50 protein-coding genes and 1 pseudogene (2 of these 51 cut by a window edge) are annotated in these 57671 nt (G+C 69.9%); 25 read left to right on the plus strand and 26 right to left on the minus strand.

The window, feature by feature from the left end:
• Together AB0N03_RS00280 and AB0N03_RS00285 are read left to right on the plus strand one after the other, a co-directional pair.
• Positions 1-524: the 3' end of a bifunctional o-acetylhomoserine/o-acetylserine sulfhydrylase gene (locus AB0N03_RS00280; protein WP_364362995.1), read on the plus strand. 796 nt of this gene lie to the left of the window's left edge; the window shows 524 of its 1320 coding nt (coding positions 797-1320); its start codon lies off the left edge, out of view; its stop codon occupies positions 522-524.
• Positions 521-1639: a homoserine O-acetyltransferase gene (locus tag AB0N03_RS00285; RefSeq protein ID WP_364362997.1), complete on the plus strand. Its 1119-nt coding sequence runs from the start codon at positions 521-523 to the stop codon at positions 1637-1639. Before AB0N03_RS00280 ends, AB0N03_RS00285 begins: the two co-directional genes overlap by 4 nt.
• Here AB0N03_RS00285 and AB0N03_RS00290 read toward each other — a convergent pair.
• Together AB0N03_RS00290 and AB0N03_RS00295 are read right to left on the minus strand one after the other, a co-directional pair.
• Entirely contained in the window at positions 1590-1847 is a 258-nt protein-coding gene (locus AB0N03_RS00290; protein WP_364362999.1) for a hypothetical protein, read from the minus strand. The two genes, AB0N03_RS00285 and AB0N03_RS00290, sit on opposite strands and share 50 nt — an antisense overlap.
• Before the next feature lie 14 nt (positions 1848-1861).
• Positions 1862-2740 carry a diiron oxygenase gene (locus AB0N03_RS00295; RefSeq protein ID WP_364363001.1) on the minus strand — a complete coding sequence of 293 codons (879 nt, stop codon included), beginning with the start codon at positions 2738-2740 and terminating at the stop codon, positions 1862-1864.
• Between the two features lie 80 nt (positions 2741-2820).
• Between AB0N03_RS00295 and AB0N03_RS00300 the strand changes: the two genes are divergently transcribed.
• Positions 2821-3450 carry a TetR/AcrR family transcriptional regulator gene (locus AB0N03_RS00300; protein WP_155541160.1) on the plus strand — a complete coding sequence of 210 codons (630 nt, stop codon included), beginning with the start codon at positions 2821-2823 and terminating at the stop codon, positions 3448-3450.
• Positions 3451-3552: 102 nt separating this feature from the next.
• Here the strand turns inward: AB0N03_RS00300 and AB0N03_RS00305 are convergent, their stop codons facing one another.
• Positions 3553-4053, minus strand: coding sequence for a hypothetical protein (locus AB0N03_RS00305; protein WP_364363003.1), 501 nt, complete (start codon positions 4051-4053; stop codon positions 3553-3555).
• Between the two features lie 46 nt (positions 4054-4099).
• Positions 4100-4690, minus strand: coding sequence for a TetR/AcrR family transcriptional regulator (locus AB0N03_RS00310; protein ID WP_364363005.1), 591 nt, complete (start codon positions 4688-4690; stop codon positions 4100-4102).
• Between the two features lie 354 nt (positions 4691-5044).
• On the opposite strand from AB0N03_RS00310, the gene AB0N03_RS00315 reads away from it, so the two are divergent.
• The 4 genes from AB0N03_RS00315 (at position 5045) to AB0N03_RS00330 (ending at position 10766) form a co-directional block, all read left to right on the plus strand.
• Positions 5045-5815, plus strand: coding sequence for an SGNH/GDSL hydrolase family protein (locus tag AB0N03_RS00315; protein ID WP_364363007.1), 771 nt, complete (start codon positions 5045-5047; stop codon positions 5813-5815).
• A gap of 133 nt (positions 5816-5948) precedes the next feature.
• The gene (locus AB0N03_RS00320; RefSeq protein ID WP_364363009.1) at positions 5949-7562 is read left to right on the plus strand and encodes a carboxyl transferase domain-containing protein; all 1614 of its coding nucleotides are present in this window, start codon (positions 5949-5951) and stop codon (positions 7560-7562) included.
• A 2-nt stretch (positions 7563-7564) separates the two neighbouring features.
• Positions 7565-9559 carry an acetyl-CoA carboxylase biotin carboxylase subunit gene (locus AB0N03_RS00325; RefSeq protein ID WP_364363011.1) on the plus strand — a complete coding sequence of 665 codons (1995 nt, stop codon included), beginning with the start codon at positions 7565-7567 and terminating at the stop codon, positions 9557-9559.
• A gap of 52 nt (positions 9560-9611) precedes the next feature.
• Positions 9612-10766, plus strand: a complete 1155-nt coding sequence (locus tag AB0N03_RS00330) for an acyl-CoA dehydrogenase family protein (protein WP_364363013.1) — start codon at positions 9612-9614, stop codon at positions 10764-10766.
• Between the two features lies 1 nt (position 10767).
• Here AB0N03_RS00330 and AB0N03_RS00335 read toward each other — a convergent pair whose 3' ends face one another.
• Genes AB0N03_RS00335 through AB0N03_RS00345 form a run of 3 tightly spaced genes read right to left on the minus strand, consistent with a single transcriptional unit; the run spans position 10768 to position 12954 of the window.
• Complete coding sequence (locus AB0N03_RS00335) at positions 10768-12057, minus strand: hypothetical protein (protein WP_364363015.1); 1290 nt, start codon at positions 12055-12057, stop codon at positions 10768-10770.
• On the minus strand, positions 12054-12389 hold the full coding sequence (locus AB0N03_RS00340) for a hypothetical protein (protein WP_364363017.1): 336 nt from the start codon (positions 12387-12389) through the stop codon (positions 12054-12056). The genes AB0N03_RS00335 and AB0N03_RS00340 overlap by 4 nt, the downstream gene beginning before the upstream one ends.
• A 16-nt stretch (positions 12390-12405) precedes the next feature.
• Positions 12406-12954 carry a YbaB/EbfC family nucleoid-associated protein gene (locus AB0N03_RS00345; RefSeq protein WP_364363019.1) on the minus strand — a complete coding sequence of 183 codons (549 nt, stop codon included), beginning with the start codon at positions 12952-12954 and terminating at the stop codon, positions 12406-12408.
• Positions 12955-13120: 166 nt separating this feature from the next.
• Between AB0N03_RS00345 and map the strand changes: the two genes are divergently transcribed.
• The 4 genes from map (at position 13121) to AB0N03_RS00365 (ending at position 16488) form a co-directional block, all read left to right on the plus strand.
• A complete protein-coding gene (gene map, locus AB0N03_RS00350) occupies positions 13121-13885 on the plus strand; it encodes a type I methionyl aminopeptidase (protein WP_364363021.1) in 765 nt (254 codons plus the stop codon).
• Between the two features lie 10 nt (positions 13886-13895).
• A complete protein-coding gene (locus tag AB0N03_RS00355; protein ID WP_364363023.1) occupies positions 13896-14408 on the plus strand; it encodes a GNAT family N-acetyltransferase in 513 nt (170 codons plus the stop codon).
• 59 nt (positions 14409-14467) lie between these two features.
• Positions 14468-15313: an SDR family oxidoreductase gene (locus tag AB0N03_RS00360; protein WP_364363025.1), complete on the plus strand. Its 846-nt coding sequence runs from the start codon at positions 14468-14470 to the stop codon at positions 15311-15313.
• A 113-nt stretch (positions 15314-15426) separates the two neighbouring features.
• Positions 15427-16488: an alpha/beta fold hydrolase gene (locus tag AB0N03_RS00365; RefSeq protein ID WP_364363027.1), complete on the plus strand. Its 1062-nt coding sequence runs from the start codon at positions 15427-15429 to the stop codon at positions 16486-16488.
• Here AB0N03_RS00365 and AB0N03_RS00370 read toward each other — a convergent pair.
• The 5 genes from AB0N03_RS00370 to AB0N03_RS00390 all read right to left on the minus strand — a co-directional run bounded on the left by AB0N03_RS00370 (position 16477) and on the right by AB0N03_RS00390 (position 21035).
• Entirely contained in the window at positions 16477-17346 is an 870-nt protein-coding gene (locus AB0N03_RS00370) for an N-acetylmuramoyl-L-alanine amidase (protein WP_364363029.1), read from the minus strand. The two genes, AB0N03_RS00365 and AB0N03_RS00370, sit on opposite strands and share 12 nt — an antisense overlap.
• Positions 17347-17349: 3 nt before the next feature.
• Entirely contained in the window at positions 17350-17571 is a 222-nt protein-coding gene (locus tag AB0N03_RS00375) for a hypothetical protein (RefSeq protein WP_364363031.1), read from the minus strand.
• A gap of 48 nt (positions 17572-17619) precedes the next feature.
• Complete coding sequence (locus AB0N03_RS00380) at positions 17620-18822, minus strand: acyl-CoA dehydrogenase family protein (protein ID WP_364363033.1); 1203 nt, start codon at positions 18820-18822, stop codon at positions 17620-17622.
• A gap of 21 nt (positions 18823-18843) precedes the next feature.
• A complete protein-coding gene (locus AB0N03_RS00385; RefSeq protein ID WP_364364218.1) occupies positions 18844-20139 on the minus strand; it encodes an acyl-CoA dehydrogenase family protein in 1296 nt (431 codons plus the stop codon).
• Between the two features lie 101 nt (positions 20140-20240).
• Complete coding sequence (locus AB0N03_RS00390; protein ID WP_364363035.1) at positions 20241-21035, minus strand: SDR family NAD(P)-dependent oxidoreductase; 795 nt, start codon at positions 21033-21035, stop codon at positions 20241-20243.
• A gap of 100 nt (positions 21036-21135) precedes the next feature.
• Between AB0N03_RS00390 and AB0N03_RS00395 the strand changes: the two genes are divergently transcribed.
• Positions 21136-21960: a helix-turn-helix transcriptional regulator gene (locus AB0N03_RS00395; protein ID WP_364363036.1), complete on the plus strand. Its 825-nt coding sequence runs from the start codon at positions 21136-21138 to the stop codon at positions 21958-21960.
• Here AB0N03_RS00395 and AB0N03_RS00400 read toward each other — a convergent pair.
• A complete protein-coding gene (locus tag AB0N03_RS00400) occupies positions 21955-23160 on the minus strand; it encodes a low temperature requirement protein A (protein WP_364363038.1) in 1206 nt (401 codons plus the stop codon). The genes AB0N03_RS00395 and AB0N03_RS00400 overlap by 6 nt on opposite strands.
• Positions 23161-23278: 118 nt before the next feature.
• On the opposite strand from AB0N03_RS00400, the gene AB0N03_RS00405 reads away from it, so the two are divergent.
• The 5 genes from AB0N03_RS00405 to fxsT all read left to right on the plus strand — a co-directional run bounded on the left by AB0N03_RS00405 (position 23279) and on the right by fxsT (position 31435).
• Positions 23279-24187 (plus strand): hypothetical protein, encoded by a 909-nt coding sequence (locus AB0N03_RS00405; RefSeq protein ID WP_364363040.1) that lies wholly within the window; start codon positions 23279-23281, stop codon positions 24185-24187.
• 254 nt (positions 24188-24441) lie between these two features.
• The gene (locus tag AB0N03_RS00410) at positions 24442-24618 is read left to right on the plus strand and encodes a hypothetical protein (RefSeq protein ID WP_364363041.1); all 177 of its coding nucleotides are present in this window, start codon (positions 24442-24444) and stop codon (positions 24616-24618) included.
• Positions 24619-24749: 131 nt separating this feature from the next.
• Positions 24750-26192 (plus strand): hypothetical protein, encoded by a 1443-nt coding sequence (locus AB0N03_RS00415; RefSeq protein WP_364363043.1) that lies wholly within the window; start codon positions 24750-24752, stop codon positions 26190-26192.
• Positions 26170-27234: an AAA family ATPase gene (locus tag AB0N03_RS00420; RefSeq protein WP_364363045.1), complete on the plus strand. Its 1065-nt coding sequence runs from the start codon at positions 26170-26172 to the stop codon at positions 27232-27234. The genes AB0N03_RS00415 and AB0N03_RS00420 overlap by 23 nt, the downstream gene beginning before the upstream one ends.
• A gap of 1 nt (position 27235) precedes the next feature.
• Positions 27236-31435 (plus strand): FxSxx-COOH system tetratricopeptide repeat protein, encoded by a 4200-nt coding sequence (gene fxsT / locus AB0N03_RS00425; RefSeq protein WP_364363047.1) that lies wholly within the window; start codon positions 27236-27238, stop codon positions 31433-31435.
• A gap of 10 nt (positions 31436-31445) precedes the next feature.
• On the opposite strand, the gene AB0N03_RS00430 is transcribed toward fxsT, so the two are convergent.
• Positions 31446-33263 carry an HEXXH motif domain-containing protein gene (locus AB0N03_RS00430; RefSeq protein WP_364363049.1) on the minus strand — a complete coding sequence of 606 codons (1818 nt, stop codon included), beginning with the start codon at positions 33261-33263 and terminating at the stop codon, positions 31446-31448.
• A 413-nt stretch (positions 33264-33676) separates the two neighbouring features.
• Positions 33677-34879: a TetR/AcrR family transcriptional regulator gene (locus AB0N03_RS00435; protein ID WP_364363051.1), complete on the minus strand. Its 1203-nt coding sequence runs from the start codon at positions 34877-34879 to the stop codon at positions 33677-33679.
• A gap of 149 nt (positions 34880-35028) precedes the next feature.
• On the opposite strand from AB0N03_RS00435, the gene AB0N03_RS00440 reads away from it, so the two are divergent.
• The 4 genes from AB0N03_RS00440 (at position 35029) to AB0N03_RS00455 (ending at position 42486) form a co-directional block, all read left to right on the plus strand.
• On the plus strand, positions 35029-36240 hold the full coding sequence (locus tag AB0N03_RS00440) for an acetyl-CoA C-acetyltransferase (protein ID WP_364363053.1): 1212 nt from the start codon (positions 35029-35031) through the stop codon (positions 36238-36240).
• An 8-nt stretch (positions 36241-36248) separates the two neighbouring features.
• Complete coding sequence (locus tag AB0N03_RS00445) at positions 36249-38420, plus strand: 3-hydroxyacyl-CoA dehydrogenase NAD-binding domain-containing protein (RefSeq protein WP_364363055.1); 2172 nt, start codon at positions 36249-36251, stop codon at positions 38418-38420.
• A 214-nt stretch (positions 38421-38634) separates the two neighbouring features.
• On the plus strand, positions 38635-40860 hold the full coding sequence (locus AB0N03_RS00450; RefSeq protein WP_364364221.1) for a GH92 family glycosyl hydrolase: 2226 nt from the start codon (positions 38635-38637) through the stop codon (positions 40858-40860).
• Positions 40861-40953: 93 nt separating this feature from the next.
• Positions 40954-42486: a hypothetical protein gene (locus AB0N03_RS00455; RefSeq protein WP_364363057.1), complete on the plus strand. Its 1533-nt coding sequence runs from the start codon at positions 40954-40956 to the stop codon at positions 42484-42486.
• Between the two features lies 1 nt (position 42487).
• On the opposite strand, the gene AB0N03_RS00460 is transcribed toward AB0N03_RS00455, so the two are convergent.
• The 3 genes from AB0N03_RS00460 to AB0N03_RS00470 form a co-directional block, all read right to left on the minus strand.
• Positions 42488-44539 (minus strand): MMPL family transporter, encoded by a 2052-nt coding sequence (locus AB0N03_RS00460; RefSeq protein ID WP_364363058.1) that lies wholly within the window; start codon positions 44537-44539, stop codon positions 42488-42490.
• A 113-nt stretch (positions 44540-44652) separates the two neighbouring features.
• Positions 44653-45318 carry a response regulator transcription factor gene (locus AB0N03_RS00465; RefSeq protein WP_364363060.1) on the minus strand — a complete coding sequence of 222 codons (666 nt, stop codon included), beginning with the start codon at positions 45316-45318 and terminating at the stop codon, positions 44653-44655.
• A 7-nt stretch (positions 45319-45325) separates the two neighbouring features.
• Positions 45326-46381, minus strand: coding sequence for a sensor histidine kinase (locus tag AB0N03_RS00470; protein ID WP_364363062.1), 1056 nt, complete (start codon positions 46379-46381; stop codon positions 45326-45328).
• Positions 46382-46461: 80 nt separating this feature from the next.
• On the opposite strand from AB0N03_RS00470, the pseudogene AB0N03_RS00475 reads away from it, so the two are divergent.
• Positions 46462-46916, plus strand: a pseudogene (locus tag AB0N03_RS00475) (DUF3761 domain-containing protein).
• A gap of 86 nt (positions 46917-47002) precedes the next feature.
• Positions 47003-48418 carry an MFS transporter gene (locus tag AB0N03_RS00480; protein WP_364363064.1) on the plus strand — a complete coding sequence of 472 codons (1416 nt, stop codon included), beginning with the start codon at positions 47003-47005 and terminating at the stop codon, positions 48416-48418.
• Here the strand turns inward: AB0N03_RS00480 and AB0N03_RS00485 are convergent.
• The 6 genes from AB0N03_RS00485 to AB0N03_RS00510 form a co-directional block, all read right to left on the minus strand.
• Entirely contained in the window at positions 48415-49221 is an 807-nt protein-coding gene (locus tag AB0N03_RS00485; protein WP_364363066.1) for an SAM-dependent methyltransferase, read from the minus strand. The two genes, AB0N03_RS00480 and AB0N03_RS00485, sit on opposite strands and share 4 nt — an antisense overlap.
• 51 nt (positions 49222-49272) lie before the next feature.
• Complete coding sequence (locus AB0N03_RS00490; RefSeq protein ID WP_364363068.1) at positions 49273-50076, minus strand: SAM-dependent methyltransferase; 804 nt, start codon at positions 50074-50076, stop codon at positions 49273-49275.
• Positions 50077-50081: 5 nt separating this feature from the next.
• The gene (locus tag AB0N03_RS00495; protein WP_364363070.1) at positions 50082-50882 is read right to left on the minus strand and encodes an SAM-dependent methyltransferase; all 801 of its coding nucleotides are present in this window, start codon (positions 50880-50882) and stop codon (positions 50082-50084) included.
• Between the two features lie 43 nt (positions 50883-50925).
• Positions 50926-52488 carry an acetolactate synthase large subunit gene (locus AB0N03_RS00500; protein ID WP_364363072.1) on the minus strand — a complete coding sequence of 521 codons (1563 nt, stop codon included), beginning with the start codon at positions 52486-52488 and terminating at the stop codon, positions 50926-50928.
• Entirely contained in the window at positions 52485-53870 is a 1386-nt protein-coding gene (locus tag AB0N03_RS00505) for an FAD-binding oxidoreductase (protein ID WP_364363074.1), read from the minus strand. The genes AB0N03_RS00500 and AB0N03_RS00505 overlap by 4 nt, the downstream gene beginning before the upstream one ends.
• A 91-nt stretch (positions 53871-53961) precedes the next feature.
• Entirely contained in the window at positions 53962-54114 is a 153-nt protein-coding gene (locus AB0N03_RS00510) for a multicopper oxidase domain-containing protein (protein WP_364363077.1), read from the minus strand.
• A gap of 194 nt (positions 54115-54308) precedes the next feature.
• On the opposite strand from AB0N03_RS00510, the gene AB0N03_RS00515 reads away from it, so the two are divergent.
• Positions 54309-55130, plus strand: a complete 822-nt coding sequence (locus AB0N03_RS00515) for an aldo/keto reductase (protein ID WP_364363080.1) — start codon at positions 54309-54311, stop codon at positions 55128-55130.
• A 539-nt stretch (positions 55131-55669) separates the two neighbouring features.
• Here the strand turns inward: AB0N03_RS00515 and AB0N03_RS00520 are convergent.
• Together AB0N03_RS00520 and AB0N03_RS00525 are read right to left on the minus strand one after the other, a co-directional pair.
• Positions 55670-56167 carry a DUF3830 family protein gene (locus tag AB0N03_RS00520; RefSeq protein ID WP_364363083.1) on the minus strand — a complete coding sequence of 166 codons (498 nt, stop codon included), beginning with the start codon at positions 56165-56167 and terminating at the stop codon, positions 55670-55672.
• A gap of 2 nt (positions 56168-56169) precedes the next feature.
• Positions 56170-57426: an aminotransferase class III-fold pyridoxal phosphate-dependent enzyme gene (locus AB0N03_RS00525; RefSeq protein ID WP_364363086.1), complete on the minus strand. Its 1257-nt coding sequence runs from the start codon at positions 57424-57426 to the stop codon at positions 56170-56172.
• A 92-nt stretch (positions 57427-57518) separates the two neighbouring features.
• Between AB0N03_RS00525 and AB0N03_RS00530 the strand changes: the two genes are divergently transcribed.
• Positions 57519-57671, plus strand: partial view of an NAD-dependent succinate-semialdehyde dehydrogenase gene (locus AB0N03_RS00530; RefSeq protein ID WP_364363089.1) — the 5' end (the start) only. It continues 1311 nt past the right edge of the window; the window shows 153 of its 1464 coding nt (coding positions 1-153); the start codon lies at positions 57519-57521; its stop codon lies off the right edge, out of view.

Here is a 57671-nt window from a genome sequence, read left to right on the forward strand (position 1 = left end):
CGGCGAAGGCCCGCGTCCAGATCCTGCGCGACACCGGCGCGGCGATCGCGCCGCTCAACAGCTTCCTGATCCTGCAGGGCATCGAGACGCTGTCCCTGCGCGTCGAGCGGCACGTGCAGAACGCGCAGGCGCTCGCCGAGTGGCTCGAGCAGCGCGACGAGGTCGAGAAGGTGTACTACGCCGGCCTGCCGTCGAGCCCGTACTACGAGGCCGGGCAGAAGTACCTGCCGCGCGGCGCGGGCGCGGTCCTGTCGTTCGATCTGCGCGGCGGCGACAGTGCCATTGCGGCAGGCCGGAAGTTCGTCGACGGCACCGAGCTGCACAGCCAGCTGGTGAACCTCGGTGACGTCCGCAGCCTGATCGTGCACCCGGCGTCGACCACGCACAGCCAGCTCGCGCCGCAGGAGCAGCTCGCCAGCGGCGTGACGCCGGGCCTGGTCCGGATCGCCGTCGGGCTGGAAGGGATCGAGGACCTCAAGGCCGACCTGGAGGCTGGATTCCGGGCGGCCAAGGCGGAACTGTGACGGATGGTTCCGTCACCGGCGCCTGGCGGATCGGTGATCCGCCGGGCCGCCGGAAGTTCGTCACCGGCCCCGGCGCGCTCGCGCTCGAGGCCGGTGGCGTGCTGCCTTCCTTTTCGCTCGCGTACGAGACGTGGGGGACGCTGAACTCCGACGCGTCCAACGCGGTCCTCGTCGAGCACGCGCTGACCGGCGACAGCCACGCGGCCGGGCCACTGGTGCCGGGGCACCCCAGCGCCGGCTGGTGGGACGGGCTGATCGGGCCCGGGAAGGCCCTGGACACCGATGAGTTCTTCGTCGTGGTCCCGAACGTGCTGGGCGGCTGCCAGGGGTCCACCGGTCCGTCATCGCCGGACCCTGACGGGCAGCCGTGGGGCAGCCGCTTCCCGGTGGTGACGGTGCGGGACCAGGTGGCGTCGGAGGCGGTCCTGGCCGACCACCTCGGCATCGACCGCTGGGCGGCCGTCGTCGGCGGGTCCATGGGCGGGATGCGCGCGCTGGAATGGGCGGTGACGCTGCCCGCGCGGGTGGCGTCGGTGCTGGTGCTGGCCTCGACCGCGCGGGCGTCGGCCGAGCAGATCGCCTGGGCGGCACCGCAGCTGCACGCGATCCGCAGCGACCCGTTCTTCCACGGCGGTGACTACTATTCGGCACCTTCGGGACCCCAGACCGGACTCGGTATCGCGCGGCGGATCGCGCACGTCACCTACCGCAGCGAGCCGGAGCTGGCCCAGCGGTTCGGCCGCGCGTACCAAGGTGACGAGGACCCGTTGCGGCGCGGGCGATTTGCCGTGGAGTCCTATTTGGACCACCACGCCGAAAAGCTGGCGGGACGGTTCGACGCGAACAGCTACGTGGTGCTGACGGAGTCGATGAACACCCACGACGTCGGCCGCGACCGCGGTGGCGTCGCGGCCGCGCTGGGCCGCGTCACCGCCCGGGCGGTGATCGGCGGGGTGGACAGCGACCGCCTCTACCCGCTGTACCAGTCGGCGGAGATCGCGGCGGGCATCCCCGGAACGTCGGAGCCGTCAGTGGTTTCCTCGCCGTACGGCCACGACTCGTTCCTCATCGAGACCGGTCAGATCGCGGCTTTGGCGAAGGCGCTTCTGGGGTAGTCACGCGCTCTCCGAGGCGTACCAACGTGTTCGCGACGCGGCGTGACGCGCCGGCGGCGTAGTCGCCGAGTCGTTCCGCGGCGCGATCGGACAGCTTCGCGACGCGCCAGGCGACGTCGTCCGCGCGGTCGCCCGCGTCGTCGCCGACCGTGGTGATCCGGTCGGCGAGCCGTCCGGTGCCGGCGGCGAGCAGATCCTTGAGTGCCATGACTTCCCCTCCGCCTACAGCATTCCGGCGCGGCGCCACAGCACCGCGCTCGGGCCGCCGATCAGGTCGTTGTCCCGCAGGAACCGGACGAGCTTCCGGGCGCCGAAAGCCAGCGTCTCCCGCCGGTGCGCGCTGGTCCGCGCGGCTTCGACCGCGACGCCGGGATCGATGCCCGCGCGCAGGTACTGGCGCGGCCGGGACAGCAGCCGCGACATCAGCAGCGCGCCGACGGCGACCACGACTCGCGCGAACTCCTTGCGCCACCACGGCGCGTCCGCCAGTTCGCGGACGAGGTCGTCGCGCGCGTACCTCACGTGCCGCGCTTCTTCGGTGACGTGGATCCGCATCACCGCGCGGACCACCGGCTGCACCGACTCGTCGTCGAGGTGCTCGCGCTGCAGCGCGTCGAAGATCTCCTCGCCGATCAGCGTCGCGACCCACATCGCCGGCCCGTGGAGGATCGACGGCAGCGCCTGCGCGCTCAGCTGCAGCCAGCGGTTGTTGCGGTACGGCCGTCCGTCGACGCGCTCGATCAGCCGCGCGAACATCGTCGAGTGCCGGCATTCGTCGGCGACCTCGGTCAGCGCGTAGTGCACGTGGCGGGTCGTCGGATCCTGGCGGTAGGACGCGCGCAGCAGCATCTGCATGAGGATCAGCTCGAACCAGATCCCGACGCTGACGGTGTTGACGAGTTCCTGCCGCGAAAGCTCGATCCGCTGCTCGCGGCTCAGCGTGTCCCACAACGGTGTGCCGTAGAGGGAGACCAGCTTTTCGGGGATGAAGAACTGGTCCTCGTTCAGCGGCGCGGCCCAGTGGACGTCGACGTCCGGGTCGTAGGAGAGCCGGGCGCTCGAACGGAGCAGCCGTTCGGCCGTGGCTTCACGATCGCCCATGCGTGCCTCCCTGTGTCGTGTAACACTAGAACGCATGAAACATTTTCCGTCAAGTTGTAAAGCGGCCTAGGGTTGGGGCCATGCGCGACCTCCTGAAGCACGCGCTCGAAGCCGAGCTGCCCGGCGACGAGACCGCCGAGCGGATCATGGGCGCGGCGCTGACCCAGGCCGAGGACTTCGGGTTGCGCCGGTTCACCGTCGACGACGTCGCGCGCCGCGTCGGCCTCTCGCGGGTGACGATCTACCGCTACTTCCCGAAGAAGGACCAGCTGCTCAACGCGCTGGTCCTGCGGGAGATGAAGCGGTTCCTGACGAAGGTCGACGCGGTCGTCGAGGCGCAGGCGACCCCGGAGGAGAAGCTCATCGAGGGGTTGAGCTTTTCCCTGGGGTACCTGCGCGGGCACCGGCTGCTCAACCGGCTGCTGCGCACCGAGCCGGAGCTGATCCTCCCGCAGCTGACGGTCCAGGCGGGCGGCCTGTTCGCGGCGGCCCGCACGAGGATCGCGGCGCACTTCCACGCGGAAATCGCGGCGGGCCGGCTCAGCCTCCCGGCCGAGGACGTCGACGGGATGGCGGAGCTGCTGATCCGGATCGTGGTGTCGCTGGTGCTGACCCAGGAGACGGTGCTCCCGGTGGACGACGACGTCCAGCGGCGCCGGTTGGCCGAGCTCTACCTGGCGCCGATCGTCCGCTCCCTGCGCCCGGCCTAGTCACCAGCGCCCCAAGGTGGCCTTCGGTGCGTTGAACGCACCCAAGGGGCCCTTCGGTGCGTTGAACGCAACCAAGGCCACATTGGGGCGCTCGGGTCCGGCCTAGTCCGAGACGGCTTCCGAGATCCAGGGGGCCACCGGCAGGTCCCGGTCCAGGCACTCGACCGACAGCCGGATCGTCCACCGCAACGCCTGCAGCACCAGGCTGTCCACCTCGTCGGGCGCCGCGTTGGCCAGGGCGATCTCGACCTGCTCCTGCGCCGCCTCCGTGTTGCCGTGGACCTCCGCCAGCAGCGTCCGGACCGCGGTTCGCACCGGCGGGTCGGCCTGGTCGATCGAGACCTCTTCGCCGTCTTCGTCGAAGACCTGGACCTTGACCGGCGCGCTGCCGCCGTCGCCGAGGGTGGCGACCATCGCGCTGCACTCGCCGAACAGCAGCAGCATCAACGCCTTCGTCTCGTCCGCGCGGGCCTGCGGTTCGGCGGCCGTCGGCGCGACCTCGACGAGGGCTTCGGCGTCGTCGCCGAGGCTCAACGCCGTCAAAGCGCGCTGAGCCTTCTCGACGAGCTCCTGCTCGTTCCAGTCCGCATCCACGTGCCCCATCAAACACCAGCGACGGCGGTCGTGGGGATACCTTGATCCGGGTCGGTCATCCGGCCGCGCGGAGTGCACCCAGCGCGAGCCGGGAAAGCAGTTCGGCGAGCTCCGAGTCACCGAGATGGCGGTTGTACGGCGTCGAGTTGATCAGTCCGAACACGGCGTGTGCCGCCGACCGCGCCTGCCGTTCTCCCAGCTCCGGCATGGCTTCGCGGATCGCGCGGACCCACACCTCGACGTACTGGCGCTGCAGCGCGCGCACCTGCTTGCGGTCGGCGTCGGTGAGGTTCGCGAGGTTGCGCTCCTGGACGGTGATCAGAGCCGGGTGCGCGAGCGCGAAGCCGACGTGGAACGCCACCAGCCCGGCCAGCGTGTCGTCCGGCGTGCCGGGCCGGGCCGCCCACGTCGTCCCGCCGTCGAGCAGGTAGCGGCTGATCGAGTTCAGCATCTCGCCGAGGATCGCGTCCTTGCTGCGGAAGTGCCGGTAGAGCGCGGGCCCGGAGATCCCGACGGCGGCGCCGATGTCGTCGATCCCGACGCCGTGGAACCCGTGGTGGGCGAACAGCTCGGCGGCCGCGGACAGGATCTGTTCGCGCCTGTTGGCCTTCTCGCCGTTCACGAGCGGAGTGGGGTTGGCCGGCATCCGGCCATATTAAGGCCGCAGGTTAGCGAGCGCTAACACCCAGTGGTGCCGACCTCACTTGGCCCGGCCGTCGGGTGCACGCGGGGTACGGATCCGCGCCGCTCGGCGCCGCCGGGCGCGTCGAACACCGAGTGGCGTCGACCTCCCCCGGAAGTGTCCGGCGCGGGAACGAACCGGCAGGTTAGCGAGCGCTAACACTGTTCCCGTCTTCCGGCGTGAGCCGAGTGGGTTACCTACAGGTAACTAGGGGTTCCTCGTGGGGCTTCCACATGCTGTGCTTTTGGAGTCGGTTCTGTCACAAAGGAGTGGCCCATGGGGGTTCCGATCCGTCTCTCGCGACGGTTTCTTCTGAGGTTGAGCACGGCTCTCGGGGCCGTCGTCCTGTCCACTCTCGGTGTCACGGGCCTCGCCCACGCCGCCGGGACCGTCTACGCCGCGCTGGGTGATTCCTACTCCTCGGGAGTCGGGGCCGGCAGCTACGGCAGCTCCGGGAGCTGTTACCGCAGCTCCAAGTCCTACCCGCAGCTGTGGGCCAGCGCCCACAGCGGCACGTCGTTCACCTTCCTGGCCTGCTCCGGCGCCAAAACCGGGGACGTCATCAGCCAGGCGAACTCCATCCCCTCGAACGCGACCCTGGTCACGGTCACCGTGGGCGGCAACGACGCCGGCTTCAGCGACGTGATCCAGACCTGCACGCTCGGCAGCGACTCGGACTGCACCGACCGCGTCAACACCGCGAAGACCTACGTCAACAACACCCTGCCCGCGTTGCTGACCAACACCTACAACACGATCAAGGCCAAGGCGCCCGGTGCTCGCCTCGTCGTCCTGTCCTACCCGCGCTTCTACACCGTGCCCGGCTCCTGCTGGGTCGGGCTCAGCGACACCAAGCGGACCGCGATCAACTCCGGCGCGGACACCCTCGCCTCGGTGATCCAGTCCCGGGCGGCGTCGGCGGGTGCGACGTTCGTCGACGTCCGGTCGGCGTTCGTCGGGCACAACATCTGCTCGTCGGCCGGCGACTACCTGCACAGCCTGACCTGGCCGGTGATCGAGTCCTACCACCCGACGGTGGCCGGGCAGTCGGGCGGCTACTACGCCCCGCTGCGCGGCGCCATCGGCTGACGCACCTCCCGCGGAGCGGAGGCCACCCTGGTTCGCCGGGGTGGCCTCTTCCGCATTCCGGCGACTGGACACCCACGTTAGCGGTCGCTAACATCGAGGCGGAGGTTAACGACCGCTAACTTCGAGGGAGCCCATGGACACGCCGGCACTGGGGACTTCGGCTGCCCCGGACAGCGAGGCTTACGCCCGCAACGCCACATCCCACGCGGAGCTGGTCGAAGACCTCCGCAAACGCTTGTCCGCCGCCCGCCTCGGCGGGCCGGAGAAGTCGCGCACCCGGCACGTCGAACGCGGCAAGCTGCTGCCGCGCGACCGCGTCGACACGCTGCTGGACCCGGGTTCGCCGTTCCTGGAACTCTCGCCCCTGGCCGCGAACGGACTGTACGACGACGAGGCGCCGTCCGCCGGCATCATCACCGGGATCGGGCGCGTCTCCGGCCGCGAATGCGTGGTCGTCGCGAACGACGCCACCGTCAAGGGCGGCACGTACTACCCGATGACGGTGAAGAAGCACCTGCGCGCCCAGGAGGTCGCGCTGCACAACAACCTGCCGTGCGTCTACCTGGTGGACTCCGGCGGTGCGTTCCTGCCGAGGCAGGACGAGGTCTTCCCGGATCGTGAACACTTCGGCCGGATCTTCTACAACCAGGCGACGATGTCCGCGCGCGGCATCCCGCAGATCGCCGCGGTGCTCGGCTCGTGCACCGCCGGCGGCGCGTACGTCCCGGCGATGAGCGACGAAGCCGTGATCGTCCGGAACCAGGGCACGATCTTCCTCGGCGGCCCGCCGCTGGTGAAGGCCGCGACCGGCGAGGTCGTCACAGCGGAGGAGCTCGGCGGCGGCGACGTCCACTCGCGTCAGTCCGGCGTCACCGACCACCTGGCCGACGACGACGCGCACGCGCTGCGGATCGTCCGCTCGATCGTCTCCACGCTCGGGCCGCGCACGCCGCGCCCGTGGGACGTGCTGCCGACCGAGGCGCCGGCGGTCGATCCCGCCGAGCTGTACGGCGTCGTCCCGACCGATCCGCGCACCCCTTACGACGTAAGAGAGGTGATCGCGCGGATCGTCGACGGCAGCCGGTTCGGCGAGTTCAAGAAGGAGTACGGGGCCACCCTGGTCACCGGGTTCGCCCGGATCCACGGTCACCCGGTGGGGATCGTCGCGAACAACGGCGTGCTGTTCGCCGAGTCCGCGATGAAGGGCGCGCACTTCATCGAGCTGTGCGACAAGCGCTCGATCCCGCTGCTGTTCCTGCAGAACATCACCGGTTTCATGGTCGGGCGCGCGTACGAGGCCGGCGGCATCGCCAAGCACGGCGCGAAGATGGTCACCGCGGTGGCTTGCGCTCGGGTGCCGAAGTTAACCGTCGTTATCGGCGGCTCGTTCGGCGCCGGCAACTACTCGATGTGCGGCCGGGCGTACTCGCCGCGCTTCCTGTGGATGTGGCCGAACGCGCGGATCTCGGTCATGGGCGGCGAGCAGGCGGCGTCGGTGCTCTCGACCGTCCGCCGCGACTCGATCGAAGCGCGCGGCGGCGAATGGTCCACCGAGGACGAAGAAGCGTTCAAGGACCCGATCCGCGAGCAGTACGAGGCGCAGGGCAGCCCGTACTACTCGACGGCGCGGCTGTGGGACGACGGCGTGATCGACCCGGCGGACACCCGCACGGTGCTCGGCCTCGCGCTCTCGACCGCGGCCAACGCACCTCTGTCCGATGTCAACTACGGCGTCTTCCGGATGTGATGATGTTCGACTCAGTGTTGGTCGCCAACCGCGGCGAGATCGCCGTCCGGGTCATCCGCACGCTGCGGGCGCTCGGCATCCGCGCGGTCGCGGTGTACAGCGACGCGGACGCCGACGCGCGGCACGTCCGCGAGGCGCACACCGCCGTGCGCATCGGCCCGGCGGAAGCCTCGAAGAGCTACTTGTCGATTCCGGCCATCGTGGACGCTGCCGTGTCTTCGGGAGCGCAGGCCGTGCACCCGGGCTATGGCTTCCTGGCGGAGAACGCGGAGTTCGCACGCGCGTGCGAAGCGGCCGGGCTCGTGTTCATCGGCCCGCCGGTCGCGGCGATCGACGCCATGGGCGACAAGATCCGCGCCAAGGCGACGGTGTCCGCGGCGGGCGTCCCCGTGGTACCCGGTGCGTCCGATGTGGACATCCCCGCCGGGGGGTTCGCCGAGGCGGCCGCGAAGGTCGGGTACCCGCTGCTGCTCAAGCCGTCGGCCGGCGGTGGTGGCAAGGGCATGCGGCTGGTGCGCGAAGAGTCCGAACTGGACGCCGCCATCGAGTCGGCGCGCCGTGAGGCCAAGGGTTCCTTCGGTGACGACACGCTGCTGATGGAGCGGTTCGTCACGACGCCGCGGCACATCGAGATCCAGGTCATGGCGGACAAGCACGGCCACGTCATCCACCTCGGCGAGCGCGAGTGCAGCCTGCAGCGGCGGCACCAGAAGATCATCGAGGAAGCGCCGTCGGTGCTGCTGGACGAGGCCACGCGCGCGAAGATGGGCACGGCTGCGGCCGAAGCCGCGCGCTCGGTCGGGTACGTCGGCGCGGGCACCGTCGAGTTCATCATGTCGGCACACGACCCGGACGAGTTCTTCTTCATGGAGATGAACACCCGGCTGCAGGTCGAACACCCCGTCACCGAGCTGGTCACCGGCCTCGACCTGGTCGAGTGGCAGGTCCGGGTGGCCGCGGGGGAACACCTTTCCCTCGCGCAGGAAGACGTCGTCCTGAATGGACACGCCGTCGAGGCGCGCGTGTACGCCGAAGACCCGGCGCGCGGGTTCATCCCGACCGGCGGGACGGTGCTGGCGGTGCACGAGCCGTCCGGCGACGGTGTCCGCGTCGACTCGTGGATGACGCGCGGCGCGGTGATCGGCTCGAACTACGACCCGATGCTGGCCAAGGTCATCGCCTGGGGCCCGGACCGTGCCGCCGCGTTGCACCGGCTCGACCGGGCGCTGGCCGACACGGCGCTGCTGGGCGTCGGCACCAACACGGCGTTCCTGCGCGCGCTGCTGGCCGACGACGACGTCCGGGCCGGTCGTCTCGACACGGAGCTGGTGGATCGCCGTCTGTCCACTTTGGTCTCATCGGACGTGCCCGAGGAGTTCTTCGTCGCGGCCGCGGTGGACCGGTTGCTGGAGCTGCAGCCGTCGGGGTCCGTCGTGGACCCGTGGGACGTGCCGGACGGCTGGCGGATGGGCGGCTCCGGCGGCGTCACCTTCCGGCTGAAGTCCGGCGCCACGCGCGCGGTGGTCCGGGTGCAGGGCACGCCGGCCGCCGCTGTCGTCCAGGTCGACGACGCCGAGCCCGTCGAGGTCTCGGCCCGGCGCGACGGTGACGTGCTGGAGATCCGGCACGCCGGCGGGTTCGACCGGTACCGCCAGGCCTGCGGTCCGGATCGGACGGTCTGGCTCGCCCGTGACGGACTGAGCTTTCCCTTCGGGGAGCAGGAGTTCGTGCTGTCGTCGCGCGGTGAGGCCGCCGGGGCCGGGCCGGTCACCAGCCCGATGCCGGGCACGGTGCTCGTCGTGAAGGTCGCCGCGGGAGACGTCGTGAAGGCCGGGACGCCGTTGCTGGTGGTCGAAGCGATGAAGATGGAACACACGGTCACCGCGCCGATCGACGGCGTGGTCAGCGAACTCCCCGTCCGGGCCGGCCAACAGGTCGCGCTGGACGAAACCCTTGCCATAGTTACCAATCCGGCCAAAAGTAGCATTCAGCCGTGACTGTGGCCGGATTGGTAACGATCAGCACAGTGAAGCCCCAAGAGGAGCAGCAGTGATCGACTTCCGCCTGGACGAGGAGTACGAGGCCCTCCGCAAGACCGTGGAGGACTTCGCGCACGCCGAGGTCGCGCCGGTCATCGGCGAGCTGTACGAGAAGGAGGAGTTCCCGTACGCGATCGTCGCGAAGATGGGGGAGATGGGCCTGTTCGGCCTGCCGTTCCCCGAGGAGTTCGGCGGCATGGGCGGCGACTACTTCGCGCTGTGCCTGGCGCTGGAAGAGCTGGCGCGGGTCGACTCGTCGGTGGCGATCACCCTGGAGGCCGGGGTTTCGCTCGGCGCGATGCCGATCTTCCGCTTCGGGACGCAGGAGCAGAAGGAGACGTGGCTGCCTGATCTTTGTGCGGGCACGGCCTTGGGCGGTTTCGGCTTGACCGAGCCGGGCGGTGGCTCGGACGCGGGTGCCACCCGCACGCGGGCCACTTCGGACGGTGACGACTGGGTCGTCAACGGCAGCAAGGCGTTCATCACCAACTCGGGCACGGACATCACGCGCCTGGTCACGGTCACCGCCGTGACGGACGTGATGGAGAACGGCCGCAAGGAGATCTCGGCGATCCTCATCCCGTCGGGAACGCCGGGCTTCGAAGTGGCGCCGAAGTATTCGAAGGTCGGCTGGAACTGCTCGGACACGCACGAGCTGTCCTTTTCGGACGTCCGCGTCCCGGCGGGGAACCTGGTCGGCACGCGTGGCCGCGGGTACGCCCAGTTCCTGTCCATTCTGGACGAAGGCCGCGTCGCGATCGCGGCGCTGTCGGTGGGGCTGGCGCAGGGATGCGTCGATGAATGCCTTCAATACGTGAAGGACCGCGTCGCGTTCGGCAAGCGGATCGGGGAGTACCAGGCGATCCAGTTCAAGATCGCGGACATGGAGGTCCGCACGCACACGGCCCGTCTGGCGTATTACCAGGCGGCGTCGAAGATGCTGCGCGGCGAGCCGTTCAAGAAGGAGGCGTCGATCGCGAAGCTGGTGGCGTCCAACGCGGCCATGGACAACGCGCGCGACGCGACCCAGATCTTCGGTGGCTACGGGTTCATGAACGAGTTCCCGGTCAGCCGCTTCTACCGCGACGCGAAGATCCTGGAGATCGGCGAGGGGACGAGCGAGGTCCAGAAGATGCTGATCTCGCGCCACCTCGGCGTCGCCTGACTTACTTCGGCTGCTGCTGTTCCTTCTTGTCTTCCTCGGCCCAGGCGGCCTCCGCCTGCATCTGGATGTCGGTGAGACCGCGGTCGACCTGCACGATGCTCTTGCCTCCCCAACCGACGAAGTTCTTCGAACTTTTCGCGTCGGAGAGGGCCTTCAGCATCGGGTAGTAGTCCGGGTGCTTCGCCTTGAGCCAGTCGTCGACGTACTTCATCTTCTTGTAGCTGTCGCCGAACTTGGTCTTCAGCCAGTCCTCGTGCTTCTTGATCATCGGGAAGTCGTGCTCGCTCAGGTGCGACTGCGGTGACGGCGGCTTGGGCGCGGGCGGCGGGTCCGCGGGCTTCGGCAGCGGCCGGGAAAAGTTCGGCGTGGTGCCGTCCCCCGGGGGCCGGGTGCTCGGCGTGGCGCCGCCGGTGCCCGGCAGGTCGTGGGTGACCGCGGTGCCCGGCGGCGGTGGCAGCGGCCGCGAGAAGTTCGGCACGGTGTTCCCGCCCGGGCGCGGCAGGTTGCTCAGCTCGTGGCCCGCATTCGACGCGCCCGCTTTCGGCTTGACCAGCTTCGAGAGCTGGGTGAGCCGGGCCAGGGTGCGACCGGCGTAGGCGACGACCTTGGCGAGCTTCGCCATCATCGCCGCGACCTGCACCGAGACCGTCGCGACGCACTTGGTCACCCCGACGGCGATCGACGCGCCGAAGGTGGGGATCGCGAGCGCGAGCGCGATCAGCATCGTGGAGATGATGTCGCCGAGGATCGTCGTGATGATGTCGCGCAGCAGCGCGCGGACCGCGCCGATCAGCGCCCCGGTGGTCTCGACCATGTAGCCGGCGACGTCGGCCGCCTTGGCGTTGGAGTCGATCCAGCCCTTCCGGTCGTTGATCGACTTCAGGAAGCTGTCGTAACCCTTGCCCTGCCACTGGGTGATCGTCGACTTGAGGGTCTCGTCCAGCTCGGTGCCGGTGTTGCGCAGCGACTCGCCGATCTTGTGCAGTTCGTTGGCGACCTTCGTGACTTCCGAAGGGTTGCCCGCGACCTGGTCCAGCGGCCACTTCAGGAACGAGACGTGCTCGATCAGCCAGCCCAGTCCCGCCGCGATCAGCTTCGCCAGCGGATCCATGGCGAACGCGACGGTGTCGAGCACGGCGCTGATGACGTTGATGCCCAGCTCGACGCCGACGGCCGCGAGGTCGCCGCCGTGCTCGGTCTGGACCTTGCCGATCGAGTCGCCGACCTGCTTCCAGCTGTCGAAGACGCCGGCCCCGGTCGTCGAGTTCGATGCCGTGATGGGAACGGTCACTTGCCCAGCTCCGTTTCGAAGGTGCTCAAACCCTGAGCCGTGTTCGAGTCGTGGGTCGCGTACGTGTCGGCGGCTTTCTTCACGTCCTCGGCGGACTTGCCGATGTCCCCGACGAGCTTGGTGATTTCGCCGGTGATCACGGCCATCGTGACCCGCGAGGGGACGGCGAGGATCTGCGCGAGCAGGATGCCGAACGCGGCGTTGTCGAATCCGTTGGCGGCCTGCATCCGGTTCGCCGCGTCCTGCACCGCCGGCTGCGTGGTGCCCGACAGGAACTGGCTGAACTTCTGCAGCTCGGCCGGGTCGACCGTGAAACCTTCTCCGGAAACCACGGGGTTCTCCTCCGTACTACCAGGGGTTGCTCTCGCCGTCGTCGTCTTCCGGCGCGGGCCGGGGACGACGACGGGGCTGACCGTGCTGCGGTGGCGCTGGTGGCGGCGGCTGGTGCTGCGACGGCGAAGGCGGCCGCGGCGGGCGGTCGTCGGCCTCCTGCTCCGGCATGAACACATCGCTCTTGGCCGGGGGTGTCGCCTCGTCCGGGGCCGGCAGGAACTCGTCCAGCAGTTCGCGCGCGGCCGAGCTCTCGCCCACCATGCCGCCGAACGCGTCGGCGACCTGGGCCGAGACCTTCTGCTGTGCGCGGCCGATCAGCTGCATCACCAGGCCGGACAGGGCTTGCGGGGGACGTTCGTACGCGCGGGGGCCGAACCGCAGGTCCTGGAGGACCCCGCTCGGGCCGACCGTCACCGAGACCGCGCCGTCCGGCGCCTGCACGGTGGCGACGGCGGACCGGAGCCGTTCCTGGGCCGCCGCCGCCTTGGCCTGGATTTCCTCGAGCTCGGCGGTGAACGCGGCCAACGGATCGCCGGCCCCGCCGGGGGGCACTGACTGTGTCAATTTGTCCTCGTCGCCAGGGAGTTCGTGAACGGATGAAGTCAATCAGCGTTGTCCGAACTGCGGATGACGTGCATGGAGCCGGAGGCTGAACGCGATGCCGACGGCGGTCGGACGGGCGGCCGCCCACCTGCTGGACCCCAATATCTATACCGGTATAGTTATCGTCATGGTCGAGATCAAAACCGAAGCCGAACTCGCGGTCATGCGCGAAGCCGGGCGGGTCGTTGCCAACACGCTCCAGACGGTCAAGGAGGCCGCCGCGATCGGCGTCTCCCTCCTCGAGCTGGACGAGGTCGCCGCGCAGGTCATGAGCGACGCCGGCGCGAAGCCGTCCTTCCTCGGCTACCGGCCGCACTCCGCGCCGACGCCGTACCCGAACGTCCTCTGCGTCAGCGTCAACGACGTCGTCGTGCACGGCATCCCGACGGGCTACCGCATCCAGGACGGTGACCTCGTCAGCGTCGACTGCGGGGCGATCCTCGACGGCTGGAACGGCGACGCCGCGATCAGCTTCGTCGTCGGCAACGCCGACCCGGGCGACCTCGCGCTGATCGAAGCGACCGAGCGCGCCCTGGCCGCCGGGATCGCCGCCGCTCAGCCGGGCGCGAAGCTCGGCGACATCTCTTACGCGATCGGCACGTCCGGTCGCTCGTCGGGCTACGGCATGCTCGAGGACCACGGCGGCCACGGCATCGGCCGCGCGATGCACGAGGACCCGCACCTGGCGAACGAAGGCCGCGCGGGCCGCGGGATGCGGCTCAAGCCGGGTCTCGCGCTGGCGATCGAGCCGATGCTCACCCGGGGCGGCGACGCCTACCGGCACGCCGAGGACGGCTGGTCGCTGCTCACCGTCGACGGCAGCCGCGCCGCGCACGTCGAGCACACCATCGCCGTCACCGAAGACGGCCCGCGCGTGCTCACCGTGCGGTAGACAGGGGGGGATGGACAACACCGTCATCCGATCGGGTGACTCTGGGGACGCTGACACGCTGCTGCGCTTCTTCGACGAGGCCGTCGAATGGCTCGTCGCCCGCGGCAGCTCGAAGCAGTGGGGAACCGAGCCGTGGAGCCGCGTCCCGAAGGAGGTCGAGCGCGTCAAGGGGATGGCTGCGGACCCGGGCCTGCGCATCGCGATGGTCGACGGCGAGCCGGCCGGCGCGCTGATCGTCTCGGAGGAGCACGACCCGCACGTGCCGCCGGTTAACGAGCGTGAACTGTACGTCCGGTTGCTCATCACGTCGCGGCGGTTCACCGGGCGGAGCGTCGGTGGGCGCCTCGTCGAGTACGCGCTCGACGAGGCGCGGCGGCGCGGCATCGACCTCGTGCGCGTCGACTGCTGGGCCGGCGGCGACGGTGCCTTACAGCGTTATTACGAGAGCCAGGGCTTCAAGCCGACCGTTCGGTTCCACGTCGAGGAGTGGGTCGGGCAGGTGCTCGAGCAACGCGTGGGGTAGCGCGATCGCAGGCTGGGGGTGACACTGTTGACGCGTTGCCAACAGACGAAGGAGTCGCCATGGCCGGGGAGCTCGCGGGCAAGGTCGTCGTCATCACCGGTGGCGGGCAGGGGATCGGCGCGGCGACCGCGTCGGCGCTGGCTCGGCTGGGCGCGAAGGTCGTGATCGGCGACCTCGACCAGGTCCGGGCCGAGAAGACCGCCGGCGAGCTGGACGCCGAGGCGCTACCGCTGGACGTCACCGACATCCGCGGTTTCACCGAGTTCCTCGACGAGGTCGAGCGGCGCCACGGCCGGATCGACGTCCTGATCAACAACGCCGGGATCATGCCGCTGGCTCACCTCGAAGAAGAGAGCGACGCGACGACCCGGCGTCAACTGGAAATCAACCTGCACGCGGTCATCCATGGCACCCGCGAAGCGATGAAACGGATGCGGCCGCGACGGTCCGGGCACATCGTCAACGTCGCGTCCTTCGCGGGAAAGGCCGGTTTCCCCGGCGCGGCGACGTACTGCGCGACGAAGCACGCCGTCGTCGGGCTGTCCGAGGCCGTGCACCTGGAGCTGCACGGGTCCGGTGTGCACGTTTCGTGCGTCATGCCCGCGATCGTCCGGACGGAGCTCGCGAGCGGGCTCGGCGAGGCGAAGCTGTTCAAGTCGTCCCGGCCGGAAGACGTGGCCGACGCCATCGTGGCCACGCTGCGCAAGCCTCGTTTCGAGGTCTTCGTGCCCCGCTCGGTGGGCACTATGGGCAAGCTCACCCGGCTGCTGCCGCGGCGGGCCGGCGAAGCGCTCGCCCGCGCGTTGAAAGCCGACCAGCTTTTGGCTTCAGCGGCCCATTCCCCGGCCCGCGCGGACTACGAGGCGCGCGCCGCCGAGAGCGCACCCGGGGCGGGCACGGAGTAACTCGGACGGCCCAGCGACTGTCCGATTTGGACGTGACCGGTGTTGAGTCCACCGGCCTGACCCGGCAAGATGGGCGGGAAGTGCCCGGGGGACGTCGCAGGAGGCTCGAGAAAATGGTTTCACCGCCCGCACGGCTGGCCGCCGCGGCGTCGAACGTGGTCGGCAAGGTGCTGCACGGCGGTGTCGCCGATCTGCGCCCGATGCCGCGGGTGCTGATCGATCAGGGTCCCAACCGCTCGGTGTACCGGATGACGCACAGCAGCCGCCCGGTGTCCGGGCCGCCGATCCTGCTGGTGCCGCCGCTGGCCGCGCCGGCGATCTGCTTCGACCTGCGCCGCGGCTGCAGCCTCCTCGAGCACCTGGTCGAGGGCGGGCGCAACGCCTACCTCGTCGACTACGGCATGGTCGCCTTCTCCGACCGCCGCCTGGGCATCGAGCACTGGATCGACGAGGTCCTGCCGCGCGCGATCCGCAAGGTCAGCGCGGACGCGGGTGGGCAGCCGGTGCATCTGGTGTCTTGGTCGCTGGGCGGAATCTTTTCGCTGCTGGTGAACGCGGACCAGCCCGACCTCCCGATCGCGTCGATCACGGCGATCGGCTCCCCGGTGGACTTCGCGGCGATCCCGATCGTCGCACCGTTCCGCCCGCTGGTGGACCTGACCAACGGCCACCTCCTGACGCCGATCTACCGGGTGTTCGGCGGCGCACCGTCCTATTTGGTCAGTCGCGTCTTCCGCGCGACGGGCATCAGCAAGGAGATCACGAAACCGATCGCGATCCTTTCGCACCTCGACGACCGCGACTACCTCGCGCAGATCGAGGCGGTCGACCACTTCATGGGCAACATGTACGCCTACCCGGGCCGCACGTTCGGCCAGCTGTACCACCGGCTGTTCCGCACGAACGACCTGGCGGAGGGCAAGGTGGACCTCAACGGGCGCATCATCTCGCTGTCGTCGGTGCGCGTCCCGACGCTGGTGGTGGCGGGCGAGAACGACACGATCGCGCCGCGGCCGTCGGTGGAGCGGGTGGTGGAGCTGCTGGACAAGGCGCCGGAGGTCCGCTTCAAGACCGCGCCGGGCGGCCACCTCGGCGTCCTGACGGGCCGCAAGGCGCGCGGCACGACCTGGCGCTACCTGGACGAATTCCTCGACGACCAGGTTTCAGCCGACTGAGTCGATCTCGAACGGCTCGGCCGCGCTGTAGCGGACGTCGGCCCACACCGCGCCGGGCAGGTCGTAGCGCCGGTGTGACGTCAGCTTCGGGTCGTGGCCCGGGATCTCCCCGGGGTTGTGGCCGACGCCCGCGTGGTCCGAACCCCACGCGAAGACGTTCGACACCCACATCGGCCGCGCGAAGCCGTCTCCGCCCAGCCGGGGCCGGATCACGATCGCCCCACCGGGACTGCCGGCCAGGAAGACGCGGACCACGTGCTCGCCGGCGTCCGGCGGGGTGACGGTGACGCGCTCGAGGATTTCGGCGTCGCTGTACGGCCCGGTGCTGGTGGGGTTGGCGGCGCGCTCGCGGAGCCAATCGGTGTCGATGCCGACCGGGTCGATCTTGCGGCCGACCGGGACGCAGACGTCCTTGTGCCCGGCGTAGCGCTCGACACCGCGGGACATGTACCGCAGCAGCGCGGCGACGAGCTTCGGGTAGGCGTCGAGCTGCGCGGGCGTCCAGCCGCCCGCGCCCGCGGACTCCGCTTCGATGCCGAGGAACTCGTCGTTCACGTCGAGGAACCCGAGCCACCGCGACGCACCGGCGTGGTAGGCACACCCGGCGGCGACGACGTAGACGGTGCCGCTGCGGCCGAGCCCGAGGTTGCACAGCGGCCCGGCGAGATCGGCGCGGCCGCGCGTGACGATGTCGAGCGAGGGGTAATCCCCGGGCGCGGAATCGGCGGTGGCGGTGTGGTGGCCGACCACCCCTTCGACGACGCGCATGCCGCCGTGGCCGCGGGTCTGCCACCCGGGGACTTCGACAACGGGATAGCCGGTGCTACGGGCGGCATCGACGAGCCAGGGGACGTACACCGGTCAGCCCTCCAGCTCGTCGTAGGCCCCGGAGTCCGCCTCGGTGTCGGGCGCGTCGTGCGCGGCGATCCGCGCGGCGAGGGCTTCCCGCGCTTCGTCGAGGGTCTTCGGGCTTTGCCGATCGGCATCCCAGCCTTCGGCGTCCCACTCTTCGGGCGTCTTGATGGGAGTCGGGTCGCCGGGCTCGTAAACCACGGCGGCGTGGGTCTCGATGGGTTCGGTCACGATCGGCCTCCGGACCGCGAGGGTACCGGAGGCCGACCGCCTAGCGCTTCACTTCAGCTCGGCGCTGGACTTCCCGAGCACGCGTCGAGCCACGATGAGCTGCTGAATCTGCTGCGTACCTTCGAAGATGTCGAGGATTTTGGCGTCCCGAGCCCACTTTTCGAGCAAAGACTCCTCACCGTAAGCCCCGGTCAGCTCGACGCACTTCAGTGCGATCTCCACCACCGACCGCCCCGCCTTGGCCTTCGCCATCGATGCCTGCAGGGAGTTCGGCTTGCGGTTGTCCGCCATCCACGCCGATTCCAGCGTCAGCAGGTACGCCGACTCATAGTCCGCCTCCAGGCGAAGGAACTCCGCCGCCGCCGCGTGCTGCGAGTTCGCCGGGCGGTCGTAGTCGATCACCACGCCCGCCTCGGTCAAGATCCGCCGCGTCTCCTCCAGCGCTGCCCGAGCGACGCCGATCGCCATCGCCGCCACCAGCGGACGGGTGTTGTCGAACGTCTGCATGACGCCCGCGAAACCCTTGGCCGTGTCGATCTCCGGCGTGCCCAGCAGATTCTCCGCCGGGACCCGGCAGTTCTCGAAACGCAGCACCGCCGTGTCCGAGGCGCGGATGCCGAGCTTGTGCTCGACCCGCACCACCTCGAAGCCCGGAGTGCCCTTCTCCACCACGAACGACTTGATCGCCGCGCGGCCCTTGGACTTGTCCAGCGTCGCCCACACGACCACCGCGTCCGCGCGCTCGCCCGACGTCACGAAGATCTTCTCGCCGTTCAGCACGTAGTGGTCGCCGTCGAGGCGTGCGGTCGCCGTGATGGCCGCGGAGTCCGAACCGCACGACGGCTCGGTGATCGCCATCGCCGCCCACATGCCGGAGAAGCGCTCCAGCTGCTCGTCCGTCGCGACCGAGCCGATCGCCGCGTTGCCGAGGCCCTGGCGCGGCATCGACAGCAGCAGGCCGACGTCACCCCAGCACATCTCGATCGTGCCGAGGACGACGTTGAGGTTGGCGCCGTTGCGGTTGCCCTTTTCCTTCTCGTCCTTGGAACGCCGCACGCCGGCCGCGCCCGCGCCGCCCTCGCCGGAAGAGTTGAGCCCGTCCAGCAGCGCCGCGAACATGTCCAGCTCGCTCGGGTACGTGTGCTCCGCGCGGTCGTACTTGCGCGAGATCGGCCGGAACACCTCGGCCGCGGCCTGGTACGCCTGGTTGATCAGCGCGCCGGCCTTCTTGGGAGCTTCCAAGTTAATCATCGTTAACGCCTTTCCGAAGCCTTAGAGAAGGACGGCGCCTTCCATGACGCCGATGGCGCGCAGGTCCCGGTACCAGCGCTCGACGGGGTGCTCCTTGACGAAGCCGTGCCCGCCGAGCAGCTGCACCCCCGCGCTGCCGATCTGCATGCCCTTGTCCACGGCGAGCTTCCGCGCCAGCGCGACCTCGCGGGCGTAGGACTTGCCCTGCTCGGCCCGCGCCGCCGCGCGCAGCGTCACCAGCCGCAGGCCCTCCAGCTCGATCGCGATGTCGGCGACGGAGAACGCCACCGCCTGCCGGTGGCTGATCGGCTCACCGAACGCCGTCCGCTCGTTGACATAAGGCACGACGTAGTCGAGGACGGCCTTCGCGGTGCCGGCGGCCAGCGCCGCCCAGCCCAGCCGCGAAAGCCGGACGAGGTCGGTGAAGACGTCGAGCTTGCCGCCGCTGAGCAGCGCGCCGGCGGGCAGCGACACCTTCTCCAGGTGCAGTTTGCCGGTCGCGGCGCCGCGCAGGCCCATCGCCGGCTCGGCCTCGATGGTCACGCCGGCGGTCGACGACTCGACGAGGAACAGCGCCGGGCCGCGGCCTTCGAGGTCGGCCGACACGATGAACAGCTCGGCCTGCGCCGCGCGCGGGACCAGCGACTTCACGCCGTCGAGCTGGTAGCCCTTCGGCGTGCGACGCGCCTTCGTCGCGGGCTTGAACGGGTCGTAGAGCGCTTTCTGCTCCTGCAGCGCCAGCGCCGCGGCGGGCACGTTCTCGCCGACGAACGCGGGCAGGTAGTCGGCCTGTTGCTGCTCGTCGCCCCAGCTGACCAGCGCGGTGCTCACCGCGGACGGCGCGAGCACGGCCACGGCCAGGCCGAGGTCCCCGTGCGCGAGCGCTTCCGCGACGAGCGCGTTGGTGACGACCGAGCGTTCGGTGCCGACGCCGCCGAGCTCCTCCGGGATGCCGACCAGGCTGATGCCCAGCTCGGCGGCCCGGGTCAGCAGGCCTTCGGGCGCCTCGAGCTTGGCGTCGGCGTCCGCGGCGGCCGGACGCAGCTGCTCGGCGGCGAACTCCGTCACGGTTTCGACGATGAGCTGCTGGTCCTCGCTCGGCGTGAGGTCGAACAGCCCGGTGTCGCCGGCCGGTGTGAGCCGGGCCGGCTTGCCCAGCTTCTGTACCGACGTGAACGACCGGGTCGCCGCGCCGGCGACCCGGAAGCCGGTGCGCGTCCCCGCGGTGACCAGGCCTTCGATGGGCTTGCGCAGCCCCGCCCGATCGACGACCTTGCTCCCGGCCAGCCGGGTCAGCGCGGAAAGGCCCCAGCCCATCGCGTCCCGTTTCCTTGGCGCAGCCATTGTGGCCCTCCATCCGTTACCTACTCGTGAGTAGGTTAACGCGGGAGTCGCCTGCGCGCCAGTGCGGGCTCACCTTACGAGGTAAGTCGGGTCGAAACCTCCCACAGCTCGTGAGCGTCGCCGTGGTCCAGCCGCCGTTCGAGCTTCGGCCGCTCGCCGTTCCGGCCGCCCGGACCGACGTAAGCATTGGCCGGGACATCCTCGGTCGCGGCGAAGAGGATGGGGAGCGCGCCGTATTCGGCCTTCTTCTGCGCGATCACCGGGTAAAGCGCCTTCATCAGTAAGGCGAGTGGGCGTCCGAAGTGCCGGTCGAGGCCGGTCCGCACCACACCGGGGTGCGCGGCGACCGCCCGGACGGCGCTCCCGGACTCGGTCAGCCGCCGTTGCAGCTCCTGCGTGAACAACAGGTTCGCCAGTTTCGACTGGTTGTAAGCACCCAGCGGGGAGTAGCGGCGGCGCTCCCAGTTGAGGTCGTCGAGCGGCACCTTCCCCCTGCTTGCCAGGTTGGACGAGACGGTGACGACTCGGCCGGTGAGGTGCGGCAGCAGCAGGTTCGTCAGCAGGAACGGCCCGAAGTGGTTGACGGCCATGTGCGTCTCGAAGCCGTCGGCGGTCTTTCCGTACGGCACGGCCATGACCCCGGCGTTGTTGACCAGGACGTCGAGGTCACCGGTCCAGCCGGCGGCGAACTCGCGCACCGAGGCCAGGTCGGCGAGGTCGAGGCGCCGGACTTCGGTGTCACCCGGCGGCGGCGTGATGCGGGCAGGGTCGCGCACGGCGAGGACGACGCGGTCACCCCGCGCGGCGAGTTCGCGGGCGGCGGTGGCGCCGAGGCCGCTGCCGGCGCCGGTGATCAGGTAGGTGGTCATGGCTTCAGCGTCGCCGCGCTCGGGGGAACGCGGCAGAGCGCGTCGATCGGGGGATCGGCGATCCCTGGCACCGGCCGGGGGAACGCCGATAATCGACGGCGTGGACCGTGCCGAACTCGCCGATTTCCTGCGCCGCCGCCGCGAAGCCCTGCGCCCGGACGACGTCGGGCTGCCGCCGGGGCAGCGTCGCCGCACGTCCGGGCTGCGGCGCGAAGAGGTCGCGACGCTTTCGGGCATGTCCACCGACTACTACACGCGGCTGGAGCAGCAGCGCGGACCGCGCCCGTCGGAGCAGATGCTGGCCGCGATCGCCCGCGGCCTGCGGCTGACGCTGGACGAGCGCGACTACCTGTTCCGGCTGGCCGGGCACACGGCGCCGTCCCGCGTGTCGCGCGCGGACCACGTCAGCCCGGCGCTGATGCGCGTGCTGGACCGGCTGCACGACACGCCCGCGCAGGTGATGTCGAACCTCGGCGAGACGCTCGTGCAGAACCGGCCGGCCCAGGCGCTGCTCGGGAACGAGACCGGCCATACCGGGCCCGCGCGCAGCGCCGCGTACCGGTGGTTCACCGATCCGGCGGAACAGGCGATCTACCCGCCGGCCGACCGCGCGCGGCACGCCCGGTTCCTGGTGGCGAGCCTGCGCGCGTCGTCGGGCAGCGACCCCCGGGCCGCGGAGCTGGCGCGGCTGCTGGCGGCGAAGAGCGCGGAGTTCGCGAAGCTGTGGGAGGCGCACGAAGTCTCGGTGCCGTTCGAGCGGCGCAAGACGATCGTGCACCCCGGCTTCGGCGAGATCGCGCTCGACTGCCAGCTGCTCCACACCGACGACTTCGCCCAGGTGCTGCTGGTTTTCACCGCCACGCCCGGCACCGAGGACGCCGAGAAGCTGCAGCTGCTGTCGGTCGTCGGCCCGGAACTGTTATGAGTGTTCGGTGTGCACCTGCCTCCGCCATTCGGCGAACCGGAGGCGTTCGAAGCCGATGAGCCCGAGCACGAGCCCCGCGACGACCAGGAGCAGCACGGCCGCGGGCACGTGCTCCAGCAACGGCGTCGCCGCGACCAGCAGGATCCCGACGGCCAGGCGCTGGACGTTCCAGCTGCCGAGGTTGCGCTTGCGCAGGGCGCTCAGCGCGATCAGGTAGAGCGCGAGGCCGCCGGTCAGCGTCCAGATCGGCACGCCGTGCAGTGCTTCGCCGGGCGTGTGGTGCTCGGTGTCGGCGATGTAGAGGAAGGACTTCTTCAGGCCGAGGGCGACGAGCACGATCCCGGCGATCAGCGGCAGGTGCAGGAAGGTGTAGGAATCGGTGGCGAGCTTCGTTCGTTCGGTGCCGGTGGCCCGGGTAAGCCGGTGCTCGGAGACGCGCGCGACGACGTCGAAGTAGGTCCACCACATCCCCGCGGCCAGCGCCAGCCCGCACACGGCGGCGCCGACGACCAGCCACGACATCGGCAGCGCCCCGATCCCGATGCCGATCGCGACGATCGACTCCCCGAGCGCGATGATCACGATCAGCCCGAACCGCTCGGCGAAGTGCGCGGGCGAGTTCAGCCGCCAGCCCTCGGGCCCGGCGAAGTAGACGTTGAGGTAGTCGGCCAGCAGCGCGACGACCCACAGGCCCAGCTGCCACGGCCCGCTCAGCACTGTGCTGATGGAGAGCAGCACGACGCTCGGCAGCAGCCCGACGAACATCTTGAGCAGGACCTTGCGCAACCCGGGATCATGCCGCGCGGCGCCGAGGTAGGCGACGAGGTGCAGCAGCCGCACGAGCGCGTAACAGACGACGAACAACGCGGGCGCGTACAACCCGCCGGGGAAGTCGACGAAGGCCTCGGGGATGGTGAGCGAGACGAGGAACATGACGGCCATGGCCCCGAACATCGCGAGCCGCGCGATCCCGTGGTCGACGTGGATGGTGGTCCCGAGCCACGCATAGGAGCACCAGCACCACCAGAGGACGGCGAGCATGGCGAGCCCCTGCCCGACCCCGGTGGGGCTCAGGTGGTCGGCCATCAGCTGGGTGGTCTGGGTGATGGCGTAGACGAAGACGAGGTCGAAGAAGAGCTCGATGGTGGAGACGCGGTGGTCCTCATCCGCGCTCACCAGGTGCAGGCGTGTCGTGGGCACGCCGAATTATGGACGAAACAAGGACAAGGAGGTCCGGTTTCGCCGTAACGCTGTGCGCGAACATGGCCGGACGTGCATAGGTCTGGGACAATGGATGAGGGACGTGGGGAGGTGGGTCGTGCATTCCTATGCGGCCGCGCACCACAAGACGATCATGGCCGTCGACATCGCCGGCTACAACAACCCGAGCCGAACCATGGCGCACCTGCGCGAGGTGCACGAGGGCCTGTGGCGGGTCCTGCGCACGTCGTTCGCCGAGACGGGTATCCCGTGGGACTCGTGCTTCGTCGAGAACACCGGCGACGGCGCGATGATCCTGCTGCCCCCGGACATCGCGAAGGCGGACCTGGTCGCGCAGTTCCCGGCCCGGATGCGCGACGAGCTGCGCCGCCACAACCACGTCCACGCGGCGGAGGCCCAGGTGCAGCTCCGCTTGGCCCTCCACGCGGGCGAAGTGGCGGAGGGCAGCCATGGGTCGATCAGCAAGGCGGTGAGCTTCACGTTCCGCATCCTCGACGCGCCGGAGGCAAAGGCGGCGCAGAAGGAGTCGAAGGCCGACCTGGCCTTGATCACATCGGACCTGCTGTACCAGGACGTCGTCCGCGAAGACCCGGCGGCCGACCCGCGGTCGTACCGCCGGATCCCGGTCAAGGTCAAGGTCGGGGAGGCCCCGGCGTCAGCCTGGCTCCGCCTGCTCGGCGCGGTCACCAACGGCTTCCCGGTTCGCGTCACCGCGGTGCCGGCGAGCAGGGAGGCCTTCTCGCTGTTGGTGGAGGCACTGTTGACGGTGCCGTGCGTGCGCAAGGTAGAAAGCCGTCGTTTGGTGCTGGAGCTGTTGTCCCGTCGGGAAATCGCCGACGTGGTGCCCTACCACGCCGAAGATCGGCTGCACGTCATCGCGCTGGCCAGAACGTGCCTGCGTTTCACCCACGGCCTCGACGACTTGCTGGACGCGATCAAGACGATCGAACCGGAATCCCCGCAGGTCACCTCGCTGGCCGAGATCATCAGGACTTGGCCGAGCTGACTGTCACAATATTGTCCAGTGGCCGGCGACTTCAGGTTGGGTAAAATCTCCTTTTCGGCACGGTCGGCGAGGGGGTGAGCCATCAGGTGTCGGCGGGACAGGTGCGTACAAGGCACTGGTGGGCGTCGTCGTCGATGCGGGATTCGCTGACGATCGGTCGGTTCGATCCCTGATGGTGAGCGAGCTCCGGCAGCCCCTGATCGTTTCGGATCAGCTGACACCGGCTCGACGCCATTCTCAGCGATGAGCACTGGGTGGCGATCGTGCTCAATTCCGGCGGGCAGAATTTGGAGCTCGAGCTCGCGGTGGTCATCGACGACACCCCGTCGATTTCCCTGTGGCAGTCGCCGGTGGCGAGCCGGTCGCGCCGGGTGCACCCACCGAGCCGGTTCTTGTCCTACTTTTGCCCCTTTCCCGGTGGCGCCGGATAGGTAAACTCACGTTTCCCGGGCTCGCAGGACGGGGAGGTGGTCGTCACGTGTCGGCCGGCGAAAGGTTGTACGGACCAGGGCAGGAGCACCGGGCCTGGCCGGGCACCAGAGTCGCGGTCCGCGAAGCGATCGTGAACGTCCTCGCGTCCGCGGGCCTCGCTGTCGATCCGGCCGGACGGGCGTTGCTCCTGGACCTCGTCCACGACAATCTGGGTTTCCCGCTGACCATTCCGGAGCAGGCCACCGGACGCGACCACCTGATCGAAGTCGTCAACGCCTGTGCGAAAGCGGACGGCGGGATGAGCGCGCTCGCCGGCGCGGTCCGGATGATGCGCCCGGATTCCCCGGAATCCGACGCGATCCGTCGGCTCGTTCACCAGCCACGGATGCACGACCTGCTGCCGGAACCCGAATCGATGTGGCTGCACTCGGTGCTGGCCGGCGTCGTACCGGCTCGGCTGGCGGCACTGGTCCGCCGGGCCGCCGGTCCCGCCGGCCCGGTTCTGGAGGTGAGAGACGCCTGGGAGGCCTTCCGCCTGCTCTCCGACTTCAACACTCCGCCGAGTGGTTTGCCGCCGTCGTTGATGTTCGTCGAGCTGGTGGCCGCGAAGTGCGCACCGGAGCTCGGTGATCAGCTGCGCGAGTGGAACACCGTCCAAGCGCGGCGGCTTCAAGCCGAAGCGCGCCTACGCGAACTACGTGCGGAACGGGAGCGCGCGGTGCCGGAAGGCACCCGGCTGCATCTGATGATCGTCGTCCAGCCGGACGGAATCGACCCGGGCCGGCACCTGGTTTCCCACTGGCGGCAAGAGGATCCGGCGGAATGGCCGCCTCCGCGCGGCGGCCTCGTCGCGGTCGCCGTCGAACAGCTCGAACACCACGTCGACGCGCTCGTCGTGGAGGCGGAGAGGGCCTGGTCGGAGTACCGCGGCGAAGTCGCGCTCGAGTTCGTGCTGCCACGCTCGCTGCTGAACCTGCCGGTGCACCTGTGGTGCAAGGAACACGAAACCGGAGATCCGCGCCCCCTGGTTCTCGATTACCCGATCGTAGTTCGTTCACTGGAACGGATGCGTTCCCGTCAATGGCATCGAGCCTGGCGGATACGGTGGGAAACGATGATGGCCGATCCCTCGGCTGAACGGGTGTATTTCTGCGGAGCAGAAGATATGGTGGAGCGCCACCGGCTCGACGCGATTCTGAGCGACGAGAAATGGGTCGTCATGCTGCTCGACTGCGCCCCGTCATCGCGGCCGCAGCCCGGAGCGGACGCACTCGCCGCGGGATTGCGTTCGGGTCTTCCGGCCTTACTATGGCACCCCGATGCTTCGCTGGATCTCCTGCGAGAGGTGGTCACGTGGCTCGTCGAAAGCGGAGGGCTCGACGATCTTCCGGCGCGCGTCCAGGCTTCCCGCAGAGCGGCTTTCCGGGAAGTGAGAATCCCGGTCGACCTTACCGTGGCACGCAATCTGGTGATCCTCTGGGACGACCCCGACCGGCTGGTCTTCCTCGACGGGCCACCATTCCCGGCAGGCCCGCGGAAGGGGAACCCGGATGAGCGAGACCGCGCATCTTGATGGCCCTCCAGGCTGGTGGGTCTACCACGGCACCGGACGGCCGCTGGGCGATATCGGCCTGATGGACCTGCTGCCGCCGGCGCCGCCGTGGCGGCAGTTCGACGGCGGGCCGCTTCCCGAAGCCGAACCGGTACCGGAGGAGGCAAGGGAGACCGATCGCCGGCTGGGCGCCGCACACCACTTGGCCGCCCGCGAGGTCGACCCGCACGAAGTCGAGATGGTCAACGCGGCGCTGTACCTCCGGCGCCCGCTACTGGTGACCGGACAGCCGGGCAGCGGCAAGTCCAGCCTCGCCTACCGGATCGCGCGCGAACTGCGGCTCGGCCGGGTGCTGCGCTGGCCGATCGGCTCCCGGACGACGGTCAAGTCGGGGCTCTACGGGTACGACGCCATCGGTCGCGCCCAGGCTGCGGGTGCCTGGCAGTCCGCCATGGGTGACCGGGCCGGTGCGCTGGTCGAACCGCCGATCGGCGAGTTCGTCCGGCTCGGCCCGCTGGGGACGGCGTTCCTGCCGCGGCGGTCGCCGCGGGTGTTGCTCATCGACGAGCTGGACAAGTCCGAGGCGGACCTGCCCAACGACCTCCTCAGCCTGTTCGAGGACGGCGAGTTCGACATCCCCGAGCTGGTGCGCATGCGCAGACGTACGCCCTCGGTCGAGGTGTTCACGGCGGATCCGGAGGGCATGGCGGAGATCGCCGGCGGCCGCGTGTGCTGCAACGCGTTCCCCGTCGTGGTGATCACCAGCAACGGGGAACGGGACTTCCCGCCGGCTTTCCTGCGCCGGTGCCTCCGGTACGAGACCAAGGAGCCCACCGCCGAACAGCTGGCTGCGATCGTCGCCGGCCACGCCCTTGCCGGCTCGGAGACGTCCCGGCTCATCGAGGAGTTCCTCAGCCGCAGCGCGGCGGCGGGCAGTCTCCCGGCGGACAAGCTGCTCGACGCGGTCTACCTGGCGACCTCCGGCGCGTACCGGCCGGATGACGGCTCGTGGCCACGCCTGCTCGACGCGTTGTGGCGACAGCTGAACTCCCTGGCCCGCTGACATGGAAGAGCAGGTCGGCGGACCGCTGGGCTCCGGAGCGACCTGGAGCGAGATCGGCGACGCCCTGTGGCTGGCTGCGGCGATCAACGACGGGGGCACCGGTTCACCGCGCCAAGCCGGTCGCGACAACGGACCTGCCGAGGTACCGGAAACCGCGGACGAGGCGGCTACCCCGGCCACCGAGCCGCCGGAACTGCCGGCTCCGGAGGTCCGGCCCCCGCACCGGATGGTCGCCGGACTTTCGCCCGAGGCCGTCGCGTCGCTCTCGGGCAGCCCTGGGACGGGCAGCACGCCACCGGCATCCGTGCTGCCCGGGGCGGCGGACATCATCCGTGCGCTTCGCCCGTTCAAGACGACCCGGCCGTCACCGCATGAGGACGACGCGGTCCTCGACGAGGACCTCACCGCGGAGACCGGCGTCCAGGACCGGATCTGGCTGCCGGTCACGGTTCCGGGGCGCATTCGGGAACTCGACCTCACCGTCGTGATCGACTCGGGGCCGTCGATGGCACTGTGGCAACCGACGATCGATGCGTTCCTGGCCTCGATCGGGCAACTCGGGGCCTTCCGATCCATCCGGGTCCGGTTGCTGACCGCCGAACGCGATCCGGACGGAGGCCCGGCACGGCCGGTTCTCCGCGGAGGTACGGCGGATGCGCCGGTGCGCAACCCGGCTGAACTGCTGGACCCGACCGGTCACCGTCTCCTGCTGGTGCTTACCGACGGCGCGAGCGAGCTTTGGCGAGGGAACCTCGCGGAACCGATGCTCGCCCAGTGGGGTCGCACCATGCCGGTGGCTATTGTGCACCTGTTGCCACAGTGGCTGTGGAACCAAGGCGGGCTGAACCCGCAGCAGGCCCTCCTCGTCACTCCCGGGCCACTCCGGCCCAACCGGACCTACGGCGTCGAGCTGCCGGACGCCTGGCTGACCGCGGACGAGCCGTCCGATCCGGATTCGCTCACGGTGCCGATCCCGCTGGTCGAACTGGACGCGCGGTGGCTGGGCTGGTGGGCCCGGTTGGTCACCCGCACACACCAGGAGCCCGTCCCCGCGACCGTACTGCTGGTATCCGACGAACCGAACCCGAGAACCCGCCCGATCGACGAGCAGGCGGCTCCGGTGACCCCGCAGGAACGCGTGCGACGGTTCCAAGGCGTCGCGTCGGAACCGGCTTTCCGGCTGGCCAAGTTGCTGGCCGCAGTTCCGGTCAGCCTGCCGATCGCCCGCTTCGTCCAGACAGAGCTCGTACCCGGCGCACGGACCGCGCACCTCGCCGAGGTGTTCACCAGCGGCCTGGTGGAACTGCCGACCGGTTCCGATCGGAACACCTGGGACGACGTCGTCTTCGAAATCGCGCCGGCGGTCCGCGCGGCTTTGCTGGCAGCCGGGCGGCGGTCGGAAACGGCCGAGGTCGTGGTCGCGGCCACCGACCGGTTCGGTGCGGAGTACCCCGTGCTGGTGCGGTTGCGGGACGCGCTGGCTGATCCGGATGAGGTCCGGTTGCCCGCCAGGGCAGCCGAGCTGGCGCCGGACGTGCGGCTGGAGCAGGCCGTCATGCGGGCTCTGTCCGGACCGTACCTGGCCCGGGCCGACCGGCTGCGCATGCTCGAGCTCGAGCTCGCCGCGGCCGGGTCTCCGGAGGCGGAAGAACGCACCCGGCCCGAGGACGAGGAGGTGGAGTCACCACCCCGGCGCTCCGGACCGGTGAGCACCGACTCGCCCGCCATCCTGGGCGAGGTCCCCAGCCGCAACCCTGGCTTCGTCGGCAGGCTCGGTCTTCTCGAATCGCTGGCGCGAGAGCTGGACCACGAGTCGAGGGCGGTGCTGCACGGATTGGGCGGGCTCGGGAAGACGCAGCTCGCAATCGAGTACGTGCACCGCAATCTCCAGAACTACGACGTCGTCTGGTGGATCCGAGCCGCGCAGGAGATGCAGATCCGGGCGTCGCTGACAGAGCTGGCACGCCAGCTGCACCTGCCCGGCGCGGACGAGTCGGTGACCGCGGTGCCCGCGGTACTCGAAGCGTTGCGGACCGGGACGCCCTACGCCCGCTGGCTGCTCGTCTTCGACTCGGCCAGGGGACCCGACCAGCTCGCGCCGTTCCTCCTCGACGGTCCCGGCCGGCTCCTGGTCACTTCCCGCGAGACGAACTGGGCGGGCACCTTCTCCGAGCCGATCGCAGTCGGCCAGTTCGACCGGGAGGAGAGCAAGGAGCTGTTGTGCCGCAGAGACCCGGTGATCACCGACGAGCAGGCCGACGAGCTCGCGGGAAAGCTGGGCGATCTTCCGTTGGCACTGGCGCAGGCCGCGACCTGGCGTGCGGAAACGGGGATGCCCATCGAGGAGTACCTGCGGCTGTTCGACGAAAAGGTCGCGGAGATCCTCGAAGCTTCAGCGCCGTCGGAGTACGAGGTGTCGATCGCGGCCGCCTGGAGCGTGTCGTTCGACCAGCTGCGGACCCTGGACCCGGCCGCGCACCAGCTGCTGCAGGTGTGCGCGTTCTTCGCACCCGAACCCATTTCCCGAAACCTGTTCACCGGCGTGCACGGTGTTTCGATCGCTCCCGAGCTCGACCTCGCCCTGCACGATCCCATGCGGCTCGGCCGGATCCTGCGCGACATCAACCGGTGCGGGCTCGCCCGCCTCGACCACCGCAGCGACACCCTGCTCCTCCACCGGCTCGTGCAGCTGGTGCTGCGCAACCGGATGCCGCCCGCACAGCGCGACGCGATGCGGCACGGCGCGCACATGCTGCTGGCCAAGACCGACCCGAATGCGCCGGCGTCCACCGGGGAGTGGCCGCGCTACCAGGAGATCGTGCCGCACATGTACGCGGCCGAGCTGATCGACAGCGACGAGCAGTGGGTCCGCCGGCTCGTGATCAACTTGATGAAGTTCCTCTACCACTGGGGCGACCACCACGGTGCCGCCGCGTTCGCCGGGCATGCTGTCCGCCGGTGGTCCGAGCGGTCGCGGGAACGGAATGCCGAGCGCCCCGACCCCCAGACGCTCGAAGCTTCCGAGCGGCTCGGGTTCTTCCTTTGCATGCTCGGCCGTTACGTCGAAGCGGCCGAGATCAACCAGCGGACGCTGCAGCTGTACCGCGAGATCGCCGGCGAGGACTCCGAAGAGGTGCTCAACGCGCAGCTCTCGGTGGCCGTGGACAAGAAGGCCGCGGGCGACTTCTTCGAAGCGAGAGACTTGAACTTGCGGACCTACGCGAAGGCCACGAAGCTGTTCGGCGTAGACGACCCGGTCACTCTCGACGCGGCTTCCGACCTCGTCGTTTCCTGGCTGCTCACCGGCGAGTACGAAAAGGCACACCGGCTCTGCGCGGAGACATATCGGCTCCGCCACCAGGTTCTGGGCCAGGACAACGCGGCTACGATCACGACCTTGACCCTGCTGGTGATCAGCCGCCGCGAACTGGGCGACTTCGCCTGGGCCAGAGCCGAGCAGGAGAAGGTCGTCAAACGCGTCCGGGAGCTGTTCGGCGAGGGCACCGTCGGGGTGCTGCGGCGCAACCACTTCCTCGCCGTGGCACGGCGTAAGGACGGTGACCACCCCGCGGCGCTGACCTTGTCGGGCCGTGCTCTCGAGCAGTTCCGGCTCAGTTACGGCGAAGGACATCCGAACGCCATGGCGTGCGCACTCGCGCATTCCATCGATCTACGCCACGCGGGACGCCTGGACGAGGCGCTCGAACTCGGTCTGCGGGCCCTCGAGCTCTACCGCCGCAGTCTCGGCGAGCACCACCCGCACACCCTGGCCGCCGAGGTGGACCTGGCCGTCACGTTGCGGCAACGGGGAAACGCCGAAGCGGCCGCACAACAGGACGAACGGTCGTTCGACCGGCTCCGGAGCCTGCTCGGTGACGACCATCCGCACGCCGTAGCGTGCGCGACGAACCTGGCGAACGACTGGTACGCGCTGGGCGACTTCGAACGCGCCCTTTTGCTGAACACCGAAGTGCTGATCCGGGCGCGCCGCACGCTCGGTGACCACCATCCCGGCACGCTGACGACCCGGCTCAACCGTGCGCTCGACCTTCAGCGGCTGGGCCGGACCCTGGAAGGTCGGGCCGAACAGCTGGCGTCCGTGGCTCGGCTCCAGCGCGTGCTGCGCGACGGTCATCCGATGCTGGTCGCGGCCGAACAGGGCATCCGTGCGGAGTGCGACATCGACCCGATGCCGTTGTAGCGGCGGGAGCTCAGGGCCTTGGCCCCCCGATCCACGCGGCCAGGTCTTCGACCGCGGGTGGCGCCGACGTCCCGCTGCGCAGATCGCGGTGGACCGCCCGAACCAGTTCCGGACAGCGTAACAAGGTTCGTGCGGCCGCAATGTCCTTTGTAGACAGCGCGAGGCCGAGGCCCACCATCGCGGCGGGGTCGTCGGGGTCGGCTTCGAGCGCCACCCGGTAGCCGGCGACCGCTTCGTCGACGCTCCCGGTCACGTACGCGTAGTCGGCTCGGATCGCGCCGGGCACCTGTGGCCAGCGTTCCGCCAGCCGGGTGTCGCCGTGCTCGCCGAGCAGCAGCCGGACGAGGTCCGCGCGGGCATTCTCCCACCCGCCGTCCGAGACGGTGTCCAGAACCGCGGATTCCGTGAGGTCGACCGCGGGCGGTTGGGCGTCGCCCGCCAGCCAGGCGCTCACGAGTTCCTTCACCGTCTCGAGGGCGGGACGGAGATGACGCACCCGCCAGCCGGCGTAGTGGTCGGCGGTCAGGGTGCCGGCCCAGTGCGCCGCTTCGGGCAGGACGGGCTCGTCCTGCCACGGCCGCATCCGCTCCTCGATCCCGACGAGGAACCGTCGGCCCGCGTCGGTCAGTGCCGGATCATCCCGGACCGCCAGCAGCGTCCGCCAAGTCTGACCACGCCAGTGTGCGAACTCGAACGCCGCGAGCCGGTCATCCGGGGCAGCCGCGGAAAACGCCATCCAACACCACGTCACTCCGAAGAACGCGTAGATGCCGTGCACGACGCCGCCGAGCGGGCGGGGATCCTCGCGCCAGGGCGCGTAGAGCCGCTCGGTGCGGTCGTCGTCGTGCAGCCGGACCAGATGCAGGAGCCCGCCGAGCCGGATGTGGTGGAACTCGTGGACCAGGGCCGCGGCCAACGGCGCCGGGTCGTCGGGCTCGGCGATCACCGCGCTGCCGAAGGCCTCTCCGGTCGACGCGCTGGGCAGCCGGAAGGGAACGGCGGGCGCCGGGACGACCGAGTCGAGTCCGGCGGGCAGTGCCGCCGTGAACTCCGGCAGGTGGTCGGCGATCATCCGCCAAGCCCGGCCGAGCAGGTCGCTCCACACCTCGAACGCCTCGGCGCTCAGCCGGTCGGGAGCGACCGGCTCGAACAGGCCACGATACGGGTCGAGATCGTCGATCCGGAGCCTCAGCACGGTTTCGCCGGTGCCCGGCGTGATCGTCCGGATACCGGACCAGCCGGATGTGTCGGTGGTCAAGTCGGGCGGCAGCGTCACCGCCGCGTGGTCGTTGACCACTCGTACGACGCCGCGCTCGCTGAGGACCCGGGCGACCGAGAACGTGTCCGGGGCCGGGAGCCGGGCCAGCCCGAGGGTGGGCAGCGCGACCCTGCCTTGCCACGCCGGGACCTCGAGTGCGAAGTCGAGACCTGCGTGGATGGCCGCTGCCGCCGCGAGAGCGTGGACGTGTCCGATGATCACCCACGACGGCTGCGAGGGTGTCAGGTGCTCGTGGAGCATCCGGGTCGCGTAGCCGAGCCAGAACCCGGTGTAGGGATGGGCCAGCACCGTGTTCAGCGCGTCCGGCGCCACCGTTTCGACTTGGCTCAGCAGATCCCACGCTGCATCGGGGAGGGGCAGCGGTGTTTCCGGGGTCTTGTCCACTTCGTCGGTCAGCCAGCGCAGCAGGAGCAGCCGACGGCTGCGTTCCACTGCCCGTAGCGCGCGCACGCCTTCGGCGCCGCCTTCTCCGCGAGACAGCTGGTCGAACACCGACCACGGCAGAGTGTGCACGGCAAGCTCGGAACCGGTGCTGCTCGGTCTCGGCACGCGAAAACCTTTCCCCGGGGTCAGTCGACCCGCTTGGCCCCGCCGCTCGAACTGGCGGTAACGGGAATGTGGGCCGTTCGCTCGACGGCGTGCCGCAATGTGCGGCGGAGAGCCGTCGAGTCGAGTGCCCGCAAAGCGGACAGTGGCATGGCACCGAGATCGAGGAGGTCGGCCGCGATCTCCGGGTCCGGTGATCGCATAGCGACGTCCCCTCTCAGTGGAGCCGGTCTGGAGGGCTGAAAGTTAGCAGGCAACGAGGCGGGCCGCACATGCAGCCCGCACATGCATGCTAACGCGCAGGCTGCACATGCACATCACCTCGATGAGCACCGTTCAAGGAAAGGATTCGAGTGAGAGACCTATCAGGTCTTCAGCTCGTTTCGTTGCGCTTCCCGGAGAATGTCCAGGAATTGTCATCCGCCCGGTTTGAAGATCGCCGTCGGCACTCCAAGTGCGGTATGCAGCAACGTCGTCAATTCGGCCTCGAAGTTCGGGCGGGCCGCCAGCCGGCGCGTTCGGGCCAGGTCGTTCGCGATCGTCAGGGCCGCGTGCACCGTGATCTTCGCTTCCCTCGGAGGCAGGGACGGGCGCACCGCCGAAAGCAGCGTCACCCATTGCGCCACGTAGTCCCGCTGCACTCGCAATAGATCCGCCTTGTCGCGGTCCGGCATCGTCACCCGGTCTGCCGAAAACGACACCAGCAGCTCCGGCGTGTGCAGGATCGTGTGCACATACGAGGCCGCCAGGCGGCGCAGGGCGGATAGCTCGTCGGACGTCTGCAGGGCTCGCTCCGCCGCCAGGGCGAGCCGGTCCGCTGCTCGGTGGCCGATCGCCACCATCAAAGCCGCCTTGCTCGGGAAATGCCGGTAGACGCTCGGGCCCGCTATGCCCGCCGCCGCGCCGATGTCCTCCATGCTCACGTCGTGGAAGCCGCGCTGGGCGAACAGGCGTGTTGCCGCCGCCAGGACCTGCTCGCGGCGCGACGGTGTGCCCAGACCCGCCAGGGCCACAGAAGGTGGCGAAGCAGGCGAGGGGAGTGTGGCGTTCAGCACACCGAGAGCCAGTTCGACCAGCAACGCGGCGAACCGGCGGCGCGCCACCGACGTGTGGTGGACCGACACGCTGCCGAACACCGACAGCGCCGCCCAGCAGAGCAGTTCGGCGTCCTCGGTGGCCAGGTCGGGGCGCTGGACCAGCAGCGCTTTCGACCACGCCGCCAGCGCCAGCGTCGAACGGCGGGCGATCTCCCGCTGGTCCTCCTTCGGGAGATGACGCCCCTCCCAACGCCACAGTGCCGCGATTTCCCGGCGCTCGACGGCCTGCGTCGCAAGCCGGCCGAGGAGGGATTCCAGCTGGTCAGCAGGCGGAACCGAGTCCGACAGCGCCTCCGCCGTCGCCGCCTCCAGGTCCTCGAAGCCGCTCAGGACCACGTACGCCAGGATCGCCTGCTTGTCCGCGAAGTGCCGGTACAACGCCGGGCCCGTGACGCCCGCCGCGTCCGCTATGTCCTTGATGCCGACTCCGGGGAACCCGCGGGCGCGGAACAGCTCCGCCGCCACCGCGGCCAGCTGGGCCTTGCGGTCGCGAGGGCGCGCACTACGGACTGCGTCGGTCATGGTGAGTCGACGATAGCGGCTAACGGCACACTCGCAACCCATTGACACCTTGGGGTTATCCGACGATATGTTAATGGCCATTAGCCCTACTGGCCGGTATCATCGGCCACGGTACGAAGACGTCCCACCCGCTCGCGAGGAGTTGTTCTGTGAGTAGCGAGGCCTACATCTACGAGGCGATCCGCACGCCTCGCGGCAAGAACAAGGGCGGTGCCCTGCACGGCACCAAGCCGGTCGACCTGGTGGTCGGCCTGATCGAAGAGCTCAAGGTCCGCCACCCGAACCTCGACCCCGCGGTGATCGACGACGTCGTGCTCGGCGTCGTCTCCCCGGTCGGCGAGCAGGGCGCGGTCATCGCGCGCACCGCCGCACTGAACGCGGGTCTCCCGGACACCGTCGCGGGCGTGCAGCTCAACCGCTTCTGCGCCTCCGGCCTGGAGGCCACCAACACCGCCGCGCAGAAGGTCCGCTCCGGCTGGGACAACCTGATCATCGCCGGCGGCGTCGAGTCGATGTCGCGCGTGCCGATGGGCTCCGACGGCGGCGCGCTGTTCATGGACCCGGCCACCGCGTACGACAACTACATCGTCCCGCAGGGCACCGGTGCCGACCTGATCGCGACCATCGAGGGCTTCTCCCGCGAGGACGTCGACGCGTGGGCCGTGCGCTCGCAGGAGAAGGCCGAGGCGGCCTGGTCCGGCGGCTACTTCGCCAAGTCCGTCGTCCCGGTCAAGGACATCAACGGCGTGACTGTGCTGGACCACGACGAGCACCGCCGCCCCGGCTCGACCGTCGAGGGCCTCGGCAAGCTCAAGCCCGCCTTCGCCGGCATCGGCGAGCTGGGCGGCTTCGACGCCGTCGCGCTGCAGAAATATCACTCGGTCGAGAAGATCAACCACGTCCACACCGGCGGCAACTCCTCCGGCATCGTCGACGGCGCCGCGCTGGTGCTCGTCGGCTCCGAGCAGATCGGCAAGACCTTCGGGCTGACGCCGCGCGCCCGGATCGTGGCGACCGCGTCGATCGGCTCCGAGCCGACGATCATGCTGACCGGCCCGACTCCGGCCACCGAAAAGGTCTTGAAGACCGCGGGCCTCAAGCCTGAGGACATCGACCTGTGGGAGCTCAACGAGGCGTTCGCGTCCGTCGTGCTCAAGTGGATCAAGGACCTGCACCTCGACGAGGAGAAGGTCAACGTCAACGGCGGCGCGATCGCCATGGGTCACCCGCTCGGCGCCACCGGCGCGATGCTGGTCGGCACCGTGGTCGACGAGCTCGAACGCCGCCAGGCGCGCCGCGCACTGGTGACCCTGTGCATCGGCGGCGGCATGGGCGTCGCCACCATCATCGAGCGGGTGTGAGGACACTAATGGCTGAGAGCAAGACCATCCGCTGGGAGCAGGACGCCGACGGCATCGTCACCCTGACCCTCGACGACCCGAACCAGTCGGCGAACACGATGAACGCCGACTTCCGCGAGTCGCTCGGCGTCACCGTGGACCGCCTGGAGGCCGAGAAGGACTCCATCACCGGCGTCGTCATCACGTCCGCGAAGAAGACCTTCTTCGCCGGTGGCGACCTGAACGACCTCATCCAGGCCAAGCCGGAGAACGCGGTCGAGCTGACCGAGGGCAGCACCCTGATGAAGGGGCAGATGCGCCGCATCGAGCAGCTCGGCAAGCCGGTCGTCGCGGCGATCAACGGCGCCGCGCTCGGCGGTGGCCTCGAGATCGCGCTGGCGACGCACCACCGCATCGCCGCCGACGCCAAGGGCAGCCAGATCGGTCTGCCCGAGGTGACGCTGGGCCTGCTGCCCGGTGGCGGTGGCGTCGTGCGCACCGTCCGACTGCTGGGTATCCAGAGCGCGCTGCTGAACGTCCTGCTGCAGGGCCAGCGCCACCGCCCCCGCAAGGCGCTGGAGCTGGGCCTGGTGCACGAGGTCGTCGACACCGTCGAGGAGCTCGTCCCCGCCGCGAAGGCGTGGATCAAGGCCAACCCCGAAGGCGGCGTCCAGCCCTGGGACGTCAAGGGTTACAAGATCCCCGGCGGCACGCCGTCGAACCCGAGCTTCGCGGCCAACCTCCCGGCGTTCCCGGCGAACCTGCGCAAGCAGATCAAGGGCGCGAACATGCCGGCGCCGCGGGCGATCCTGGCCGCCGCGATCGAAGGCGCGCAGGTCGACTTCGACACCGCGATCCTGATCGAGACGCGCTATTTCATCCACCTCGCCACCGGCCAGGTCTCGAAGAACATGACGAAGGCGTTCTTCTTCGACCTGCAGACCATCAACTCGGGTGGTTCGCGGCCGGACGGTTTCGAGAAGTACACCGCTCGCAAGGTGGGTGTGCTGGGCGCGGGGATGATGGGTGCCGCGATCGCGTACGTGTCGGCGAAGGCCGGCATCGACGTCGTCCTCAAGGACGTCTCGCAGGAGGCGGCCGAAAAGGGCAAGGGCTACGCGGCCAAGCTCGAGCAGAAGGCCCTCTCGCGCGGCAAGACCACGCAGGAGAAGTCCGACGCGTTGCTGGCGAAGATCAAGCCGACCGGTGACCCGGCCGACTTCGCGGGCGTCGACTTCGTCATCGAGGCCGTGTTCGAGAGCGTCGAGCTGAAGCACAAGGTGTTCGGCGAGATCGAGAGCGTCGTCAACGCGGACGCGGTGCTGGGTTCCAACACCTCGACGCTGCCGATCACCACGCTCGCCGAGGGCGTGCAGCGGACCGAGGACTTCATCGGGATCCACTTCTTCTCGCCGGTGGACAAGATGCCGCTGGTCGAGATCATCTGCGGCGAGAAGACGTCGCCGGCGACGCTGGCGAAGGTCTTCGACTACACGCTGCAGATCAAGAAGACCCCGATCGTCGTCAACGACAGCCGCGGGTTCTTCACCTCGCGCGTGATCGGCACGTTCATCAACGAGGCCGTCGCCGCGCTGGGCGAGGGTGTCGAGCCGGCGTCGATCGAGCAGGCGGGTTCGCAGGCCGGCTACCCCGCGCCGCCGCTGCAGTTGATGGACGAGCTGACGCTGACCTTACCGCGTAAGATCCGCAAGGAGACGCGCGAGGCGATCGAGGCCGCGGGCGGCACGTGGAAGGCGCACGCGTCGGAAGGCGTCATCGACCGGATGGTCGACGAGTTCGACCGCAAGGGCCGCTCGACCGGCGCGGGCTTCTATTCCTATGGCGAGGACGGCAAGCGCACCGGGCTGTGGCCGGGCCTGCGCGACGCGTTCAAGTCGGGCTCGGCGGAGGTGCCGTTCGAGGACCTCAAGGAGCGGATGCTGTTCGCCGAGGCGCTCGAGACGGTCAAGTGCTTCGACGAGGGCGTGCTGACGTCGGTGGCGGACGCCAACATCGGCTCGATCTTCGGCATCGGCTTCCCGGCGTGGACCGGTGGTGTCATCCAGTACATCAACCAGTACGAGGGTGGCTTGCAGGGCTTCGTCGACCGGTCGCGTCAGTTGGCCGCCCGGTACGGCGACCACTTCGAGCCGCCGGCATCGCTCGTGGCGAAGGCCGCCAAGGGCGAGATCTACGAATAAGGGCTGAGCGTCGAAGGCCGTCACTTCGGTGGCGGCCTTCGTCGTGTCCGCCAGTTTGTCCGCTCCTGTTCGTCCGGAAGCCACCGAGTGCGGGTTAATCTCCGCCCATGCGCCGTCCCGTCACGGTGGCCCTCGCCGCCGCCCTGCTCGCCTCGACGTTGACAACGATGTCGGCCGCCGCCGGCCTCAGCCCGCCGACTTCGTCGATCCGCTGATCGGCTCCGCCGGGGACGGGAACACCTATCCCGGCGCCACCGCGCCCTTCGGGATGCTCTCGTGGAGCCCGACCAGCACCCGCGGCGACCAGACGTCGACCGGTGCCGCCAACGGCTACCAGTACGACGCCACTCGCGTCCGCGGGTTCGCGTTAACGCACGTTAACGGCGCTGGCTGCAACCCCGGCGCCGCAGGCGACGTGCCGATCCTGCCCTTCGCCGGCGACGTCACCTCCTCGCCGACCGCCGACACCACCGACGCGATCTACGCGAGCGACTTCAGCCACGCGGACGAGGCATCAACGCCAGGACGGTACCGTCTCGGCCTGGCCGACGCCGTCACGACCGACGTCGCGGCCACCGAACGGACCGCGATCGGCACCGTGCGGTACCCGACGGGCAAGCCGGCCAGTCTGCTCTTCCGCACCTCGAACTCCCTCAACGGCAGCGAGGACGCCGAGACCCACATCGACGCGGCGAACCGCGAGGTCACCGGCTCCGTCCTCACCGGTGCCTTCTGCGGCCGCCGGGCGAACGGCGGCGTCAACAACCGCAAGTCCTACTACCGCCTGTACTTCACCGCGCGGTTCGACCAGCCCGTCACCGGCACCGGGACGTGGAAGGACGCCACGCTGCAGCCCGGCGGCACTGACCAGGCCGGCGGCGAGGGCTACGCGACTGGCAAGGACCGCGCCGGCCGCGGTTCCGGTGGCTACGTCACCTTCGCGCCCGGCAGCAAGGTCACCATGCGGATCGCGATCTCCTACGTCTCCCTCGAAGGCGCCGAGCGCAATCTCCGGGCCGAGCAGTCCAAGGAGTCCACTGTGGACACGATCGCGGAGCAAACCCGGAAGGCCTGGAACGCCGAGCTGAACCGCATCGCCATCCAGGGTGGTACAGCGAGCCAGCGCATCGTCTTCACCACCGCGCTCTACCACAGCCTGCAGCAGCCCAACCTCGTCAGCGACGTCGACGGCCAGTACCTCGGGATGGACCGGAAGCCCCATCGCGTCGAACGGGGGCAGGACGCGCAGTACTCCAACTTCTCCGGCTGGGACCAGTACCGCGCGCAGATCCAGCTGCTCGCGCTGCTCGAACCCCGCGTCGCCGGGAACTTCGCGCAGTCGCTCTACAACTACGCGAAGCAGAACGACGGTGTCTGGGATCGCTGGGTGCACGTCAACGGCGCGACGCACGTCATGACCGGCGACCCGTCGGCGGCGACGCTCGCGACCTTCTACGCCATGGGCGTCCGCAACTTCGATTACCACGGCGCGTTCGACTCGCTGTACCAGCAGGCGACGGTCCCGCGGCCGGAAGGACTGCAGGACGGCGGCTGCCCGGGCCAGTGCGTCGGCCAACGGCCGAACCTTACGCAGTACGAGGCGTCCCACTACGCGCCGAACGACGTCTGCCACTGCTGGGGCGGGGCGGCCGAGACGCTCGAAGACTCCGTCGCGGACTCGGCACTCGGACATTGGGCGGACCAGCTCGGGCGCACGAGCGAAGCCGCGGAGCTGCGCGCCCGGGGGGCCTACTGGCTGAACGTATTCAACCCGGAGACCGGCTACGCGCAGGCCCGCAACGTCGACGGCAGCTGGGTGACGCCGTTCGACCCGGCGAGTGACCGCGGCTTCGCGCAGGGCAGCGCGGCCGCCTACACCTGGATGGTCCCGCAGGACGTCTCCGGGCTCGCCGACGCGATGGGCGGCAAGACGACCGCCGTCACCCGGCTCGACGGCTTCTTCCACGATGCCAACGGGAACTGGCTGCTCAAGGGCGGTGGACCGCTCAAGTACGACCCGACCAACGAGCCCGACATCCACGCGCCGTGGCTGTACGACGAGCTCGGGCAGCCGTGGAAGACGCAGGAAACCGTGCGGCAGCTGGTGAACTCCGTCTACACGACCGGGCCGTCCGGGCTGCCCGGCAACGACGACCTCGGCACGATGTCCGCCTGGTACGTCTTCGCCGCGCTCGGGATCTATCCGCGGACGCCCGGCTCGGGCGAGCTGTTGCTGTCGAGCCCGCTGTTCCCGGGTGCGGTGGTCCGGCCGGCGGGCGGCGCGCCGATCCGGATCACGACGTCGGGCGGCGGCAAGTACGTCCGGGACGTCCGCCGTGGCGGAAAGCCGCAGCGCGACTGGAAGGTCGACGCCTCTTTCCTGCGCGGCGGAAGCCTGGACTTCCGGCTGTCCGAGACGCCGACCAGCTGGGGGAGCTGACCGTCACCCGATCGGGCTGAATGCATCCAGCAACCGCGCCGCGGCAGGTACTGTCTCGATTTTCCTGCCACGGCACAAGGGAGTTCTGGAGAGGTGACAGCATCCGTTCATCAGACGATCTTCCTGATCGACGTCGAAGGATACGGTGCGAAGGAACGGACGAATGACGACCGACTCGCGCTGAAGAAAGGCTTGAGCCAGGCGCTGGACACCGCGTTCCGCGATGCCGGCGTGCGGTGGGACGGCTTGCGCCGGCAGGACAACGGTGACGGCTGGTTCGTCCTCGTTCCCGCCGACGCCGGCAAGTCGTTCCTGGTCGAGCGTTTCCCGCGCGTCCTCGCGGCGGCGATCCGCGATCACAACACGGCGAACCGGGAACAGGCGTGGATGCGGGTCCGGATGGCGCTGAGCGCTGGGGAAGTCGCCTCCAGCGAACACGGCGTGACGTCGCCGGCGATCATCACGGCGGCCCGCCTGCTCGACGCGCGAGCGCTGAAGAAAGCGCTTGCCAGGTCCGAGGGCGTACTGGTCGTCGGCACCTCCGCCTGGTTCCACGCCGAAGTGGTCCGGGCCAGTGCGGCCGCGGACGCCGACACCTACCGGCGGATCAAGGTCAAGGTGAAGGAAACCCGGGAGCGGGCCTGGATCGCGCGGCCGGACCACCCCTACCCGCCGAAGCGGGCACGGACCGCCGTGAACCCGCGAATTCCGTTGGTGGCCGGGTTCGCGGCGGTCGTGCTCCTCGCCGTCGCCTACCTGGTGTTTTGGCCCACGAGTCCGCCGGCCGCGCCCGGCGAGTCGATCGTGGGCGCGCCCCGCACCGCGGATCCCTGCGCGGTGACCTTCCCCGACGCACTCGGCGGCTACGGCGTGGTCGAGCAGTCGGACGACTACGGCAACTTCAACCGTTGCGACGCCCTGGTGTACCCGTCCGGGGACCGCGCGGACTACATCGACGTCAGCGTCGAGTTCGCCACCGGTGCCGCGGATCCCTTGCCGGTCCAGTGGGACGGCGGGTTCGGCCTTCAGCGGCCACCCGCCGAACCGGGCCACTGCACCAGGGTCCTGCTCCTGCCCGACGTCGGCACCCAGTTGGTCGTCGGCGCCGACGGCGACCCCGCGGGAACGCACGACTTCTGCGGGATGGCCGAAACGGCCGCCCTCCGCGCCCGGAAGGCCCTGGGCGACGACCAAGTGCCGCGGCGCCAGCTTCCCGCGGGTTCCTTGGCGGGCAAGGACGCCTGCGCGTTGCTGGACACCGCGGCGACGACCGAGGCGCTCGGGACCGGGCCGGTGGAGCGGATCCCCCAGTTCGCGAACTGGGCGTGCGACTGGAGCTACACCGACCGGCCCGGGCTGGTGAAGGTCCTCTTCGACCGGACCGCCACCGAGATCCGGCAGCCGGGGACACCGCTGCAGCTGGGAAAGTACACCGCCCGGGTACAACCGCAGGAGCGCGGCGACACCAGCTGCACCGTGACCATCGTCTACCAGAGCTACGTCGACACCCGGGGGCAGCGGACCAACGAGCTGGCGGTGGTCGACGTCGACAAGAGCGACGCGCGGCCGGAGGACCTGTGCGCCCCCGCGCGGAGCCTGGCGGCCGCGGTGGCGAAGCGGCTCTGAGTCACGGCTCCAGCGCGAGGTGCGGCAGGCGACGGTCCAGCCACCGCGGCAGCCACCACGCGCGTTCCCCGAGCAGCCGCATGATCGCCGGGACGAGCAGGCAGCGGATCACCAGCGCGTCCAGCAGCACCGCGACCGCCAGGCCGAGGCCGAACTGCGCCAGCATCCGGGACGGGTCGAGCAGGAACGCGCCGAACACCAGCACCATGATCGCGCCGGCCGCGGTGATCACGCCGCCGGTCGACGCGAGGCCTTCGCGCACCGCGAGCCGCGCGTCGCCGGTTCGCCGCCACTCCTCGTGCATGCGCGACACCAGGAACACCTCGTAGTCCATCGACAGCCCGAACACGATCGCGAAGATCATCACCGGCACGAACGCCTCGATCGGACCGGGCTGCGCGCCGAACCAGCCGTCGCCGAACACCAGCGTCATCACGCCGAGCGACGCGCCGATGCTCAGCAGGTTCAGCAGCGCCGCCTTGAGCGGGATGAGGATCGACCGGAAAACGACCATCAGCAGCAGCGCGGACAGCCCGACGACGACCAGCACGAACAGCGGCAGCCGGTCGGCGACGGCGTCGGCGAAGTCCGTCGCGGCCGCGACCGAGCCGCCGACCAGGTAGTGGCCGGGCAGGGCCGGCAGGACGTCGGTCCGCAGGCGCGTCACCAGTGCGGCCGTCGCCGCGTCCTGCGGTGACGTCGACGGGAAGACGAGAACGGTCGGGCCCGTCGGCGGCAGCACCCGCGCGATCCCCGGCGTCACGGCGAGCCGTTGCTGCAACGCGACGGGATCGCCGTCTTCGGTGACGACCGCGAGCGGCCCGGTGAAGCCCGGACCGAAGCCCTCGGCCAGCAGGTCGTACGCGTGGCGCGTCGTCGAGCCGGCCGGGTCGGTGCCCGCGTCGGCGAACCCGAGCCGCATCCCCGCGGCGGGGATGGAGAGTCCGACGAGGACGATCAAGCCGATGGCGAGCGGAGCCAGCGGGCGCCGCTGGACGCCATCGGCGAGCCGTCGCCACGCCTTGCCGTGGTCGCGCTCGGCGGCGTGCTTGCGGATGCCGCGTTCGAGCCGCTTGCCGAACAGCGACAGCAGTGCCGGCAGGAGCGTGACCGACGCGAGCATGGTCATCAGGACGGTGAGCGCGACGGCCAGTGCCACCCCGCGCAGCCCGCCGAGCCCGAGCGCGAGCAGGCCGAGCAACGCGATGATCACCGTCGTCCCCGCGAACAGCACCGAGCGGCCGGCGGTGTCGAGCGCCCGCCGGGCGGCCGCGTCGCGGTCGTACCCCGCCAGGATCTCGCTCCGGTAGCGGGAGAAGATCAGCAGCGCGTAGTCGACGCCGACGCCGAACCCGACCAGCATCATCAGCGGCGAGGTGTAGCTCGCGATGTCGACGTAGCGCGAGACGACCGTGATCACGCCCAGCGTGCTGCCCACGGCGAACACCGCGGTGATCACCGGCAACCCGGCCGCGAGCAGGGAACGGAACAGGAACACGAGGATGACCAGCGCGGCGAGCAGCCCGACGCCTTCCGCGGGCCCGCCGCCCTCCGCGATCCGCTCGAGGGGATCGCCGGCCAGAGCGACTTCGACCGGTCCGGCCTGCTTCGCGGTGTCGGCGAACTTCACGATGTCGTCGTACGGGAGGTCGGCCGAGGCCGCGTCGAAGGTGACGGTGGCGTAGCCGATCCGGCCGTCGGGTGACAGCGTCTCGAACGGCCCGGTCACCGACCGCACGTGCGGCTGCAATCGGACATTTCCCAGAGTGTTTTCGACCGCGGCGCGCTGGGTCGCAAGCCCGTTGTCCTCCTTGAAGACGATCTGCGCGGTCGCGCCGGACTGCGCGGTGTTCTTCAGGAGGTCGACGACCTGCTGTGCCTCGGTGCCGGGCAGCGAGTTGTCGTCGTGGAACGCGCTGCCGGTGAGACGGGAGGTGAACGTGACGCCGATGAGGACCAGTGCCCAGAGTGCGACGGCGAGCCACCGGTGGCGCTGCGCCCAGCCGGCCACGCGGGCCGGCCTTCCCCCAGCGGGGCGAGTGATGGTGTCCATGGGGGACAAGGATTCGCCGCGAGGGCCCTACTCCGCGTCGAGCGGCGGAGGACACTTGACGTGCTCCCGGCGGTGTCCCTTAGGGCACTTCCCGTACCCCTGCGGGAGTACGGCTAGGGGGTGAGCCACCTCGGCGTCACCGCGCCGGACTCGTAGGCGAGGACGACGAGCTGCGCGCGGTCGCGCATGCCGGTCTTCGTCATGATGCGGCTGACGTGCGTCTTCGCTGTCGCGGGGCTGAGCGTGAGCTCGCGCGCGATCTCGTCGTTCGACAGCCCGGCCGCGACCAGGGAAAGCACCTCGCGCTCGCGGTCGGTGAGCCGGTCGAGCGCCGGAGCCGGCGACGGGCGCGTGACGCGCGCGGCGAACTCCGAGATCAGCCGCCGGGTGATCGACGGCGCCAGCAGCGCGTCACCGCGGGCGACCACGCGCACGGCGTGGATCAGCTCTTCGGGCTCGGTGTCCTTGACCAGGAACCCGCTCGCGCCCGCGCGCAGGGCGCCGTAGACGTCCTCGTCGAGGTCGAACGTTGTAAGGATGACGACCTTACTGTGTACCGCGGGGTCTTCGAGCAGGTGCCGGGTGGCGGCGAGGCCGTCGAGCACCGGCATCCGGATGTCCATCAGCACGACGTCCGGGTGGTGGTCGTGCGCGGCCTGCAGGGCTTCGCGGCCGTCGGCGGCCTCCGCGACGACGTCGATGTCGTCCTCCCCGTCCAAAATGGACCGGAAACCGGCGCGGACCAGCCGCTGGTCGTCGACGAGCAGGACCCGGATCATCGGCTCATCATCGCACCGGCAGCCGCGCGCGCACCCGGAAGCCGCCGCCTTCGCGCGGGGCCGCGGTCAGCTCGCCGCCGAGCGCCCGCGCGCGTTCGGCCATGCCGCGGATCCCGGTGCCCGGCGGGGCGTCGCCGCCGCGCCCGTCGTCGTCGACCTGCACGGACAGCGCGTCGGCGCCGTAGCCGAGCCGGACGACGACGGTCTTCGCGCCGGCGTGCTTCGCGACGTTCGTCAGCGCTTCCTGCACCACGCGGAACGCGGCGTGCTCGACGTCCGGCGGCAGGTCCCGGGCGACGCCGTCGATCTCGGTGCGCACGGTCAGCCCGGAGGTACCGACGGATTCGGCCAGCTCTGCTACCCGCGACAGGCTCGGCTCGGTCTGGCGGAGCATGCCGAGCGTCGCGCGCAACTCCTGGAGTGCGGTCTTGCTGGCGTCCTTGATGGCGCCGAGGGCATCCTCGGCCTGCGCGGGATCACGGCGGTGCAGTGCGGCGCCGGCCTGGACGTTGATCAGCGCGAGGTGGTGGCCGAGGACATCGTGCAGTTCGCGAGCGATGCGCAGGCGTTCGTCGGTGGCGCGCGCCCGGGCTTCGGCCTCCTTGGTGCGTTCGGCCTCGGCGCGGTAGTGCGCGACCGCGCCGCCGGCGACGAGCGCGACGAACCAGCCGGTCATCAGGAAGAACGCGAAGTTGTCGACGTGCCGCCCGGTCCGCGAGCTGATCTCCCCGGCGGCGACGCCCGCCATCGCGGCGACGACGAGCAGCGCGGCCCCGCGGATCCGCCCGGCCGCGGCGGCGTTGTAGAGGGTGTAGGCGAAGGCCAGCAGGACGAGACCGTCGGGATCGGTGAGCGGGTAGTAGAGGGCGCAGCAAACGAGCGTTAACCCGGCGACACTCAGCGGGTACTGCCGGCGGAAGAAGACCGCGGCGCAGCCGAGGACGGTCAGGACCCAGCCGAGCGCGGCGTGGTGGGCGGGCTTCGCGCCGTCGTTCAGGACGGCGAACAGCGAACCGGCGAGCACCGCGACGGTGATCGCGGACTCGGGTAGGTAACGCCGCATGCGTCCGAGTTTAACGGCGTAACAAACGGTTCCGGGCGAGCGATTACGCGGCATTGGTTCGTGATGCCAAGGGAGTTTTCGTGAACAAGAAACTGGGGTGGATCCTGGCCGCGGGCCTGCTGGTCGCGGGCTGTGGCGCCGGTGCTCCGCAGGTCAAGGACTCGGGCAGCGTCGGTGTTCTCGACGCCCCGACGTCGACGTATTCGACGCCGGCGTATTCGCTCCGGTCACGACGGAAACGCCAGTCACCACGACTTCCGAAGCGCCGGTCGCCACCACGGAGCAGGCTGTCGCCCCGCCGCCGAAGACGACCGCCGCCAAGCCCAAGGCAGCACCGAAAACCACCGCGCACGCCGCGCCGAAACCGGCCGAATGCGGCGCGGACTACTACGTGAACTCGAGCGGCAACTGCGTCCACCGGCCCAGCGACAACCCGTCCGGCGCGACGGCGCTCTGCAAGGATGGCACGTACAGCTACAGCCAGCACCGCTCCGGCACCTGCTCCGGCCACGGAGGCGTGCGCACCTGGTTGTGACGAGAACACCAATCGAGCGGAAAACGCCCGGGGCGTGGGTACAGTGCGTGAAGTTGCATGATGCGTACTAATTACCCACCGGGGGTGTGCTGGTGTCCCATCCCGGACGGTCCGGCCGGGCGATCGTCGTGGTGCTCGCCTCGTGCGGGCTGGTCGCGTCGTTCATGCAGACGCTGGTCGTGCCGCTCATCCCGGTGTTCCCGCGGCTGCTGAACGCCTCGGCGGCCGACGCGTCGTGGGTCATCACCGTGACGCTGCTGGCGGCGGCCGTCATCACCCCGGTCAGCGGGCGGCTCGGCGACCTCTACGGCAAGCGGCGGATGATCCTCGTCAGCCTCGCGCTGCTCATCGCCGGTTCGGTCGTCTCGGCGACGACGAGCGCGCTCGCGTTCCAGATCCTCGGCCGCGGGCTGCAGGGCTGCGCGATGGGCGTCATCCCGCTCGGCATCAGCATCATGCGCGACGAGCTCCCGCCCGAACGCGTCGGTGGCGCGATCTCGCTGATGAGCGCGACGCTCGGGGTGGGCGGCGCGATCGGGCTGCCGGTAGCGGCCGTCGTCGCCGAGAACGCCGACTGGCACGTGCTCTTCTGGATGGCCGGCGCGCTCGGGCTCTTCTTCGCGTTGCTGATCCTCAAGTTCGTGCCGGAGTCGCCGCTGCGCACGCCCGCGCGGTTCGACTTCTTCGGCGCGTTCGGGCTGGCCGCCGGCCTGGTCTGCCTGCTGCTGCCGGTGGTCAAGGGGGCCACGTGGGGCTGGACCAGCACGCCGACGCTGGGGTTCGCGGCGGCGGCCGTCGTCATTCTGGCCGGCTGGGGCACCTACCAGCTGCGGCGCCGCGACCCGCTGGTCGACCTGCGCGTCTCCGCCCGGCGGCCGGTGCTGTTCACGAACCTGGCGTCGATCATGGTCGGGTTCTCGATGTACGCCATGGCGCTGTCGTTTCCGCAGCTGCTGCAGGCGTCGGCGTCGACCGGGTACGGGCTGGGCCAGACGATGGTGGAGTCCGGGCTGTCCCTCGCACCGAACGGCCTGGTGATGATGGTGCTCTCGCCGGTGTCGGCGCGGCTCATCAACCGCTTCGGCCCGCGCCCGACGCTGATGAGCGGCGCGCTGGTGATCGCCGTCGGGTACCTGTTCGCGATCGTGCTGATGGACAACGCGGCCGAGGTGATCACGGCGTCGGTGATCATCGGTGCCGGCGTCGGGATCGCGTACGCGGCGATGCCGGCGTCGATCATGGGCTCGGTGCCGGTCACCGAAACGGCGTCCGCGAACGGCCTGAATTCCCTGATGCGCTCGGTCGGCACGGCGATTTCGAGCGCGGTGATGGCGGCGATGCTGGCCCAGCTGACGATCACCGTCGGCGGCCTGAGCGTGCCGTCGCTGTTCGGCTTCCGGGCGACGTTCGCCGTGGCGGCGTTCGCGGCGCTGGCGGGCGTGCTGCTGGCCGGGCTGGTGCCGAAGACGCGGGTGGCGCCGGAGCTGGTCGGCGTCGCTTAGTTCTTGCGGGCCACCAGGGCCAGACCGCCGCATTCGGCCGGGTTCGCCGGGACGTCCGCCGGGTCGTCCGGCCGCCACTGCGGGATGAAGACGACGCCCGGGTCGAGGAGCTCGAAGCCGTCCACGAGTGCGCGCAGCTCGTCGGCCGTGCGGGGCGTCACCGGGTTCGCGCTCTTCTGGTACATCGCGACGGCGCGGGCGGTGCCGTCGCTCTGCTGCTCCGGGGTCGCCGACGACATCGCCAGGTAGCTGCCGGGCGCCAGCGCGTCGCGGTAGGCGCCGATCAGCCGGGCGGGGTCGCGCTCGTCCGGGATGAAGTGCACGAACAGCGCCATCACGACCATCACCGGCTGGTCGAGGTCGAGCATCATCTCGGTGGTCTCGTGCTCGAGGACGTCGTCCGGGAATTCGGCGTCGGCGTGCACCATCACCGCGTTCTCGTTGTCCTCGAGCACGATCTCGCTGTGCGCGACGGCGACCGGCTCGTTGTCGACGTAGACGACGCGCGCGGTCGGGTCGATCGCGTGCGCGACCTCGTGGACGTGCCCGACGGTCGGCATGCCCGAGCCGATGTCGAGGAACTGCCGGATGCCCTGGTCCATCCCGAACCGGATGGCCCGGCGCAGCCACTGCCGGTTCAGCTGCGCGCGCTCCCGCGCGTTCGGCTGCGCGGCCAGCACCTGATCGGCGAACATCCGGTCGACGGCGTAGTTGAGCCGGCCGCCGAGGATGTAGTCGTACACGCGCGCGGGGTTCGGCTTGTCGAGGTCGATGCCGCGCCGCGCGTACTCGTCTTCACTCATGGCCGCTCCAAGATCCGGTGTGACGGCGAGAATAGCCGACGTGAGACATCCTCAGTTCTTGCGCGCCACCAGGGCGAGCTGGCTCGCCAGCTCCGGGTGCTCACCGACGTCGGCGGGGTCGTCGGGCCGCCACTCCGGCGTGAACACGATCCCCGGCGCCACGAGCTCGAAGCCGTCGAGCAACGCCCGCAGCTCGTCCTTCGAGCGGGCCACCACGTTCGTACCGCTCTTCTGGTACATCTCCGCCGCGCGCCGGACCTCTTCGCCCTGGCCCTCGAACGTGCCCGACGACAGCGCCAGGTAGCTGCCCGGCGCGAGTGCGTCGCGGTAAGCGGCGATCAGCCCGGCCGGGTCGCGCTCGTCCGGGACGAAGTGCACGAACGCGGCCATGATCAGCATGACCGGCTGGTCGAAGTCCAGCAGCATCTCGGTGGTCTCGTGCTCGAGGACGTCGTCCGGGACCTCGGCGTCCGCCTGCACCATCTCGGCGTTCTCGTTGTCCTTCAGCACGATCTCGCTGTGTGCGACGGCGACCGGCTCGTTGTCCACGTACACCACGCGCGACGCGGGGTCGATCGCCTGGACGACCTCGTGCACGTGCCCGACGGTCGGCATGCCCGAGCCGATGTCCAGGAACTGGCGGATGCCCTGCTCGGCGCCGAAGCGGACGGCCCGGCGCAGCCAGCGCCGGTTCATCAGGGCCAGCTCCTTGGACTCCGGCCGCACCGCCAGGATCTGCTCGGCGAACATCCGGTCGATGGCGTAGTTGAGCTTGCCGCCGATCAGGTAGTCGTACACGCGCGCCGCGTTCGGCTTGTCGAAGTCGATTCCGCGCTGGGTGTGGTCGTCGGTCATCGGCGCTAGTCCTTGCGGGCTACCAGGGCGAGCCCGCCCGACTGCTCCGGCGGGTCCTCGAGCGGCCCGTCCGGTCGCCACTCGGGCGTGAACACGACGCCGGGCGGCAGGATCTCGAAGCCTTTCACCAGCGCCCGCAGCTGGTCGGGGGAACGCAGGGTCAGGGGCGTGCCGCTCTTCTCGTACAGCGACACCGAACGCTGCGACTCCTCGCCCTGCCCCTCCCACGTGCCCGACGACAGCGCGAGGTAGCTGCCCGGCGCGAGGACGTCGCGGTAGGCGGCGATCAGGCCGGCCGGGTCGCGCTCGTCCGGGATGAAGTGCACGCACGCCGCCATGATGACCAGCACCGGCCGGCTGAAGTCGAGCATCGCCTCGGTGGTCGGGTGCTCCAGCACCTCGTCCGGGTACTCGGCGTCGGCCTGGACCATCGCCGCGTTGTCGTTGCCTTCCAGCACGATCTCGCTGTGCGCGACCGCGATCGGCTCGTTGTCGACGTACACGACCTGCGACGTCGGGTCGATCGCCTGGACGACCTCGTGCACGTGCCCGACCGTCGGCATCCCCGAGCCGATGTCGAGGAACTGCCGGATGCCCTGCTCCGCCGCGAACCGCGCCGCGCGGCGCAGCCACGCCCGGTTGACCAGCGCCATGTGCCGCGCGTTCGGGAGCACGCCCAGGATCCGGTCGGCGAACATCCGGTCGACGGCGTAGTTCAGCTCGCCGCCGATCATGTAGTCGTACACGCGCGCCGCGTTCGGTCTTTCGAGGTCGATGCCCCGCTTCGCGTGTTCGTCTTCGCTCATCCGCCGCTCCCGGGGCTCAGGTGTGACGGCGAGGATAGCGGGGTCAGAGCAGCGGCGGCACCGCCGCGTCGATGAGGTGCGGTCCCGGTTCCGCGAAGGCGCGCTGCAGTTGCTCGGCGAGCTCTTCGGCGGTCGTCGCGCGCGTCGCCGGCACGCCCATGCCCTCGGCGATCTTCACGAAGTCCATGTCCGGCCGCGACAGGTCGAGCAGGTCGTTCGCCTTCGGGCCGCCCGACGCCGCGCCGACGCGCTGCAGCTCCATCCGCAGGATCGCGTACGCGCGGTTGTTGAGCAGCACCGTCGTGACGTTCAGGTTCTCCCGCGCCTGCGTCCACAGCGCGGAGATCGTGTAGAGCGCGCTGCCGTCCGATTGCAGGTTCAGGACGGGACGGTCCCGTCCCGCCACCGCCGCGCCGGTGGCCACCGGCATGCCGTAACCGATCGCGCCGCCGGTGAGCGTCAGCACGTCGTGCCGCGGCGCGCCCGCCGTCGCCGTCGGGAGCAGCAGACCGGACGTGTTGGCCTCGTCGGCGATGATCGCGTTCTCCGGCAGCAGCGCGCCGATGACGTCGACCCAGTTCTGCGGGGTCAGCGGACCGCTGGGCAGCGCGGGCCGGTACGCCGGCGCCAGCACGGGTTCGGTGTCCGCGGCGACGAGGGCGGCGACCTCGTTCAGCGCGCGCGTGACGTCCTGGCCGACTGCGGCGAGGTTGTGCACCTGGGCGCCGTCGGGCACCAGGTCGCTCGGCTTGCCCGGGTAGGCGAAGAACGACACGGGCGCCTTCGTGCCCGCGACGACGAGGTGCTTGACCCCGTCGAGCTGGTAGGTGACCTGCTCGGCGAGGTAGCCGAGCCGTTCGATCGTCGGCAGCCCGGCGCCACGCTCGAGACGGGACGGAAACGTCTCGACGAAAACCTTCGCGCCGGTCGCGGCGCCGATCCGGCTCGCCGCGCGCAGTCCTTCTTCGCGGCACGCGGCCCCGCCGATGAGCAGCGCCACCGATTCGCCGGTGCCGAACACCGCGGCGACGTCCTTGACCGTGGTCGCGTCGACGGCCTGCGGCACGCGCGGCGGGACCGGTGCGCACGTCTCGCCGCCTTCGCCCCACGAAGCGTCGGCAGGCAGGATCAGCGTCGCGACGCGGCCGGGCGCGTCCTGCGACGCGGCGACCGCGGCGGCGGCGTCCGCTCCGACGTCCTTGGTGTGCTCCGAGCGGCGCACCCAGCCTTCCAGCGAGCCCGCGACGGCCTCGATGTCCGACTCCAGCGGCGCGTCGTACTGCTTGTGGTAGGTCGCGTGGTCGCCGACGACGTTGACGATCGGCGTGTGCGCGCGCCGCGCGTTGTGCAGGTTCGCCAGGCCGTTGCCGAGGCCCGGGCCGAGGTGCAGCAGCGTCGCGGCGGGCTTGTCCGCGATGCGCGCGTACCCGTCGGCGGCGCCGGTGACGACGCCTTCGAACAGCGCGAGCACGCCCCGCATCTCGGGCACGGTGTCGAGCGCCGCGACGAAGTGCATCTCCGACGTGCCGGGGTTGGCGAAGCACACCTCGACACCGGCGTCGACCAGCGTGCGGATCAGGGACTGGGCGCCGTTCAGCTCGCTCATGCGGTTCCTTCGGGGAAGAGAACGCCGGGGTTGAGGATCCCGGCGGGGTCGAAGCTCTGCTTGATCCGGCGCATCAGCTCGATCTTCGCCGGGTCTTCGAGTGCCTGGTGGTAGCCCACCTTGGTGCGGCCGAGGCCGTGTTCGCCGGAGATCGCGCCGCCCAGCTCCATGGCGTACGCGAAGATGTCGGTCAGCAGCTGCTTGCGCTTGCCGGCGTCCTTGCAGAAGATCCCGAAGTGGACGTTGCCGTCGCCGGCGTGTCCGCAGCCGAGCGCGCCGCCGCCCGCGGCCATCGCGAGCTTGCGCGCCTCGGCGATGAACTCCGGCATCGCGGTCCGCGGCACGACGACGTCGATGATGTCGTCGGCGCCGGCCGCCTTCGCCGTCCAGAAGGCCTTCTCGCGCGCTTCGATCAGCTTGCGCGCGGCGGGCCCTTCGAGGACGTAGACGTCGGTCGCGCCGAGTTCGCCGAGCAGCTCGCCGACCGTCTCGACGTCCTCGTGCAGCCGTCCGCTCTCGCGGTTCTCCAGCGCGACGACGAGGTAGGCCTCGCTGGTCTCGCGGATCTTGTCCGGGACGCCGAGCTCGAGCTTCTCGTTGTAGACGATGGCGGCCATCGTCAGGTTGTCGATGTACTCGAGGATGTGCGGCGCGAGCCCGCTGGAGAGGATCGCGGGCACGGCGGCCATCACCTGGGCGAGGTCGCCGAACGGGGCGAGCACCGTGGCGCCGTGGGACAGCCGCGGGTGCAGCTTGACGGTGATCTCGGTGGCCAGCGCGAGGGTGCCTTCGGAGCCGATGATCAGCTGCGTGAGGTCGTAGCCGGTGGAGATCTTCGCCGTCTTGCCGCCGGTGCGGAGGATTTCGCCGGTCGGCAGGACGGCCTGCAGGCCGAGCACGTTGTTGCGGGTGACGCCGTACTTGACGGCCCGCATCCCGCCGGCGTTGGTCCCGACGTTCCCGCCGACGCTCGCGCTCAGCTCACCGGGGTAGACGGTGTAGCTGAGCCCGGCCTCGGCGGTCTTGGCGTCGAGCTCGGCGAGCGTGACGCCCGGCTGCACGACCGCGACGTGGTTCCCGGTGTCGACTTCCAGGACCTGGTTCATCCGCTCGAAAGAGATGAGCAGCCCGTCCTCGCACGGCTGCGCGGCACCGGAGAGTCCACTTCCGGAGCCGCGCGCTGTCACGGGCACGTTGTGTTCTGTCGCGGCCTTCAGCAGCTCCGCGACTTCTTCCGCGGTTGCCGGCTTCGCCACGTACGCAGGCTTCTGCGGCTCCGCGGTCAACGCTTCGTCGTGCGCGTAGTCCTCGGAGATCGCCTCGCCGGTCAGCAGGTTCTTGTCTCCGACGATCTCGGCCAGCTGTGCTGCCACGTCGCCCATCGACAGTCTCTCCTCCGCGCCGTTGCTGTGGTTACCGCAGCGTAGTACGTACCGCCGGTACGCCGCTATGAAGAATTTTCACATTAGCGGTTCACGTCGTCTCGAAGGTGGCCATCATGCCCATGTCCTCGTGCTCCGCGTTGTGGCAGGGGAACATGTACCGCCCCGGTAGCCGTCGGCGACGTAGCCGTCGGACTCCGTGGCCGCGCGCTCTGCGTGCCGGCGAGGTCGATCTCTGCTTCACCGCACCCTGAGCCTGGTCCGGTGCGAGGGTGCTTACGTTTCCGTTGCCGCGCAACGACTGTCCGACTTCGCGGCTGACTGGTTCAGCCGGCTGCAGGACGGCCTTCGTGCTCAGTGATCAGGCAATTACGGACTTGGATTTAGTTCAGGCTAAATCTCTGGTGGGTGACTCTCCGCCGGGCGAAGCTTCCCGGCATGACATCGACGTACACCTTCGACGGCGGCGTTTCCGTGCGGCGGCTGGGGTTCGGCGCCATGCGGCTCACCGAGTGGGACCACGTCCCCGACGGTGCCGCCGCGGTCGCGCGCCGGGCGGCCGAGCTCGGCGTCACGTTCTTCGACACCGCCGACGCCTACGACCTGGGACTGAACGAGGAACTGCTCGCCGACGCACTGCACCCGTACCGAGGGCTGTTCATCGCGACGAAGTGCGGGCACGCGCGCCCGGGCCGGGGTGAATGGGTGCCGCTCGGCCGGCCCGAGTACCTGCGGCAGCAGGCGGAACTCTCGTTGCGGCGCCTGCGTGTCGAGCGCCTCGACCTGCTGCAGCTGCACCGGCTCGACCCGCAGGTCCCGCTCGCCGACCAGGTCGGCGCGCTCGCCCGGCTGCGCGAGGAGGGCAAGGTCGCTCGGATCGGGTTGTCCGAGGTCAGCGTCGCGCAGCTCGCGGAAGCGCGAGCCGTCGCACCCATCGCGAGCGTGCAGAACCGGTACAACCTGACCGACCGCGCTTCCGACGACGTCCTCGACTACTGCGAGGCCGAAGGGATCGCGTTCGTGCCGTGGCTGCCGATCGCACGCGGTGACCACGCGACGGCGGGTGGGGTGCTCGGAAAGGTCGCGGCCGGTCTCGGCGCGACACCCGCCCAGGTGTCCCTCGCCTGGTTGCTGCGCCGGTCGCCGGTGGTGCTCCCGATTCCCGGGACGTCGTCGATCGCGCATCTCGAGGAAAACTGCGGCGCGGCCGGAGTGACGATTTCCGACGACGATTTCGCGCGACTGGGCGAACTGGGGTGAAACGGCCTGGCCGCGGTTTCCCGCGGCCAGGCTCCGGTGTTTCGTGCGGCTCAGACGAGCCGGCCGAGAATGTGCGCCAGGTGCGCCAGCGTGCCGGTGATGATGTCGTGGCAGTAGTGGGCGTGCTGGACGAACATCTGCATGGAATGGCTCCTTGATGAATGAAACGTGATTTCCCTGGAGTGCTCCCGTGGGGAGCGAAAGCAGGTTTTCACCGTGCTGGCGAGCTGTCAAAGAGCCATTCTCGGGTGACTCGGGCGCCGCGGAATCTTCCCATGCTAAACACGTAATCCCTTCGTGTTCGACGCCGGGGTGCCCTGTCCGGCGGTCCACCACTATGGGTAACGATCGAGGGGAATCTCACTGTCGGTAATTTCCCCCTTGATCCGGCATCCTGGGCACTCCGGTAGCTCGATCCGGTGATCACCGGCCACGAAAGGTGAACTCGTGATGATCACTCTTTCGGGTGGCCGCGCGCAGATGAAAGGGGACGCCGGGTGCGGTGACTGCACCCGGCGTCCCCTTGCCGGGTAAGGGATTCAGGCTCGGGCGAAGGAGAGCGTCTCGCCCTCGACTCCCCGCAGCCACAGGTCCTGCGCGGCCGCCGCCATCTCGGCGAGGCCCTCCTCGATCGTGGCGAACACGTTGCCGGGCACCCAGCCCGCGTCGCCGTTGATCAGCAGGTTGTTGCGCCCGTAGAAGATCGCGAGGTCGGTCGCGCCCTGGTCGCCGTGCGCCTCGCTGTCCTCTTCGTAGCCGTACGCGGGGTTGCCGATCTCCCAGGCTTCGAAACCGAAGTACACGACGTCGCCGGGGATCGGCGTGATCGTCGGGTTCTCCCGTCCGGGCTTGGGCGCCGCGAAGGGCGGCACGAGCGTGTAGACCTCGTTGCGTGCGTACTTCGCGTGGTAGGCCGAACCGCTCTGCGGCAACGCGTCCCACACCGCTTTGCAGGTGCGCGGCGCCTCGTTGTCGAGCAGCCGGGCCCGGCAGGAGACCCCGCGCTTGTCGAGGGTGATCGTGATGTAGCGGGCCATGCTCAGCTCCCCGTGACGGACGCGACGACGTCGCCCCAGATGCGCAGCGCGTCGTCGACCTGCTCGGCGTTGACGATCAGCGGCGGCACCATGCGCACGACGTTCATGTACGGGCCGCAGGTGAGCAGCAGCAGGCCACTCTTCGACGCCGTCTGCTGGGCGGTCGCGGCGGTCGCGGCGTCCGGCTCGCCGTCGGCGGTGGTGAACTCCGAGCCGACGAGCAGCCCGAGCCCGCGCACCTCGCCGATCGCCGGCGTCTTGTCCGCGATCACCCGGGCGCCTTCGAGCAGCTGGCTCCCGCGCTCGGCGGCGTTCTCCACCAGGTTCTCCTGCTGGATGACTTCCAGGGTCGCGATCGCGGCGGCGCACGAGACGGCGTTGCCGCCGTACGTGCCACCCTGCGAGCCTGGGAGCGCCTTCGCCATCAGCTCCTGCGAAGCGGCGATGCCCGACAGTGGGAAGCCGCTGGCCAAGCCCTTCGCGATGAGCACTATGTCGGGCGAGACGTCGAAGTGGTCGTGCCCCCAGAACTTCCCGGTGCGGCCGAAGCCGGTCTGGATCTCGTCGAGGACGAGCAGGATGCCGTGCCGGTCCGCGCGCTCGCGCAGCCCCGCCATGAACTCGGTGTTCGCCGGGACGTACCCGCCTTCACCGAGCACCGGCTCGACGAAGATCGCGGCGGTCTCGTTCGGGGCGCTGACCGTCTGGAACAGGTAGTCCAGCTCGCGCAGCGCGAACTTCGTCGCGGTCTGCTCGTCCCAGCCGTAGTGGTAGGCGTAGGGGAAGGGCGCGACGTGCACGCCCGCCATCAGCGGACCGATGCCGGCGCTGAACCGCGTCCCGGACGTCGTCATCGACGCCGCCGCGACGGTCCGGCCGTGGAAGCCGCCCTGCATGACGATGACGTTCGGGCGCTTCGTCGCCTGTCGTGCGAGCCGCAGCGCCGCTTCGACGGCCTCGCTGCCCGAGTTCGAGTAGAAGAGCGAGTCGAGCCCGCTGGGCAGGACGTCGCCGAGGCGCTTGGTCAGCTCGAGCAGGGGCCGGTGCATCACCGTCGTGTACTGCCCGTGGACGAGCTTGCCGATCTGCTCCTGCGCCGCGCGCACGACGTGCGGGTGGCAGTGCCCGGTGCTCGTGACGCCGATGCCGGCGGTGAAGTCGAGGTGGCGTTTGCCGTCGACATCGTAGAGGTAAACCCCTTCACCGTGGTCGACCACGACGGGCGTTGCCTGCTTGAGCAGCGGAGATAGCTGGGCCATGGCAGCGTGCTCCTAGGTCGGTTGAGCGGGTTGTCGATTGTTGACAATATCCATAGCATGGCCTCCGGGACAACACGTGAGGAGCAGTCGGGATGAGCGCGAGCACCGAGTCCGGCGTCGTCGACGCGGTCGGCAAGGAACTGTTCATCGGCGGCAAGTGGGTCGCCGCCGAGTCCGGGAAGACGTTCCCGGTGGTGGACCCGGCCACCGGCAAGGAGCTGTGCCAGGTCGCCGACGCCTCACCG

The organism is Amycolatopsis sp. NPDC051061 (genome assembly GCF_040682935.1).
Lineage (GTDB): Bacteria > Actinomycetota > Actinomycetes > Mycobacteriales > Pseudonocardiaceae > Amycolatopsis.

Coding starts and splice junctions, on each gene's coding strand:
- AB0N03_RS00290 (WP_364362999.1), bottom strand. CDS start 1,847: ATGGCACTCAAGGATCTGCTCGCCGCCGGCACCGGACGGCTCGCCGAC.
- AB0N03_RS00295 (WP_364363001.1), bottom strand. CDS start 2,740: ATGGGCGATCGTGAAGCCACGGCCGAACGGCTGCTCCGTTCGAGCGCC.
- AB0N03_RS00300 (WP_155541160.1), top strand. CDS start 2,821: ATGCGCGACCTCCTGAAGCACGCGCTCGAAGCCGAGCTGCCCGGCGAC.
- AB0N03_RS00305 (WP_364363003.1), bottom strand. CDS start 4,053: ATGGGGCACGTGGATGCGGACTGGAACGAGCAGGAGCTCGTCGAGAAG.
- AB0N03_RS00310 (WP_364363005.1), bottom strand. CDS start 4,690: ATGCCGGCCAACCCCACTCCGCTCGTGAACGGCGAGAAGGCCAACAGG.
- AB0N03_RS00320 (WP_364363009.1), top strand. CDS start 5,949: ATGGACACGCCGGCACTGGGGACTTCGGCTGCCCCGGACAGCGAGGCT.
- AB0N03_RS00325 (WP_364363011.1), top strand. CDS start 7,565: ATGTTCGACTCAGTGTTGGTCGCCAACCGCGGCGAGATCGCCGTCCGG.
- map (WP_364363021.1), top strand. CDS start 13,121: ATGGTCGAGATCAAAACCGAAGCCGAACTCGCGGTCATGCGCGAAGCC.
- AB0N03_RS00355 (WP_364363023.1), top strand. CDS start 13,896: ATGGACAACACCGTCATCCGATCGGGTGACTCTGGGGACGCTGACACG.
- AB0N03_RS00360 (WP_364363025.1), top strand. CDS start 14,468: ATGGCCGGGGAGCTCGCGGGCAAGGTCGTCGTCATCACCGGTGGCGGG.
- AB0N03_RS00365 (WP_364363027.1), top strand. CDS start 15,427: ATGGTTTCACCGCCCGCACGGCTGGCCGCCGCGGCGTCGAACGTGGTC.
- AB0N03_RS00380 (WP_364363033.1), bottom strand. CDS start 18,822: ATGATTAACTTGGAAGCTCCCAAGAAGGCCGGCGCGCTGATCAACCAG.
- AB0N03_RS00385 (WP_364364218.1), bottom strand. CDS start 20,139: ATGGGCTGGGGCCTTTCCGCGCTGACCCGGCTGGCCGGGAGCAAGGTC.
- AB0N03_RS00390 (WP_364363035.1), bottom strand. CDS start 21,035: ATGACCACCTACCTGATCACCGGCGCCGGCAGCGGCCTCGGCGCCACC.
- AB0N03_RS00420 (WP_364363045.1), top strand. CDS start 26,170: ATGAGCGAGACCGCGCATCTTGATGGCCCTCCAGGCTGGTGGGTCTAC.
- fxsT (WP_364363047.1), top strand. CDS start 27,236: ATGGAAGAGCAGGTCGGCGGACCGCTGGGCTCCGGAGCGACCTGGAGC.
- AB0N03_RS00435 (WP_364363051.1), bottom strand. CDS start 34,879: ATGACCGACGCAGTCCGTAGTGCGCGCCCTCGCGACCGCAAGGCCCAG.
- AB0N03_RS00445 (WP_364363055.1), top strand. CDS start 36,249: ATGGCTGAGAGCAAGACCATCCGCTGGGAGCAGGACGCCGACGGCATC.
- AB0N03_RS00460 (WP_364363058.1), bottom strand. CDS start 44,539: ATGGACACCATCACTCGCCCCGCTGGGGGAAGGCCGGCCCGCGTGGCC.
- AB0N03_RS00465 (WP_364363060.1), bottom strand. CDS start 45,318: ATGATCCGGGTCCTGCTCGTCGACGACCAGCGGCTGGTCCGCGCCGGT.
- AB0N03_RS00470 (WP_364363062.1), bottom strand. CDS start 46,381: ATGCGGCGTTACCTACCCGAGTCCGCGATCACCGTCGCGGTGCTCGCC.
- AB0N03_RS00485 (WP_364363066.1), bottom strand. CDS start 49,221: ATGAGTGAAGACGAGTACGCGCGGCGCGGCATCGACCTCGACAAGCCG.
- AB0N03_RS00490 (WP_364363068.1), bottom strand. CDS start 50,076: ATGACCGACGACCACACCCAGCGCGGAATCGACTTCGACAAGCCGAAC.
- AB0N03_RS00495 (WP_364363070.1), bottom strand. CDS start 50,882: ATGAGCGAAGACGAACACGCGAAGCGGGGCATCGACCTCGAAAGACCG.
- AB0N03_RS00500 (WP_364363072.1), bottom strand. CDS start 52,488: ATGAGCGAGCTGAACGGCGCCCAGTCCCTGATCCGCACGCTGGTCGAC.
- AB0N03_RS00505 (WP_364363074.1), bottom strand. CDS start 53,870: ATGGGCGACGTGGCAGCACAGCTGGCCGAGATCGTCGGAGACAAGAAC.
- AB0N03_RS00515 (WP_364363080.1), top strand. CDS start 54,309: ATGACATCGACGTACACCTTCGACGGCGGCGTTTCCGTGCGGCGGCTG.
- AB0N03_RS00520 (WP_364363083.1), bottom strand. CDS start 56,167: ATGGCCCGCTACATCACGATCACCCTCGACAAGCGCGGGGTCTCCTGC.
- AB0N03_RS00525 (WP_364363086.1), bottom strand. CDS start 57,426: ATGGCCCAGCTATCTCCGCTGCTCAAGCAGGCAACGCCCGTCGTGGTC.